This is a genomic window from Mesorhizobium cantuariense, from assembly GCF_042647205.1.
Classification (GTDB): domain Bacteria; phylum Pseudomonadota; class Alphaproteobacteria; order Rhizobiales; family Rhizobiaceae; genus Mesorhizobium; species Mesorhizobium cantuariense.
This window is the reverse complement of the sequence record NZ_JBHRVD010000001.1, coordinates 402,633-460,303: the sequence shown is the minus strand read 5'-3', so window position 1 is coordinate 460,303 and position 57,671 is coordinate 402,633. Positions and strand designations below refer to the sequence as shown.

General features: G+C 59.5%; 46 protein-coding genes and 8 pseudogenes (2 of these 54 cut by a window edge). 14 read left to right on the top strand and 40 right to left on the bottom strand.

Going from position 1 to position 57,671, the window contains the following annotated elements:
* The 4 genes from ACFOJ9_RS02125 to ACFOJ9_RS02110 form a co-directional block, all read right to left on the bottom strand.
* The gene (locus ACFOJ9_RS02125) for an IS630 family transposase (protein ID WP_378976760.1) occupies positions 1-189 on the bottom strand (it extends 760 nt beyond the left edge of the window). Within the gene, positions 1-189 belong to an annotated coding region that runs on past the window's edge; the region does not span the whole gene.
* A gap of 113 nt (positions 190-302) precedes the next feature.
* Positions 303-650 carry an IS5 family transposase gene (locus ACFOJ9_RS02120; RefSeq protein ID WP_378976758.1) on the bottom strand — a complete coding sequence of 116 codons (348 nt, stop codon included), beginning with the start codon at positions 648-650 and terminating at the stop codon, positions 303-305.
* Positions 651-1,053: 403 nt separating this feature from the next.
* Positions 1,054-2,235, bottom strand: a complete 1,182-nt coding sequence (locus ACFOJ9_RS02115; protein WP_378976756.1) for an IS91 family transposase — start codon at positions 2,233-2,235, stop codon at positions 1,054-1,056.
* A gap of 12 nt (positions 2,236-2,247) precedes the next feature.
* Positions 2,248-3,108 (bottom strand): site-specific integrase, encoded by an 861-nt coding sequence (locus ACFOJ9_RS02110; RefSeq protein ID WP_378976754.1) that lies wholly within the window; start codon positions 3,106-3,108, stop codon positions 2,248-2,250.
* 579 nt (positions 3,109-3,687) lie between these two features.
* Here ACFOJ9_RS02110 and ltrA (ACFOJ9_RS02105) point away from each other — a divergent pair.
* Complete coding sequence (gene ltrA / locus ACFOJ9_RS02105) at positions 3,688-5,070, top strand: group II intron reverse transcriptase/maturase (RefSeq protein ID WP_378976752.1); 1,383 nt, start codon at positions 3,688-3,690, stop codon at positions 5,068-5,070.
* A 232-nt stretch (positions 5,071-5,302) separates the two neighbouring features.
* The gene (locus tag ACFOJ9_RS02100) at positions 5,303-6,646 is read left to right on the top strand and encodes an IS1380 family transposase (protein WP_378976750.1); all 1,344 of its coding nucleotides are present in this window, start codon (positions 5,303-5,305) and stop codon (positions 6,644-6,646) included.
* 292 nt (positions 6,647-6,938) lie between these two features.
* On the opposite strand, the gene ltrA (ACFOJ9_RS02095) is transcribed toward ACFOJ9_RS02100, so the two are convergent.
* Complete coding sequence (gene ltrA / locus ACFOJ9_RS02095; protein ID WP_378976748.1) at positions 6,939-8,264, bottom strand: group II intron reverse transcriptase/maturase; 1,326 nt, start codon at positions 8,262-8,264, stop codon at positions 6,939-6,941.
* A 579-nt stretch (positions 8,265-8,843) separates the two neighbouring features.
* The gene (locus tag ACFOJ9_RS02090) at positions 8,844-9,824 is read right to left on the bottom strand and encodes a reverse transcriptase domain-containing protein (protein ID WP_378976746.1); all 981 of its coding nucleotides are present in this window, start codon (positions 9,822-9,824) and stop codon (positions 8,844-8,846) included.
* A gap of 1,309 nt (positions 9,825-11,133) precedes the next feature.
* Between ACFOJ9_RS02090 and ACFOJ9_RS02085 the strand changes: the two genes are divergently transcribed.
* The 4 genes and pseudogenes from ACFOJ9_RS02085 to ACFOJ9_RS02070 form a co-directional block, all read left to right on the top strand.
* Complete coding sequence (locus tag ACFOJ9_RS02085; protein WP_378976744.1) at positions 11,134-12,723, top strand: carbamoyltransferase C-terminal domain-containing protein; 1,590 nt, start codon at positions 11,134-11,136, stop codon at positions 12,721-12,723.
* Between the two features lie 54 nt (positions 12,724-12,777).
* Entirely contained in the window at positions 12,778-12,987 is a 210-nt protein-coding gene (locus tag ACFOJ9_RS02080; protein ID WP_378988323.1) for a hypothetical protein, read from the top strand.
* Between the two features lie 138 nt (positions 12,988-13,125).
* Complete coding sequence (locus ACFOJ9_RS02075) at positions 13,126-14,124, top strand: IS110 family transposase (RefSeq protein ID WP_378987518.1); 999 nt, start codon at positions 13,126-13,128, stop codon at positions 14,122-14,124.
* Between the two features lie 451 nt (positions 14,125-14,575).
* A pseudogene (locus tag ACFOJ9_RS02070) lies at positions 14,576-15,247 on the top strand (IS66 family transposase); the annotation flags it as partial.
* Positions 15,248-15,826: 579 nt separating this feature from the next.
* On the opposite strand, the pseudogene ACFOJ9_RS02065 reads toward ACFOJ9_RS02070, so the two are convergent.
* The 7 genes and pseudogenes from ACFOJ9_RS02065 to tnpA form a co-directional block, all read right to left on the bottom strand.
* A pseudogene (locus tag ACFOJ9_RS02065) lies at positions 15,827-16,443 on the bottom strand (acyl-homoserine-lactone synthase).
* Between the two features lie 48 nt (positions 16,444-16,491).
* Positions 16,492-17,250, bottom strand: coding sequence for a LuxR family transcriptional regulator (locus ACFOJ9_RS02060; RefSeq protein ID WP_378976742.1), 759 nt, complete (start codon positions 17,248-17,250; stop codon positions 16,492-16,494).
* A gap of 181 nt (positions 17,251-17,431) precedes the next feature.
* Positions 17,432-18,838 (bottom strand): aminotransferase, encoded by a 1,407-nt coding sequence (locus tag ACFOJ9_RS02055; RefSeq protein ID WP_378976740.1) that lies wholly within the window; start codon positions 18,836-18,838, stop codon positions 17,432-17,434.
* A gap of 277 nt (positions 18,839-19,115) precedes the next feature.
* Positions 19,116-19,712: a UPF0149 family protein gene (locus ACFOJ9_RS02050; protein ID WP_378976738.1), complete on the bottom strand. Its 597-nt coding sequence runs from the start codon at positions 19,710-19,712 to the stop codon at positions 19,116-19,118.
* The gene (tnpC, locus tag ACFOJ9_RS02045; protein WP_378987515.1) at positions 19,709-21,088 is read right to left on the bottom strand and encodes an IS66 family transposase; all 1,380 of its coding nucleotides are present in this window, start codon (positions 21,086-21,088) and stop codon (positions 19,709-19,711) included. Before tnpC (ACFOJ9_RS02045) ends, ACFOJ9_RS02050 begins: the two co-directional genes overlap by 4 nt.
* Positions 21,089-21,354: 266 nt before the next feature.
* On the bottom strand, positions 21,355-21,705 hold the full coding sequence (gene tnpB, locus ACFOJ9_RS02040; RefSeq protein ID WP_378976736.1) for an IS66 family insertion sequence element accessory protein TnpB: 351 nt from the start codon (positions 21,703-21,705) through the stop codon (positions 21,355-21,357).
* Positions 21,702-22,139: an IS66-like element accessory protein TnpA gene (tnpA, locus tag ACFOJ9_RS02035; protein ID WP_378976734.1), complete on the bottom strand. Its 438-nt coding sequence runs from the start codon at positions 22,137-22,139 to the stop codon at positions 21,702-21,704. Before tnpA ends, tnpB (ACFOJ9_RS02040) begins: the two co-directional genes overlap by 4 nt.
* A gap of 693 nt (positions 22,140-22,832) precedes the next feature.
* Between tnpA and ACFOJ9_RS02030 the strand changes: the two are divergent.
* Positions 22,833-23,081 (top strand): annotated as a pseudogene (locus tag ACFOJ9_RS02030) (IS3 family transposase); the annotation flags it as partial.
* Between the two features lie 75 nt (positions 23,082-23,156).
* On the opposite strand, the pseudogene ACFOJ9_RS02025 reads toward ACFOJ9_RS02030, so the two are convergent.
* Both ACFOJ9_RS02025 and ACFOJ9_RS02020 read right to left on the bottom strand, forming a co-directional pair.
* A pseudogene (locus ACFOJ9_RS02025) lies at positions 23,157-25,376 on the bottom strand (TrlF family AAA-like ATPase); the annotation flags it as partial.
* Positions 25,377-25,385: 9 nt separating this feature from the next.
* Positions 25,386-26,455 (bottom strand): IS630 family transposase gene (locus tag ACFOJ9_RS02020; RefSeq protein ID WP_378921754.1). Its coding sequence is split into 2 segments (ribosomal slippage): positions 25,386-25,969 and positions 25,969-26,455, totalling 1,071 coding nucleotides; the frame shifts between segments, so codons are not numbered across the junction.
* Positions 26,456-26,651: 196 nt separating this feature from the next.
* On the opposite strand from ACFOJ9_RS02020, the gene ACFOJ9_RS02015 reads away from it, so the two are divergent.
* Positions 26,652-27,721 (top strand): IS630 family transposase gene (locus tag ACFOJ9_RS02015; RefSeq protein ID WP_095088284.1). Its coding sequence is split into 2 segments (ribosomal slippage): positions 26,652-27,138 and positions 27,138-27,721, totalling 1,071 coding nucleotides; the frame shifts between segments, so codons are not numbered across the junction.
* An 11-nt stretch (positions 27,722-27,732) separates the two neighbouring features.
* Here the strand turns inward: ACFOJ9_RS02015 and ACFOJ9_RS02010 are convergent.
* The 12 genes and pseudogenes from ACFOJ9_RS02010 to ACFOJ9_RS01955 form a co-directional block, all read right to left on the bottom strand.
* A pseudogene (locus tag ACFOJ9_RS02010) lies at positions 27,733-28,464 on the bottom strand (TrlF family ATPase); the annotation flags it as partial.
* Between the two features lie 103 nt (positions 28,465-28,567).
* Positions 28,568-29,637 (bottom strand): IS630 family transposase gene (locus ACFOJ9_RS02005; protein ID WP_378921754.1). Its coding sequence is split into 2 segments (ribosomal slippage): positions 28,568-29,151 and positions 29,151-29,637, totalling 1,071 coding nucleotides; the frame shifts between segments, so codons are not numbered across the junction.
* Between the two features lie 575 nt (positions 29,638-30,212).
* A complete protein-coding gene (locus ACFOJ9_RS02000) occupies positions 30,213-30,452 on the bottom strand; it encodes a hypothetical protein (protein ID WP_378976732.1) in 240 nt (79 codons plus the stop codon).
* A 14-nt stretch (positions 30,453-30,466) separates the two neighbouring features.
* Positions 30,467-30,955, bottom strand: a complete 489-nt coding sequence (locus tag ACFOJ9_RS01995; RefSeq protein ID WP_378976730.1) for a hypothetical protein — start codon at positions 30,953-30,955, stop codon at positions 30,467-30,469.
* Between the two features lie 367 nt (positions 30,956-31,322).
* The gene (locus ACFOJ9_RS01990) at positions 31,323-31,820 is read right to left on the bottom strand and encodes an Lrp/AsnC family transcriptional regulator (RefSeq protein ID WP_378976728.1); all 498 of its coding nucleotides are present in this window, start codon (positions 31,818-31,820) and stop codon (positions 31,323-31,325) included.
* Positions 31,821-32,310: 490 nt separating this feature from the next.
* The gene (locus ACFOJ9_RS01985; protein WP_378976726.1) at positions 32,311-33,855 is read right to left on the bottom strand and encodes a fumarate hydratase; all 1,545 of its coding nucleotides are present in this window, start codon (positions 33,853-33,855) and stop codon (positions 32,311-32,313) included.
* Between the two features lie 6 nt (positions 33,856-33,861).
* Positions 33,862-35,295: an aldehyde dehydrogenase family protein gene (locus ACFOJ9_RS01980; protein ID WP_378976724.1), complete on the bottom strand. Its 1,434-nt coding sequence runs from the start codon at positions 35,293-35,295 to the stop codon at positions 33,862-33,864.
* A 187-nt stretch (positions 35,296-35,482) separates the two neighbouring features.
* Positions 35,483-36,409, bottom strand: coding sequence for a LysR family transcriptional regulator (locus tag ACFOJ9_RS01975; protein ID WP_378976722.1), 927 nt, complete (start codon positions 36,407-36,409; stop codon positions 35,483-35,485).
* Positions 36,410-36,541: 132 nt separating this feature from the next.
* Positions 36,542-37,444, bottom strand: coding sequence for an HpcH/HpaI aldolase/citrate lyase family protein (locus ACFOJ9_RS01970; protein WP_378976720.1), 903 nt, complete (start codon positions 37,442-37,444; stop codon positions 36,542-36,544).
* A gap of 130 nt (positions 37,445-37,574) precedes the next feature.
* A complete protein-coding gene (locus ACFOJ9_RS01965; RefSeq protein ID WP_378976718.1) occupies positions 37,575-38,726 on the bottom strand; it encodes a CaiB/BaiF CoA transferase family protein in 1,152 nt (383 codons plus the stop codon).
* Positions 38,727-38,741: 15 nt separating this feature from the next.
* Positions 38,742-39,995: a methylaspartate ammonia-lyase gene (locus tag ACFOJ9_RS01960; protein WP_378976716.1), complete on the bottom strand. Its 1,254-nt coding sequence runs from the start codon at positions 39,993-39,995 to the stop codon at positions 38,742-38,744.
* A gap of 81 nt (positions 39,996-40,076) precedes the next feature.
* The gene (locus ACFOJ9_RS01955) at positions 40,077-41,072 is read right to left on the bottom strand and encodes a succinylglutamate desuccinylase/aspartoacylase family protein (RefSeq protein WP_378976714.1); all 996 of its coding nucleotides are present in this window, start codon (positions 41,070-41,072) and stop codon (positions 40,077-40,079) included.
* 427 nt (positions 41,073-41,499) lie between these two features.
* Here ACFOJ9_RS01955 and ACFOJ9_RS01950 point away from each other — a divergent pair.
* Positions 41,500-41,667, top strand: a pseudogene (locus ACFOJ9_RS01950) (IS481 family transposase); the annotation flags it as partial.
* A gap of 100 nt (positions 41,668-41,767) precedes the next feature.
* On the opposite strand, the gene ACFOJ9_RS01945 reads toward ACFOJ9_RS01950, so the two are convergent.
* The 7 genes and pseudogenes from ACFOJ9_RS01945 to ACFOJ9_RS01915 all read right to left on the bottom strand — a co-directional run bounded on the left by ACFOJ9_RS01945 (position 41,768) and on the right by ACFOJ9_RS01915 (position 48,573).
* Positions 41,768-43,000, bottom strand: a complete 1,233-nt coding sequence (locus ACFOJ9_RS01945) for a hydantoinase/carbamoylase family amidase (protein ID WP_378976712.1) — start codon at positions 42,998-43,000, stop codon at positions 41,768-41,770.
* 236 nt (positions 43,001-43,236) lie between these two features.
* Positions 43,237-44,646, bottom strand: a complete 1,410-nt coding sequence (locus ACFOJ9_RS01940; protein ID WP_378976710.1) for a M20/M25/M40 family metallo-hydrolase — start codon at positions 44,644-44,646, stop codon at positions 43,237-43,239.
* A 419-nt stretch (positions 44,647-45,065) separates the two neighbouring features.
* A pseudogene (locus ACFOJ9_RS01935) lies at positions 45,066-45,230 on the bottom strand (CapA family protein); the annotation flags it as partial.
* Between the two features lie 208 nt (positions 45,231-45,438).
* Positions 45,439-46,206 carry an amino acid ABC transporter ATP-binding protein gene (locus ACFOJ9_RS01930; RefSeq protein WP_378976708.1) on the bottom strand — a complete coding sequence of 256 codons (768 nt, stop codon included), beginning with the start codon at positions 46,204-46,206 and terminating at the stop codon, positions 45,439-45,441.
* Positions 46,207-46,279: 73 nt separating this feature from the next.
* A complete protein-coding gene (locus tag ACFOJ9_RS01925; RefSeq protein ID WP_378976706.1) occupies positions 46,280-47,128 on the bottom strand; it encodes a transporter substrate-binding domain-containing protein in 849 nt (282 codons plus the stop codon).
* A 36-nt stretch (positions 47,129-47,164) separates the two neighbouring features.
* On the bottom strand, positions 47,165-47,884 hold the full coding sequence (locus ACFOJ9_RS01920; RefSeq protein ID WP_378976704.1) for an ABC transporter permease: 720 nt from the start codon (positions 47,882-47,884) through the stop codon (positions 47,165-47,167).
* Positions 47,881-48,573, bottom strand: a complete 693-nt coding sequence (locus tag ACFOJ9_RS01915; protein ID WP_378987512.1) for an ABC transporter permease — start codon at positions 48,571-48,573, stop codon at positions 47,881-47,883. Before ACFOJ9_RS01915 ends, ACFOJ9_RS01920 begins: the two co-directional genes overlap by 4 nt.
* Before the next feature lie 244 nt (positions 48,574-48,817).
* On the opposite strand from ACFOJ9_RS01915, the gene ACFOJ9_RS01910 reads away from it, so the two are divergent.
* The 3 genes from ACFOJ9_RS01910 to ACFOJ9_RS01900 all read left to right on the top strand — a co-directional run bounded on the left by ACFOJ9_RS01910 (position 48,818) and on the right by ACFOJ9_RS01900 (position 51,119).
* A complete protein-coding gene (locus ACFOJ9_RS01910; protein WP_378976702.1) occupies positions 48,818-48,949 on the top strand; it encodes a PLP-dependent transferase in 132 nt (43 codons plus the stop codon).
* Positions 48,950-49,185: 236 nt separating this feature from the next.
* Positions 49,186-50,643: an NAD-dependent succinate-semialdehyde dehydrogenase gene (locus ACFOJ9_RS01905; RefSeq protein WP_378987509.1), complete on the top strand. Its 1,458-nt coding sequence runs from the start codon at positions 49,186-49,188 to the stop codon at positions 50,641-50,643.
* 254 nt (positions 50,644-50,897) lie between these two features.
* Positions 50,898-51,119: a hypothetical protein gene (locus tag ACFOJ9_RS01900; RefSeq protein WP_378976700.1), complete on the top strand. Its 222-nt coding sequence runs from the start codon at positions 50,898-50,900 to the stop codon at positions 51,117-51,119.
* Between the two features lie 161 nt (positions 51,120-51,280).
* On the opposite strand, the gene ACFOJ9_RS01895 is transcribed toward ACFOJ9_RS01900, so the two are convergent.
* From ACFOJ9_RS01895 to tnpB (ACFOJ9_RS01875), 6 genes and pseudogenes are all read right to left on the bottom strand, one after another.
* A complete protein-coding gene (locus tag ACFOJ9_RS01895) occupies positions 51,281-51,898 on the bottom strand; it encodes a plasmid pRiA4b ORF-3 family protein (RefSeq protein WP_378976698.1) in 618 nt (205 codons plus the stop codon).
* A gap of 317 nt (positions 51,899-52,215) precedes the next feature.
* Positions 52,216-53,271 (bottom strand): IS110 family transposase, encoded by a 1,056-nt coding sequence (locus tag ACFOJ9_RS01890; RefSeq protein WP_378976656.1) that lies wholly within the window; start codon positions 53,269-53,271, stop codon positions 52,216-52,218.
* A gap of 16 nt (positions 53,272-53,287) precedes the next feature.
* Positions 53,288-54,190, bottom strand: coding sequence for a reverse transcriptase domain-containing protein (locus tag ACFOJ9_RS38810; protein ID WP_449288654.1), 903 nt, complete (start codon positions 54,188-54,190; stop codon positions 53,288-53,290).
* A gap of 268 nt (positions 54,191-54,458) precedes the next feature.
* Positions 54,459-54,761 carry a hypothetical protein gene (locus ACFOJ9_RS38805; RefSeq protein WP_449288644.1) on the bottom strand — a complete coding sequence of 101 codons (303 nt, stop codon included), beginning with the start codon at positions 54,759-54,761 and terminating at the stop codon, positions 54,459-54,461.
* A 451-nt stretch (positions 54,762-55,212) separates the two neighbouring features.
* Positions 55,213-56,826 (bottom strand): annotated as a pseudogene (tnpC, locus tag ACFOJ9_RS01880) (IS66 family transposase); the annotation flags it as partial.
* 54 nt (positions 56,827-56,880) lie between these two features.
* Positions 56,881-57,033, bottom strand: coding sequence for an IS66 family insertion sequence element accessory protein TnpB (tnpB, locus tag ACFOJ9_RS01875; protein WP_378976696.1), 153 nt, complete (start codon positions 57,031-57,033; stop codon positions 56,881-56,883).
* 38 nt (positions 57,034-57,071) lie between these two features.
* Here tnpB (ACFOJ9_RS01875) and ACFOJ9_RS01870 point away from each other — a divergent pair, with 38 nt between their 5' ends.
* Positions 57,072-57,407, top strand: a complete 336-nt coding sequence (locus ACFOJ9_RS01870) for a DUF5372 family protein (protein ID WP_378976694.1) — start codon at positions 57,072-57,074, stop codon at positions 57,405-57,407.
* A gap of 159 nt (positions 57,408-57,566) precedes the next feature.
* On the top strand, positions 57,567-57,671 hold the 5' portion of the coding sequence (locus ACFOJ9_RS01865) for a helix-turn-helix domain-containing protein (RefSeq protein WP_245331263.1). Its footprint extends 318 nt past the window's final position; only the first 105 of its 423 coding nucleotides appear in the window; the start codon lies at positions 57,567-57,569; its stop codon lies off the right edge, out of view.

Here is a 57,671-nt window from a genome sequence, read left to right as displayed (position 1 = left end):
CCGCTGGGAGCGCTTGTCCCCGCCTTGGGGCTTTGCCCGCGTCGCGCCGCTCTCTCGCCATTCGCGGACCCAGCGGACCGCGCTTGCCGCGGCAACACCGAAACGACCCGCCGCAGCCCGCCGCGACAGGCCACCGTCAACCGCTGCGATCACCCGCGAACGCAGATCCTGCGATATGGGTCTAACCATGCCTGCCGGCCTCCATATCCAGCAGACATCATGAATCAGATATTCCCGCCAATGGGAATCCCTCGCGATTCAATTAGCTCAGATTATGCTCTAGGATGTCGGACCCCGAAACCTTACCTGAGTTCCGCCGCCCGTCGCCTCATGGGATCTTTTGCGCCCTGTCCATGGCGGTGGACCTTGACGATGGTGGCATCAACCATGGCGTATTCCATGTCCGGCTCATCCGAGCAGGCTTCGAAAAGCCGAATGAAAACATCAGCTTTGACCCAATCGCGGTATCGTTTGAAAACCGTGTTCCAGCTCCCGAAGAAGGCTGGAAGGTCGCGCCACGGACTTCCTGTCCGCACGATCCAAAGCAACGCTTCGATGAACCGGCGATTGTCACCACCACTTCGCCCGGGATCGGCTGGTTTACCCAGACAATGCGGTTCCATCTTCGCCCATTGGGCGTCCGTCAGCACGAATCGTTCCATCAAAAGCTTGAATCACGATCAAGCCCGAAGTGGAATCTGGAGGCTTCTGTGAGGTCCGGGGCACAGGCGGGGCACTCGGGCTCGACGTGGGACCTCATTGCAAGCCGGATTGAGCGAGGCCGCGGGCTGCTCTGGCGCTATGGGGATTGTAGCCTGGAGGGGCGGGCGGGATTGTCTTCGTCGGGTGAATGAAGGGCAACCGCGATACGACCCCAAGGGATGATGGCACGGTGGAAGGTCGAATCTTGATGGCGATCACCGCGGATTGGGTCGGGACGCCTTCTGTCGCGGGCACGAGTGCTCGCGGTCTTGTGCGGAAAGTCAAAGGTCGGCATGCCGGCGCGGATGGCGACGGATACCAAAGCTGGTGATGTGGACCTGCCGCGTACGATCATGAGGTGTCGTCCCACAAGGGACCTTGCGGCGCTTGTCCGCAGCGCCAGATGGCCAGCGTGACCATCGATCCTCCACAGCATGGGCAGCGATGCGCTAATGCGAGGGGCGCGGGCGTGCTTTCGACGTGCGGTTCGATATTGTCCTGCTGCGGGTTGGCCAGCAGCCTACGACACAGGTCGAGCTTTGCGGCGCGATGGCTGTTGGCGAGGAATCCGTAGTGGCGGATGCGGTGGAAGCCGTCCGGCAAGGTGTGCAGCAGGAAGCGCCTGATGAACTCATGCACATCCAGCGTCATGAGCTTTGCCTTGCCGCCATGCCGATAATCCCTCCAGCGGAACGCGACCTCGCCGTTAGCCGTGCTGACCAGACGGGAATTGGCGATGGCGACGCGATGGGTATAGCGGCCGAGATAAGCCAGCACCTGCTCTGGCCCGCCGAACGGCGGCTTGGCGTAGACAACCCAGTCGAGGCGACGGACTTCGCCAACCCTGCGTTTGAACACAGCCGGCGCCGCCAGGTCGGCGAGATTGCCGAAGAAGCTCAACTTGCCCGCTTCGTACGCTGTCCGCAGTTCCTCCAGAAAGAGCCGGCGGAACAGGCGCGACAGCACCCGCACCGGCAGGAAGAAGCCGGGCCTGCAAGAGATCCAGCGCGTTCCATCGGGCGACAGCCCACCACCCGGCACGATGCAATGGATGTGGGGATGATAATGGAGGTTCTGACCCCAACTGTGCAGGACGCCGACAAGGCCGATCTCGGCTCCCAGATGTTTGGAATCGGCGGCGATGGTGCGTAGCGTCTCGGCGGCCGCCTTGAACAGGATCGTGTAGACCGCCGCCTTGTTCTGGAAGGTGATCGCCGCGATTTGCACCGGCAGCGTGAAGACGACGTGGAAATAGGGAACCGGCAGGAGTTCGCCCTGCCGCGCGGCAAGCCATTCCCGGCAGGCCTGTCCCTGGCACTTCGGGCAATGCCGATTGCGGCAGGAATTGTAGGCGACGCGGATCGCCCCGCAGGACCGGCAGCCCTCGACATGGCCGCCCAGTTCGGCGGTCCGGCATAGCTCGATCGCGCCCATCACGCGGCGCTCGACGCGCCCGAGATGGCCGTCATGGGCCTGCCTATACGCCTCGCCGTGGCGGCGGAAGATGTCCGCCACCTCCGGTCTCGCCGACATTGGCCGAACCGGTTAGCCCGGCGGCACAACCTCAATGGTCAGCCGATCGAGCGGGCTTTCCGTCCGCCGAATGAGACCGTTCGACACCTTCGTGTGGCGCGCCGTGCTCGACAGGTTATTGTGGCCGAGCAGCACCTGGATGATGCGGATGTCCGTACCGTTCTCCAGCAAATGCGTGGCGAAGCTGTGCCTGAGCGTATGCACCGTCACGCGCTTGTCGATGCCGGCAGCCGCACGCGCCGAACGGCACGCCGAATAGAGAACCTGCACATCGATGGGGCGATCGACGCCGCGCCCGGGAAACAGCCAGCCCTGCGGCTTCGCCAGCCGCCAGTACACCCGCAGGATGCGCACAAGCTGCGCCGACAGCATCACGGTGCGGTCCTTGCCGCCCTTGCCGTGATGGACGAGGATCACGCCGCGTTCGCTGTCGATGTCGCCGACCTTCAGCCCGACGGTCTCCGAGGCGCGAAGTCCCGCGGCGTAGGCCGTGGTCAATGCCGTTCGGGTCTTCAAGCTCGGCACCGCCTCCAGGAACCGGACGACCTCGTCGGCGCTCAGCACCACCGGCAGCGTGCGTGGCGAGCGGGCGTAGACGATCCGCTCCGGGATCTCGGCATGGCCCAGCGTCACGCCGTAGAAAAACCGCAGCGCGCACACCGTCTGGTTCAGCGCCGGCCACGAGACTCCCGCCGAAACCAGATGGACCTGGAAGGCGCGGACGTCCTCCAGGCCGAGCCGGTCCGGCGAGCGGTCGAAATAGCGCGAAAACTTCGCCACAGCGTGCACGTAGGATCGTTGCGTGGCCGGCGACAGATTGCGGATCGTCATGTCCTCGATCATGCGTCGGCGAAGAGGGCTCAACTCGGCCATCTCAAACTCCTGTTCTCAAGATTGCGCTTCAACAGCCGCAATCCTTCAAAACAGAAGCGTCATCCGCAAACCCACGCACCAAATGCCGCGACAGCGGGTTCGTTGTGTGCCCAGCATGTTCAACCGCTTGGGGGTGAAAGTCCCCTTGCCAACCTGATGGAGGTGAAGGCTTAGCAAAGCGCAAGGGCATTACCGCGAGGTGGTGTCTGAAGGAAGCGTGGAGCAAAACCGCGACCTGACGAACAGAAACCGGATATGAGGCATCCCTGGCCGGACGAGCGGGCAACGTGTCGCGAAGTCCATATCCATCAAGGGGCAGGGCTGTAGATCCGGCAGGTGCGCGGGGAAGGCGATTGAACTTACCTGGGGAGGCCTGCGTCATGTTCCGACTTCGGAACTGAGGGAACCGCAAGGTGACCTGACCGTGATGCAGGAGTCAGCAGAGGGCGTAGTAGGTGATGCTGTCGGCAAGGCTAGTGAGGCACTCCAAGCCGAAAGGCGGAGCAAACGGATAGGCCGAGCCGGAAACGATGACCGAAGGCCCGAACGATTGGAAGTGGCAAATAGGACTGGCAACTCATGAGTGGAAAGCGGCAGAAGACCCAGTACTCACTGGCCCTGGAACCGAGGGACCGGGGTGAAGCCCCTGTCAGCGGTTACCAAGGGGCCGAACCACTCGTGGCGAAGTCGGCACCCGAAAGCCCGGCCTGGACAGAACAACTAATGGAGACGGTATGTAGCCGAGAGAATCTGGAAACAGCGTGGAAACGCGTTCGAAGCAACAAGGGCGGTCCAGGCGTGGATGGGATGACCATCGATGACGCCAAGGGCTACCTGCGTGAGCACTGGCCAAGCATCCGGTCTCGATTGCTCGAAGGAACCTATCAGCCGCAGCCGGTCAAGCGGGTCGAAATCCCCAAGCCGGAGGGCGGGGTCAGAAAACTCGGCGTGCCTTGCGTCGTCGACAGACTGATCCAGCAAGCCCTGCTGCAGGTTCTCCAGGAGCAGTGGGACCCGACGTTCTCCGAGCACAGCTACGGCTTCCGCCCAGGACGCTCCGCCCATCAGGCGGTAGCCCAATCGCAACGCTACGTTGCCGAGGGCTACAGCCACGTGATTGACATCGATCTCGAAAAGTTTTTCGACCGAGTCAATCACGACAGCCTGATGGCGCGCGTCGCCGCGCGGGTATCCGATAAGCGCGTGCTCAAACTCATCCGCGCATTCCTCAATGCGGGGGTGATGGAGGATGGCTTGGTCCGTCCGGTGGACGAGGGGACCCCGCAAGGTGGCCCGCTCTCGCCCCTCCTAAGCAATCTCCTGCTCGACGACCTCGACAAGGAACTGGCCCGAAGGGGTCTCCGCTTCTGCCGCTATGCGGATGACTGCAACATCTATGTTCGCAGCCGCCGCGCCGGCGAACGGGTCATGACCTCTGTCGGCCGGTTCCTGACCAAGAAGCTGCTGCTGAAGGTCAACGAGGCGAAGAGCGCGGTGGCGCGACCGGAGGAGCGGAAATTCCTTGGGTTCAGCATCTCAAATGACGGGAGCGAACGGCGCATCGCGCCAAAGGCCCTCGACAAATTCAAGGCGCTGATCCGGGACATGACACGCCGGACACGGGGAATCAGTCTGCCGCAGATGATCAAGGAGCTGAAGTCATACCTCATCGGATGGCGCGGCTACTTTGGCTTCTGCCAGACCCCACGGGTGCTTACGAACTTGGAAGCGTGGACCCGCCGGAGACTACGCATGTATCTCTGGTGGCAATGGGGGAACGGGCACAACCGCTTCAAGGAACTACGTCGTCATGGCGTACCAAAGTTCGGAGCTGCGGTTGCCGCCGGTTCACCGACGGGATTCTGGCGCATGTCAGGACACCCGGCGGTCCAACAGGCCCTGCGCAACCATTACTTCGAGTCTCTCGGTCTCCCTCGACTTCATGTCTCTGCCCAAGCTTAATACGATCGAACCGCCGTGGTACGGACCCGTATGCCCGGTGGTGTGGGAGGGGCGGCGTCGCGAGGCGTCCCCCTATCCCGATCAATCCCATTTTATGGGTCTATGACCTAGCCCGTCTTATGCACGACGACCCTCTGAGAGGCTGGCGGATGTAGCTTAAGCGATTGATGTGGCGTAGGATTTTGGTGCTGAAGCCATTCCTGTCGCCCACATCTTGCGAGCCACACCCGCCATGACCGACGATACGTTGCTGCCGTTCTCGTTTCCAGCCGTTGGACGCAAGAAGATCACAGCTGCGTTTGACGGCGGACGCATCACCTCGGATGGCGGCGTGATGCTGCTGGCCGCGGCCGAGCGGCGGCTGCACCTGGCTGACAGGCTTGCCGCTGCGATCCAGGATCCGCGCGATCCAGCGCGCGTGACGCACGCCATGGCTGACATCCTGCGCGCCCGCATCTTCGCCATCGCCTGCGGTTATGAGGACGCCAACGATCTCGATCGGCTGCGCACCGATCCGGCCTTCAAGCTCGCCTGTGGTCAGCTGCCCGACAGCGGGAATGACCTGTGCTCGCAGCCGACGTGTTCGCGGCTGGAGAACCTGCCGGACCTGCGCACTGTCATCCGGCTCGGCCGGGTGCTGGTGGATCTGTGGCTGTCGAGCTATGTCGCGCCGCCCAAAAGCGTGACGCTCGACATCGATGACACGCTCGATGCCTTTCACGGCCATCAGCAGCTGTCGCTCTTCAATGCTCATTACGACGAGCGCTGCTTCTTGCCGATCCACATTTACGACGCCGCGACAGGGCGGCCGGTCGCCATGATCCTGCGTCCGGGAAAGACGCCGACGGGCAAAGAGATCCGCGGTCATCTGCGCCGGCTTGTCCGGATGATCCGCGCCCGCTGGCCGAGAACCCGCATTCTGATCCGCGGTGACAGCCACTATGGGCGGGCGCAGGTCATGGCCTGGTGCGAGGATAATGCGGTCGACTACGTCTTCGGTCTGCCCGGCAACAAGGTTCTCCAGCGTCTCGTCGATGAAGTCGCCGATGATATCCGTACCCGCCGAGCGCTCGAGCACAAGCCGGCGCTGCGCGGCTACACCGAGACCCGATACAAAGCGAAATCCTGGAAGATGCATCGCCGCGCCTGCGCCCGCATCGAGGCGACCATGCTCGGCCTCGACATCCGCTTCGTCGTCACCAACCTCGCCAACGGCTCGGCCCAGCACATCTACGACGTGGTCTATTGCCCCCGCGGCCAGGCCGAGAATCTGATCAAGATGCACAAGAGCCAGCTTGCCTCGGACCGCACCTCCTGCCGCTCACCAATTGCCAACCAGGTGCGCCTCGTCCTGCACACTGCCGCATACTGGCTGATGCTCACGCTGCGCGACGCGGTGCCCAAAACCCACCAGCTCAGCAAAGCCGAGTTCGCCACTTTGCGGCTCAGGCTCCTTAAGCTCGGCGCCCGCGTCACCGAAACCGTCTCGCGCATCCGCCTGGCCTTCGCCGCAGCCTGTCCCGAAGACAGCTTGTTCCGCGCGATCGCCATCACGCTGCAGCCGGCAGCACCATGAGCGCCGGGGCATATCGAATGCCCCCGCCGAACCCCACATCTCTACCCTCCAGCGCGTTCAACAAGTCCAGCCCAAGTCGCGGTGAAAAAGACGCCTCAACCATCCGCGCCGGCTCGCTGGCGGCAAACGCGCAATCGCGCTCAGTAGAGTCGAGGAGGGGCGCGGTGGCTTGGGCCGTGTTGGCCTCGCTCCGTCTCCCTTCCCACCGGGTCACCGGAGGCGGTCGCCCGCCCCCGGTTCCCACAGAACGTGGCGTGCGGATTTCCCGCACCGACGCTCTTCGACAGTTGGTTCACAGCACTGCAAGCGCCTGCATCTCCCGATAAGGGAGGCGCAGCTTAGGCTTCAGCAACGGTGTCCGTTCTTTGATTTGGTTGAATGCGTCCCAAGTGAGGCGTCGGCCTGCCCAGCTGCGGCTGCGCAGCATTCCGCGCCAGTAACGCTCCACGGCTCGATAAACTTTTACGAGGCTCCGGAGATTTCCGGCGACGCCGTAATAGCCATAGTGGCCGCGCAGGACGACGTTGATTTCACCGGCCTGGTCACTGATCTTGTAATGCCGTATTCGCCGCATGAGCTCCTGCAGAGACATAAGGCTGCGCTTTAGCCGAGATTTCTCGGTGCGCATCCCAACCTTGAAGTTGCCTCTTTGGTTTCGCGTGCAATAGAGCGTTAGACCCAGAAAGTAGATTGTTTCCGGGCGGTTTCTGCCGCGTTTGCCCGCATGTCTTTGCGCGAACCGACCAAACTCGACCAACTTGGTCTTGGTCGGCTCTAGAGTGAGGCCGAACTTCCCCAACCGAAGACGCAAGGCCTCCTGTACGCGGATGGCGTCCGATCGATATTGGAAGCAGATCACAAAGTCGTCGATATAGCGCACCAGTCGGGCTTCGCCCCGCAACCGGCCCTTCACCACGCGTTCGAACCAGAGGTCGAGAACGTAATGAAGGTAGAGGTTGCTCAAAAGCACACTGATCGATCCGCCTTGTGGCGTTCCTTGTTCGCTCGGATGCACCGCTCCGTCTTCCAAGACGCCCGCTTTCAACCAGCGCCGGATCAAGCTGATCAGGCGCGGATCACCGACTCGATGTTCGACAAACCGGACGACCCAATCATGATCGAGACTCCCGAAGAAGTTCTTCAAATCCGCCTCCAACACCCAGCTGATCATGCCGCCGGCGATGACCTCATTGAGGGTCGCCAAGGCGTGATGGGCGCTGAGCTTCGGCCTGCCGCCGAACGAGCAGGGCAAGAAGTCCTGCTCGTAGATGGCGGACAACACCTCAGCCGTGCTGCGCTGGAGCGCCCGGTCGGCGACAGTTGGAACCCCGAGGGGGCGCTTCTCCGTCTTACCGGGCTTGGGGATATAGACACGCCGAATGTTCGGCGCCCGATATCCCTGTCGGTGGATGGATTGGAGCATCGGCTCGATCCATCCGTCGAAGCTCTCCCTCGCCGCCGCCACCGTCTGTCCGTCCACCCCGGCGGCGGAGCGCTTCGGAATCTGTAGTAGATTCTTTTGTACTCGGTCGCGCGTGATGTGATGGGCCAACGAGGTGAAGCGAAGATTTGGCTCGCGCCGAGCTTTCACTGCTATTTGTTCAAGTTTCGTTTCCATGGTCAGCTGATCTTCTCTTAGAATAGAAGGCCGTGACTCCCGTCGAATGGAGCCCATGTCGCCCAAGAACAATTCAACTACCGCTGACCGCTTCCCCATGTAGTCGGCTCTCCCGACCTCCGAGTACTATCAGTCAGTCTGACTTCCACCCGGTCATCAGACCCTTCTCACCTCATCGGCTTGGCAGGTCCTACAAGCTTGCGCTTGAACCGGATGGATCTCCCTTGTTCACGTCAATGCCTTCGGTTGCATGCTGGCGGTACGAACCCCGGGAGCACCTCAGCCCGCTCGCGATGACGCGGGTTGCGATTCCGCCTTCCCCTTTGAGAGACAGGGTCGGCTACTCCGATCACGTTCGATTTCGGGGCTATTTTCCCGTTCACTTCATTCCGGCCTACAACCTCCCTGTCTACGCTTCGCAACGGCCGTTACCGGACGTCACGCAAGACTCAGTTCGCGGCTGCTCGCTAGGCTTTGCCGCGGCCGTCATCTCAGACGGCAGACTTCAACGCGCTTGCAAGGCGCAACGCTCATCAAACCGGACGTGCGGATTTCCCGCATCCGGCTTTCCGACTGGTTTCATCGTGAGGCACGCGGCGGCGGTCCAATGTGCACGCGTCGAAGACGCAGGACACCAAGTTTTCCGAAGACAATGTCGTCGGAGAAACGCTGTGTGCCGCGTCCTTGCACCTTGTGCCGTTTGCGCAGGAAGGCGCGAACACGGTCATAGACGTGGTTGTCGACCGCTCGATAGGCCGGCAAGCGTGTTCCATAGCCAAAGTAGCCTGACCAGCCGCGCAGAAGCCTGTTCAGCTGGGTGCAGACCACGGGCCACGGCTCTTTGTTGCCGTTTACCAAGTGATCGCCAATCTTCGTTTTGATCCGTTGCACGCTCTTCTTGGATGGGCTCGCACCCAGGTACCAATGGCCGTCTTTCCGGTAGCGGTGAGGTCCGAACGTATAGCCAAGGAAGTCGAAAGGCTCCGTGCGGGCATCCTTCAGCAAGGTCTTCGCCTCGTTCAGCGTCAGCCCGAGTTTTGTCATCACCGAACGTGTCCACGCCAGCGCCTCGTCCGCGTGCCCGCGGCTGAGGATGACGAAGTCATCGGCATAGGAGATGACATGCGCACGGAACGCCTCGCCGCGTCCGGTGAGCCGCCAATGTTTCAGGAACCGGTTCATGTAGATGACCGAGAGCAGCGGACTTGCGACCCCACCTTGCGGCGTGCCGCGCGTGCTGCTCTTACCACCGCTCACGTGCCGTTTCCCGTCACCGTCCCGCTCTTCGATCGGCGCTTTCAGCCACAGCTTGATCAGCCGCAGCACGTGCCGGTCGACAATGCGCCGGGCCACCGATGTGAGGAGGTCCGAATGCGGAATCGTGTCGAAGTATTTCGACAAATCGGCGTCTACCACGTCCGTGTAGCCCCGGCAGACAAGCCGGTGCACTTCCTTGATTGCGTCGGTCCCACTGCGTCTGGGCCGATAGCCATAGGCACCATCCTCGAAGTCCGCCTCGAATATCGGTTCCAGCACCAGCTTGGCGGCGGTCTGAACCACCCGGTCCCGAATGGTCGGGATGCCGAGCGGACGTTCGCCGCCCCCCCGGCTTCGGGATCATCACCCGTCGCACCGGCTGCGGCCGGTAGGTCTTCGAGACAAGTTCCTCGCGCAGGCCCGCCAGCCACCTCTCCGCGCCTTCCGCCTCGATCTTCGCGAATGTCACGCCGTCCACGCCCGGCGAACCCGCATTGGCGCGGGCCAGCGCATAGGCATGGCGCAGCATGTCCTCACGGCAGATCTTGTCGTAAAGCACGTAGAAGCGGAAAGCGGGCTCCGCCTTCGCCTTACGATACAGCTTCCTCTGCAGGTGCCTGATCTTTTCGGGTGTTTCGAGGCTCATCGCCAATCACCCCCTCCTAACCAACTTCGAAAGCACACCAGAAGTCAGGGCCCTTCCCTCCACCGGCATTACCCGGCTTCAGCGGTATTATGACCCTGTCCGACTCCCACCGGCACCGCCGCCCTGACGGCTGCGTTGAGGCCGCTACCCTCATGCCGAGCGGGTCTCCCCCGTTACCCGCATCACCCTTCCGACGTGCCGTGCCCATTACCCCGGCGGATCGAACGGGTGCACATGTCGATTGCTTCCCCGTTCGCGCGGCCTTCCCCGAAATTCAGGCGGGTCGGCATCCACATCATCACTTTCGAGGCCTGCTCAGGCTTCACTCACGTTACGGCCCATCGGATTGCTCAACCGCCCAAGGCGGCCTTTGTCACGAGGCTTCGACCCGGCCAGTTACCCGACCGAGCCGCTCGTCAGCTACCAGACCAATCGACTACTATCTGGGTGGAACCTTCCTCCACTGGTGATATGCGCCATCGGGGCGCACTGAATAAGACGGGCTAGGGTGCTGCCGAAGGCGCGCTCCGCGAGCGGCATTCTCCTCGTCTATAGGGCGGCAGACGGCCGCCGCCGGATCTGCGTCTCTTCTCCGAGAGCCCGTAAAGGCCAACAATGCGGTGCTGATAGCAGAACTTGCGCGCCGATTTTATCTGAGACTAATCCTCCAATAACAATACATTTTTGACACAAATACCCATTTCATATATTAAAATAATTTCGCGATTCACGAACAAACCTTAATATAACGGATGCTTTATTATGTTTAGCTTACATGCTACAACAGCCTTGCATTCGGGGAATCTGCGCTTTTTATCATCGGCCGCCCCACGCAGCTTATGCCACGTGCCGAGTGGAGCCGGACTGGTGGATATCCTCGAGATAACCCTAGGGGCGGGCTCGGGAAACGCGAGGAGTCGGCGGCCCCTCCAACGTTGACACTCATTCCGCAGGAGCTTGGTACCTATGAGGATAATGTCGTTCAAACCGGGCCATGATGGCACAATTGCAGCACTCAATGCATCAGCAGCCGAGCTCATCTATTCGTACGAAGCTGAGAAGGATAGCTTTCCCAGATATTCGACAATCACCCCCACGACCATCCTCGACGCTGCTGGCCGCTTAGACGGCATTCCAGATGTGATTGCTGTAGGCGGCTGGGAGAAGACGGGATTGGAGCGCAACAGTTCAGACACTGCAACCTACCGCGGGACTGCGCAAGGGTCGGAGGTCATCAGCGAGAAGACCGTCTTCGGCAGGAAGGTGCGTTTCTATTCCTCGACGCACGAGCGCTCCCATCTCTGGGGTTCCTACGGCATGTCGCCGTTCCCGGCCGGAATGCCCTGTTATGCTCTGATCTGGGAAGGGGCGCTCGGTGATTTCTATGAAATCGATGAGTGCCTGAAGGTGGTGCATTTGGGGAATGTGATGGCGACCCCCGGCAACAAATATGCTTTCCTCTATGCGCTGGCTGATCCGAAGTTCACGTTGCCCAAAGGACATTTGCGGTACGAAGATGCCGGCAAGCTAATGGCGCTTTGCGCCTATGGGCAGACTGGGTTGCCTGACCGGGACGAGCAGGCGCTGATTGACTTCCTGCTCCCACGCAAAAGTATTCTGTACTCGCTGGGCAAGGAGGATTTGCGGGATTCGCCATATTACAACATTGGGGTGACCCACCAGAAGTTCACCAATCTCGCAAGGCGCGTTTCGGACGCCATTTTCGATTCGTTCCACGCCTTTGCGAAGAGGAATTTGACTAAGGGATTGCCGCTGCTGATTTCCGGCGGGTGCGGGTTAAATTGCGAGTGGAATCGCCGTTGGGCCGAAACGAGGCTTTTTCCTGATATTTTTATTCCGCCGTGCGCCAATGACACGGGCTCGGCGATAGGGACCGCAGTTGACGCGATGCGGCATTTCACTGGCAGTGCGAAGATCAAATGGGACGTCTATTCGGGCCAGCCCTTCATAGTTGACGAGATGGACCAGACCGGACTCGAAGTCCATCCACTCGACTATAGCCAAGTAGCGTCGGCGTTGCTCAGCGACAAGGTTCTCGGCTGGGTACAGGGCAACTGCGAAATTGGACCAAGAGCGCTCGGCAACCGATCAATTCTCGCGGCGCCTTTCTCGAAGGCAACCCATGGGCGGTTGAACCGCGTCAAGAACCGGGAGGGTTTCCGCCCGATCGCCCCGGTTTGCTTAGAACAGGATGTCGCTCTCCACTTCGACTTGGCTCGCCCATCGCCCTATATGCTCCTTTTTCAGAACGTTCTCGATAGCCGGTTGCAGGCCGTCACCCATGTTGACGGAACAGCGCGGGCCCAGACTGTTTCGCAGCAGGAGAACCCTCGCCTGTTTCAACTGCTTACCTCTTTCAAGGCGAAAAGCGGGGTCGGAGTTCTTTGCAACACGTCGCTGAACTTCAATGGCACCGGTTTCATCAATCGCGCAAGCGACTTGCTGGCCTATGCCCGGACCGCCGGTCTCGATGGATTCGTCATCAACGATACTTTTTATCTCCTTAAGCCGACATCCTGCACGGTGTCGACGTGAAGACGAATAGGCATATAGTATAAAACATGTGCGAGCCGGTGGCGGAGACGTGTGATGAGTGGAACGTGTCAATCCGGCGGGCGTGCCGGGCTCTGGAGTTCAACACGTCTACCTATCACTACAAGTCCCGCCGCCGCGATCAGGATCCGCGTCGACCAAGGCTCCGAGTTCGAGGAGGCAATGGCAGAGAAATCCGCTCTGGCCGACTACCTGATCAAGACGACCGGACTGACGTTGTCGCCGGAAAAGACGAAGGATAGGTAATTACATGGGCTAATCGCGGGAGCCGCGTCCACGTGCCGCTTTGTAGCCCTTGCGCATAGGCGGCGGTTGTTCCCCGATATGATGAAAACGGGCTCACGAGTCGGACCCGGCCCCAGCAGCAATCGGAGAACAACAACCATGGACCAATTTATCGGCCTTGATGTGTCATTGAAAGAGACCTCGATATCGGTGCGGCAGAATGGCAAGCGGAGCTGGCGCGGCAAATGCCCATCTGATCCGAAGTTGCTGGCCGAAGTGATCTGCAAGCGTGCGCCCAACCCGAAGAAGATCGTCTTCGAGACCGGCCCCTTATCGGTCTGGTTCTATCATGCGCTGACGGGGGAAGGCCTGCCGGCGATCTGCATCGATGCCCGTCACGCCAAAGCGGCGCTCGACATGGCGCCGAACAAGACCGATGCGAACGATGCAGACGGTCTGGCGCAGCTTGCAGAAGTTGGCTTTTACCGGGAGGTGCGGGTCAAGCAGTATGACAGCATGCTGACCCGCACACTGGTAGCCGCGCGCAGCCAGCTGATCAAGATCGTAACCGAGCTGTCCAATCAGATCCGTGGGCTGATGAAGACATTCGGGCTGGTCGTTCCCAAGGGTGCCGGCCGCGTATTCGAAGCCAATGTCCGAAACCTGATTGTCGACAACAAGGGACTGGAGCGGATTATCCTGCCTCTGCTCGAGACCTGGCGCACCGTGCGCGACCGGGCGGCGGAACTTGATCGGCAGCTTGTCGCCGCTGCGCGGGAAAGCGCGCCATGTCAGCTGCTGGTGTCGATACCGGGTGTTGGCTCGGTTGTCGCAGCCTCCTTCGCTTCAGCGATCGAGGCTCCGGAAAACTTCAGGACATCTCGTTCAGTTGGTGCGTGGCTCGGTCTCACCACCCGGCGCTACCAGTCGGGAGAAGTTGATTTTGACGGGCATATATCGCGGCGTGGCGACAACCATCTGCGGGGTCTGCTTTATCAAGCTGCCGTGGTGATCCTAACGAGAACCCTTGCTGACAGCACGCTTCGAACCTGGGGACTGAAGCTCAGGAAAAAGGTCGGCTTCAAGCGGGCCGCGGTCGCCGTGGCGCGCAAACTCGCTGTCATCATGCACACATCTGAAAACCGGCGAGCCTTTTGATCGGTCCGCCGGCGCGACCGCCTGAGATCGCACCGCATGGCATGGGAGACCACTCATGACTTGAAATTGAGCCACAACCAGATTGCGTCCTTTCTTCGGACACGCCGAGACGTCCCTGCCGGGACGTAGGTCGGGCCATTCCGCTATCGTGGGTTGCAGGTGCGTAACGTTCACGCAAACTGCGTTAATTACATTGGAAGGCCTCGCCTTGCGAATATCCATAATGCGGCGAACAGATGTCGACCGCGAAGACAACCATGCCTCCCGGCAAACGATCATCAACAGGGCGAAGAAGACCAGGCAGCGCGATCGTAACATCGCCTCCTGTTCGCTGTCTGTCCAAAAAACAGCAATGGCGTCTTCGGGCTATTCAAAAAAGACTTGATCAATGATCTGCGATTAGACAACTCACGCCCTTGTCAGGGGCAAGAATCCCTGAATCTATGGGGATATGGATCGCACTGATTTGCAGCGTCTGACGAAGGAAGAGTTGATCGATCTGGTGCTGCGGATACAGCGGCCAGAGAAGACATCGCGCACGTCGTCCAAGCCACCTTCGAGCGATCGCAAGGCGCGTCGGGACAGGGCAAAGCCTGGCGGCGCTAAGGCGGGTCATAAAGGTCACAGCCGCGCCATGAGTGAGGATGCCGATCGCATCATCGATCATCATCCCGACCAATGTCTTTGCTGCCGCGCCAGCCTGTCGAGCGATCTTGCTGCCGAAACCGTCAGCGAGCACGACAAGATTGAGCTTCCTGCGATCAGGCCTTTGATTGAGCGCCATCGGCGCCTGGCAGTCCGTTGCCCGTCCTGCGGCACGCTGGTCGTCGCGGCTGTGCCAGATGCGGCGAAGGGGACGCCGTTCGGGCCACGCGTGCACGCCGTAGCGACCTATCTCAAGACTTTCCAGGCCCTGTCCTACGAGCGGCTGCAGGGCGCGTTCGCGGACCTTTTCGGTCTCAACATTAGCCAGGGCGGACTGATGAACATGTTGCGCCGTGCCCAGGGCGCGTTCGCGGCCGAGTGCGACAAGGCCGTCGCGGCGTTGCGCCGGGCCAAGGTCATCGCCTCCGATGAGACCGGCGTGCGGATCGAAGGAAGCAACGCCTACCACTGGGTGTGGGCGGTTCTTTATCGAGACAAAGGGCATTGAGGCACTCGAGCGCCCACAAGCGATGCTTCAAAAGTGCTGAGGGCCAGATCGCCTCAGCACGCAGGCAAACGGGCCGCAGGATATCCGCACCCGAAACTGCGAGCTGGAGGCTATGCGCCGCAGTTCGGAGATGGACGTGCTGGCTCTCGTCGGGCCTCAGTAGGACTGTCGCACGACATGACAATGCCGTCAGGTCGAACGGCGATGCGGACGGCTGTTGCGCAACGACAGGCAGTACATGGGCGCACCGGCGCGGACATCAGAACACGGCCGCACTGCGTCCGTAAGTCTCAGCGAAACAAAACACCCCAGCGCGAGAGATCGCCGGCCGAAGCGACAACGTCGATAAGGGCTCCGCGAGACAGTCTAAGGGCCTGCTGGAGCGCAGCGAGCAGATCACTCTGGAATGCCGAGTTGCGACGCAAGAATTCTCAGGCCCAGCCACGCAACGTTAAATCAGCGGTGCAGCCATAGGAGGAGTGATCCTGCCAGTCCTGATCGGCAAATGGCGCGACAGATAGGGGCATTATCGTGCTCCCCTGCCCGCCTTCATCGGGTGATCTCATGCCACATGCCAAGCACCGGCGCCCACAGCACTGGACCGCCAATGCCGCCGCTTTGACGCACCATATGGAGCATCGGCGGTGAGACTTCGAGATAGCCTACCAAGGTGCGGGTAACGCCAATGGTTTGCGGCTCTCCGATTCGCTCAAGCGGCCCACCGGCGCGACGAAGGATGCGCTCCATGCGGAAGTCGGTGACCGTTACGATATGGCTGAGGTGGCGCGAGAGGCCTAACTCGATCATTCCAGCGAAGAGTCCGTAAGTGGCGATCGCAATGCCGCACGCTCCCTTCGGTGTGGATGAGGGAATGTCGAGCGCGAAGCGACTGCTTTCCCAGATGCTCGGGTGGTCGGGCGCCATCTTTCGCTCCAACAGCACGGGAAAGGTGTCGCGAAGCATTGTCGGGCCTGTGGAGGGCAGGAGCCGCACGCACCCATCGACAGAACCGTCAAAACCGCGTCAAATGAATCGATCTCGTAGCCGCTATTTCCTCGTAGCGCCCAGTCGAGGCTCTCCTTGAAGACGCGGTAGCGCAGGCGATGCATTGCATGCAGGTCGTCGGCAAAGTCCTCATAGCAGTCTGGTGCAATCAGCTGGATCATCAAGACCCTCCTCGCGGGCAAAATTTCCCCGGTATTGGAGGCGAAGCTTTACGCTTGCGCTGCCTGTGCGGTTGCACAGGTAGGAATATCAGCGATGCGAGGATTTCGAATCGATGAGAAACGCAACCAACTGACTTCTGGTCCGAGCTTCCTGCGGGCGTTATCGAGATGAAACTCGGCGGTGCGCTGTGTGATCCCGAGAATGAAGCCCGTCTCCCAGGCCGATTTGCCACGTGCTACCCATTGCGCGCACTCGTATTCGCGCGCCGTCAAAGGCACACCGTCGACGATCCGGACAGCGGACAGTTTTCGTCGAACAAACATGTGAAAACAGGTCGCAACGTATGGGAGATCGTCTTCATAGCGTTCCATGACGCGGAAAAATACAGGATCGCGCTTGTCAGCGGCAAAGGTCATCGCCGCAAAATTGCCGCGGTGATCCATAATCGGGATCGTCAAACCACAGCAAATGCCGAACTGCGCCGCTTCGTCAAAGACCTTCTGCTCGGCTTCTGATGGCTCAACCCCCGGCAGTGCGGAGCCCCATCGAAATGGGTATCCGCCGCAGCGGGCGCGCACTATGACGGGATCGACGCTCTGGTACCCGTGCTCAAGATAGCGCGCTGTCCAGGGCGCCGGATAGTTCGAGATCAGCGTGGGCTTGTCCTTAGAACGCGGCGGGAGCGAGAGGTAGGCGAAGGCGAGCAGGTCGAATTGTGAGGCCACATCGCCGAGCGCGCTGCGGAAATCGACCTCATCCACGCTGTCCCAAAGCCGTTCCAGAAATCTTTCGAAGACAGGTTGCATGTCTGTCCTTGGATCTTCGGTAACTTGCTTGCGGGTGGCAAGTCCAGGTGGACTTGCAACGTCTCAAAAATGAGCCCTGCCGGCGGGGAGGTGCACCGGCAGGGCTCGCCGCCCAAAGGCTGCGGTCAAATGGGAGGACCGGACAGTAGCGGCAAAAAAAGCTGGTGGGGGCCAGCAAAGATTATACTGCGCCTTCGGCTTTTAGCGCGCGGAACGTCGTGTCAACCGATTTCGCGGTGGCGTCGACGATGATGTCCACCTCGTCCCTGGTGATGATCAGTGGCGGGGCAAAGCCGAGGATATCGCCATGCGGCATGGCCCGGCCGATGACCCCATTCTCAAGCAGAGCAGCGGCGGCACGCGCCCCCACCTGAAGTTCGGGCTCAAACGGTAAGCGCGCTTTGGGATCTCGCATCAGCTCTACGGCAGACAGGATTCCGACGCCGCGAACTTCGCCGACAATAGGATGTCCCTCCAATTCGGCTTTCATACGGGAAAGCCAATAGGGCCCGACATCGCGAACATGCTCCAGAATGTTTCTTTCCTTAAGCACTCGAATGTTGGCAAGTGCGGCCGCCGCGCAAAGCGTATGACCGGAATATGTCCAGCCATGACCGAGAGGTCCGTGCTTCTCCGTTCCTTCTTCCAGGACCGACCAGACGCGGTCGCCGATAATCGACCCGGAAATGGGGAGGTAGGCGGAACTCAGGCCCTTGGCGATGGTGACGAAATCCGGACGCATACCATAGAGGTGGGAACCGAATTTCTCACCGGTTCGCGCGAAACCGCAAACCACTTCATCGGCGATCAGAAGGATATCGTACTTATCCAGCACCTCTTGAATGGCCGTCCAGTACCCCTTTGGAGGCGGAACGATGCCGCCGGTCCCAAGTGCCGGTTCTCCGATAAAGGCTGCAACCGTATCTGGGCCCTCAGCAAGAATAAGGGTTTCAAGTTCGTCGGCACAGCGCTTGGAGAAGGCTTCCTCAGTTTCGCCCTCATGCGCCTGGCGATAGTAATGTGGCGTCGTAGTATGGCGCACCAGGCTCAAAGGCAGGTCGAAAAACTTGTGAAAGAACGGAAGGCCCGTCAGGCTACCGGTGACCAGCCCGGAACCGTGATAACCGCGATGTCGCGAGATGATCTTCTTCTTTTCAGGGCGGCCGAGAATGTTATTGTAGTACCACACCAGCTTGATGTTGGTTTCGTTGGCGTCGGAACCGGAAAGACCGAAATAGACCCTTCGCATGTTCTGGCCGAAGTACTCGACGACCGCCTCCGCCAGGAGAGCAACCGGCTCCGTGCCCTGGCTGGCGTAGACATGCGCGAACGGCAACTCGTGTGCTTGCCGAGCAATGGCGTCGGCTATCTCGGTGCAGCCATACCCCATACTGACGCAATAGAGCCCGCCAAAACCGTCGAGGCTTTTTCGGCCTTCAGTATCCCAGATGTAGACGCCTTCCGCTCTCGCCATGATCCGATTTGGCGTCTCGCCGCGGCTGTGCTTGGCTAAGTGCGTAGACGGATGAAAGACGAAGTTTCGATCCTTCTCCCGGAGTTGCTCGGTTCCCAGATTGCTCAAGCTCATCGTTTTTCTCCTCGCGATCAGTCGCCGGAGGACACTCAAGCCGCCTCCCTAGCAAGTAGCATACAGGCAAACACCTCACGAATTTCGCGGGAATCCACGTCTTTTGCCGACGAATTCTCGAAATCGGCATCAAACGCCGTGAAAACCAAGGCTTCGGGAGTTTGCCATCGCCTTGGTGCGGAAATGAGGATCGTAAGCGGTGCGCCAAGGCACCTCCCAAAATCGTCTTGTGATGCGTCTATGGTAGGTCAGCCGTTGGCCGCCGCGCCGGCGTCGATCACTGATCGTAGTGGGTGACGTAGTGGAGTTCGCGGAGGGCGGGGATGACGAGGGCGATGTCTTTGTAGGCCTCGTGCTCGATGAAGTGCGCGGTCTCGGGCCCCGGTCGGGGCTTGCCGAGAACGGGCCTGCCCTTTTTGTCGACGCAGTAGATCAGGATCGGCAGCAGCAGGCCGTGGTTGGGGTTGTCGAGGTCGAGCAGCCGTTTCCAGCGTTTGATGTTGAGATTCATGGCCGCGTAGAACCCCTGGCACCACGGCCGGGGGTCGATGCCGCCGCTGGGCTTGGTGGCGAATCGGGGCGCATAATCCTGCGGTCTGTCGAACAGCGTCGCGTTGATCCGGTTGTGGATCCTGGCGAGGCTGGCAAACACGGCGTGATCGGTTGCAGAGCCTTTGGCCAAGACGTCGCGCGGCAACCCCATGAGCGGGCACATCCAGTCTTGCGGGTCCGCGAACCGCGGCCCGGTGACCGCCGCCGTTACGAAGCCATCCAGCGCCGACATGGTCCGCACCAACGGGCGGCGGGCGGTCTTGGCGGCCATCCAGGCTTCGAGCGCCTCGTCCGACAGCGCCATGTCATCGATCGCGCTCATGCCGCCAAGGAGAGCGGCATCTCTTCGCGGCGCCCCCAATTCCACGGCATCAGCTCGTCCCAGCGCGAGGCTGGCCAGTCGTTCTGGATGCGCTCGGCGACATCGGCCATGTAGGCTTCGGCATCAACGCCGCACAGCTTGCAGGTCTCGATGATGCTGAGCACGACCGCGGACCGCTCTGCCGCAGCGAGGCTGCCCGAGAAAAGCCAATTGCGCCTGCCCACCGTAAATCCACGAATCGCGCGCTCCGCGATCAGGTTGTCGGGCTCGAGCTGGCCATCGTGGAGGAAGCGGTTGAACGCGCGCCATCGCCTGGCGCCATAGGCGAAGGCCTTCGCGATATCGGCATGGCGCGACAAACCGTTGCCCTGGCGCATGAGCTGTCGTCGCAGCGCCCGGACCAGTGGTCGGGTCCGCCTTCGTCGTGCGGCCAATCGCTCGGCGGGTGGGAGCCCCCGTATCTCTTCCTCGATCCGGTAGATCGCCTGGATACCGGCCATCGCGGTCGTGCTGAGTTCGGTCGGCTGGCTGTCGTGAACGTCGAATATCTTGCGACGCAGATGGGCCAGGCAGGCAGCTTCTCGAATGGCGCCGCCCTTGTAGATCTGGTTATAGCCGCTGAAACCGTCGGCCTGGAGCGTGCCGGCAAATCCGGCGAGCTCGGTCATGACGCTCTCGCCAGCGCGTCCCATGGTGGCGCGATACCAGGCGATCGGCGGCTCCTGCGAACCCGAGTTGCGGTCGTCGGCGACGTAAACCCAGAGCGCGCCTTTGTGCGTCTTGCCGGTGCCGGGCGCCAGGATCGGAAGCCGCGTGTCGTCGGTGTGTATCTTGGTGCGGGTACGGCCGATCTCGCGGATGCGATTGTAGATCGGATCGAGCAAGGCGGCGGCGTAGCCGGCGCTGCGCGCAAGGGTGGATCGCTCGATATCGACGCCCTTGGCGGCCATCATCTGTGCCTGACGGTAGAAGGGTAGATGATAACCCCACTTCGCCATCATGATATGGGCGAGCGCGGCATAGCTGAGCTTGCCGCGTGCAATGGCCTTGGCTGGTGCCGGCGCCTGGATGATTTTATCGCAGGTCCGGCAGCTGTACTTGGGTCGAATGGTCTCCATCACCTGCCAGGCCTGGGCGACCAGATCGAGCATCTCCTCGCTATCTTCGCCCATGGCGCGCAGATCGCCGCCGCAGCCCGGACAGCATGCGCAAGAGGGTTCGCGAACGATGCGCTTGCGCGGCAGGTTGGGGTTGAGCTTGCGCACCGGCAACACCCGGACCTTGTCGGTGTCGGCGACGATGGGCAGCTCGATATCGGGCACGCCGGCGGCGAAATCTGTCTCGAGATCTTCGAGTTCGAGCAGCATCTGGCCCAGCTTCTCGGACGAGCGGCCGAAGGCCTTGCGGTTGAAGCGATCGATCTGCAGCTGCAGGCGCTGGATGCGAAGTGCGGCCTCGGCGCGCTCCCTTCGCAGTTGCTCATCGCGTTCGGCGATGGTGATGAAACGGCCGCCTCCAGAAGGGCGATCCGGGCGATGAAATCAGCGATTGAGGGGGTCTGTTCCGACACCCAAATTACATACCCGAAAGAGCTTCTTTACGGAAGCAGAATCGACACAGAATCAATAAGAAACGAGCAAAATCAGCCAGCCAGACGCGGTCGATAAATCTTGCTTGGCCGGCGCCAATCGATCCCGTCCAAAAGCAGCGAAAGCTGCGCCTTGGTGAGCGACACGGTGACCTGATCCTTCGTGGTTGGCCAGGCGAAACAACCCTCGGAAAGCCGTTTTGTAAAAAGGCAGAACCCCTGGTCGTCATGCGCCAGAATCTTGATGATATGACCCTTGCGTCCACGGAAGCAGAAGATCGCGCCAGTGTGCGGATTGAGCGCAAGCACCTGCTGCACCATCAGCGCCAGGCTGTTGATCCCGCGGCGCATATCGGTCGCGCCGCAGCACAAGTAAATCCGGTCGGTCGGCACCACCGTGATCACTTGGTCAACTCCGCCAGGACGATGCGCAGTGCTGTCGGATCGACGATCCCGTCGATCCGCAATCGCGCGCCGCTCGGAAAGGCCACGACGATCCTGCCGGCCGGGTCCGGGCAATCGGCGACGGGGCGTTCAACCTCGGGCAGATCGCTCACGTCGATGCGCGCGAAGGTCGCCATCGCCTGATCGGCATCAGGCTCGCCGCCGGCCATCTGCTTGCGCCAGGCATAGAGCTGTGATGGGGCTACGCCGAACGCTTGCGCGACCTCGGTCACCGACGACCCCGCCGCGCTCGCCAGGTCGACCAACGCGCGCTTCTCGGCGCAACTCCACAGCCTTCGTTGCCGCGAGCGCCCAACCACTGTTGCACGGTCTTCGGCCGCCGCCGCACCGCTTAACTCGGCGACCAAATCGCCCTCTGCATGTTCCAATGTCATGGCGCGAAAACTCCATGTTCATCGGCCTATTGCAAGGTGCCTTGGCGCACCGCTTACTGAGGATCGGCGAATTGTTCGTTAGGACAAGCTGGTCGAGATCTACCCGACCATTCACGAGGTCAGCGAAACTGGCCATTGATTTAGTGCGGGCGCCGCCGGGTTCTGTTCGTCCGCGTATGTCTGGGAAAGGTACCGCATAGAGTCGGGGGCATGGTAGTACGAGATGCGCCGTCCGAAGGCCGCCATCCGGGAGTCCAGCAGAATCTGCGCGATGCGTTCTTCGTGTCGCCGGAATATGTTCGGGCATATGCCGATGAGCCCGCTCGTGGCGGCACGCACTAGGCCGGTCAGGATTACAACCGAACTCTCAAATCATATCAGATCCGCAGCATCATGAAGGCGTTCGGATTGCTGGTTCCCGCGGGCAAGGAAGCATATTCGAGAAGCCGTCCGCAATCTCCTCGTCGACTGCAGGGCTGTCCGGGAAAAGTTATTCATATGCGAAGTGTAACTGGTTTGGGGAGGTTCGGTCCCTTCTGCGGATTGACTGGAGACGGCTTGTTGATGGCCTCGATCCTTCGGCGCTCGAACAGGCATCGGGCGACCCGATCGGTGAAGCGCAGGATGGGCAGTATGAGGCGTCTCCGCCCCATTGATTTTTCTGTTGCGCTCAAGCCTTCTGTTGTTGGGGGCGAGCAGTTCCAGCGGCTGATGGCCGACCACGGCATCACTTGTTCAATGAGCCGGTCGGGCAACGTCTGGGACAATGCTGCGATGGAGAGCTTCTTCTCGTCGCTGAAAACCGAACGCACAGCCCGCAAGGTCTACAGGACGAGAGATGCCGCCAGGGCAGATGTGTTCGACTACATCGAGCGCTTCTACAATCCTCGGCGGCGGCACTCGACACTCGGCTATCTCAGCCCCGTGGAGTTCGAGGAACAAACCGCTTTCGGCCAGCGTCGCCAGGAATGGCTCCAAAACGGTGACAGCTGTGTTCTTCGTGATCATCGTTGCCTACTACCGGTCAAGACGAACACGAAGCCGTCGTGCGCGCTCGCGAAACGCGGCCTCACCGCCCTCTAGGATATCGCACACGGCTTTGCGAATGTCCGCATTTTCCAGCCCACCCGCCACGTAGCTGATCGGCGGAAGGCCGCCCGACGGGTGCGGGCCAGCCTCGGCTACAATGATCTGGTCGGCGTCGGTGTTGATGACCAGATTGGCGTTATGCGTGACAATGATGACTTGGCGCTTCGATTTAGCCGCAATGAACAGCGCCACCAGCTCGTCGAATACGGACTTTGGATCGAGGTTTTCCTCGGGTTGGTCGATGACCAGCGGGCGATCATCTGAATCGTCGAGCGCCAGGTAGAGCAGTAAAAGGACTATGCCCCTGGTGCCAGGTGAAAGCTTCCGGATGTCGACGCCGTCATAGGAGATCTCATACCTAACGGTGATGTGGTCGGTCCCGAAAAGCCAGTGAGCGAATTGCTTCGACCAGGCGCGAAACTCGGCTTGTTGCGTGGGTGCAAAAGGGGCGTGAGCGAGAAGGTCATTGATGTATTTTCCAATGAAGGCCGTCATTGCAGCCTGAACCTCCGCCGCCGAGCCCGTTTCCCACGCGGATTTGAGAGCCTCCGTTGCGGCAGTAATGAGCGAGCGGCGGCCATAGAAGGGGCCGGCCTTGCGTCTGTCGAGGAGCTCTTCCTCCGCTACTGAACCCCATGCGTCAACGTCGGCGATTCTGCGTACCGAGAAGCTGAGTTTCTTAAGCGTACCTGATGAGGCTGCAAGCCTCGCCAATAGCGGTGCGTAGAGACCGGCAAGTGCGTTCTGTTCGTTGATGATCGCTTCGAAAACCCGTCCGTAGGTGTCGTCGCGCTCGGTCTGAAGCTCGTTTCGGCGAGCTGCGGCCCCACGTGCATCCGTAAGCCGGGTGTCCAGGGCCTGAAGCGCAGAACTCTCCTGGGTGATGCGGCCAGTCAACGCGGTGTATTGATCCCGGACCAGTTTGTCCGCGCTGAACAGAGCCCCAAGGCGGGTCATTTCAGCAACGATCGGAGCGAGCGTAAGTGTCGAGAGATCAGCATTGTCGGCGATCTGCGCGACGTTCGGATCGCTAGGCGGCGGTGGAACGCCGTTCAGCTTTCGCACCTCGCCATCCGCCCACGCGATGTAAGCTACCAAGCTCTGATCGACATTGCCCTTGTAAGTTAACAGGAAGTCGTCCCACTGCTTAGCGTCCAGGAAGCTGTTGGCATGTCGCGCCTGGGTTTGGCGGAGCATTTCCGGTGCGCCAGTGGCGCGCATACTACGGGCCTCGTCCTGCAGGGCTACGAAGGCACGGCGTTGATTTCCGAGGGTTTGGATCCTGTTCCGAAGATTCTGAGCCACGGCGCTAAGCTGGGTGTGGCGGGCAACCTGCGCTTCAGTTCCTTTGACGACGAGCTTGGCCCGATCGGCCGTGTAGTCCGCGATTAGTTTCGTTTTCTGCGCGACCTGCATCGTTAGTGTGGCGACAAGGGTTTCCTTCTCGAACTCCCCGGCGATGCGTTCTGAGACGTCCGAGATCGCCCCGGCTTCACGACTACGTGCTTGTTGAAAACGTGCAGTCTGCTGGTCGCGCAGGTCGGCGAAGTCGGTTGCCCAGTCACGATCTTCTTGTGAATGGGACTCGAAGATCACGCGCTCGATCTCGTCCACAAGACCATCGGAGACACCCTTAGCCGAGCAAAGCTCTTCAACGAACTGCTGGGAGAGATAGCGGGCGCGTGGAAAGGAGATATGGCCGTTGGCGTCGCTGCCTTTGAGCGAGCGAGTAACCTCGGCGCCGCCGCCCCAGGTGAGCGTCGTCGTCGCGCCTCCGATCAGCCTGCGCGCCCGTGCCAAGAAGGAGGCACTGATATTCTCGTCAGCGTTCCAGCCGGAGGGCGCAATCGCATCGCAGCCTGCCGCAATGACATCTGCCAAGGCCGTCTTGCCAGATCCCCGCGCCCCGATAATGGCTACAAGGCCCGGGTTGAGGGGGATAGAAGGTGTGGTGGCCCAATCCGCGCCGTCGATAACGACGTGCGAGATGACCTGCGACGGCATTGCCGATCGAGGCGGTTGCTCGCCGACGAAGGCGCGACCCTCTGGGTCGATGCAGGCTTGGCGGAGAGCATCGAATTCCAAAGCGCCTTTAATCCATGAAAAGCGATTATCGACTGGCTGGCCAACCGATTTCTGATCGTGTGATACCAAGAGTCATGGAGTTTGACCGACATGAGCCCATTCTCGCATTCCGATCGATGTGATTGTTTCGGGAGCGGCGAGTAGCTTGTGCCAGGCATCGCATGCGGCGTCGATAATGGCATCGTAGCTTTCGAAGACGCGGTTTGAGAGCCAGTTCTGCCGCATGTACTGCCAGACATTCTCGACCGGGTTCAATTCGGGCGCACGCGAGGGCAGGAAGATCGGCGTGATGTTGCGCGGCATGTTGAGGTTGGCGGTGGTGTGCCATCCGGCGCGATCCATGATGAGCACGGCATGCGCGCCCTTTTCGACATGGCGGCTGATCTCGTCGATATGGAGTTGCATGGCCTCGGTGTCGGCAAATGGCAGCGCGAGAGCTGCGCCGGTGCCCCGAGCCGGGCAGATGGCGCCGAACAGATATGCGCTCTTGTATCGCTGGTCGGCTGGCTGTCGCGGCCGCGTGCCACGCCTGGCCCACTGCCTTGTGATGCCGTTCTTCTGACCTATCCTGGCTTCATCCTGGAACCAGAGTTCCACCTTCGTACGCGGCGGCAGGTCGCAAAGATGCGCCTTCAGCGTGCGCTGCCAGTTTTTTTGAACTCTTCGATGATATGGGCGTCCTGCGCCGGGTGGTGCGGCCGGGCGCTCATATGCGAGAAGCCGAGCTTGTGCAGCAGCTTCCCGACATAGCGGGTATCGTAATCGATGCCGAAACGCTCCTTGATGACGCGCTTTAGGTCGATGCGCCGCCAGCGCACGACGCCGTCGACGGCGCGATCCGGCCCCCTCTCCACGATTGCCGCCAGTTCAGCATTCTGTTCAGGCGACAGCCGGCACGGCGGGCCCGACGACCAGTGGTCGACAAGGCCATCGGGGCCGGTCGCGTTGAACCGGTGCACCCAGTCCCGCAGCGTCTGGCGGTCCATGCCGCCAATCCGCCCCGCGTCTGCCCGGCTCATGCCGTCCAGTACCGCAGCGATCGACAATAGCCGGCTGCTCTGCCGCACATCCTTCGACCCACGCGCGAGGCGGCGCAGTTCCGTCGCCGAATAGTCCGTTCGTAACTTCACCGCTGATCCCATGGCCGAATCTCCTTCGGCAACACGGAATCACGGTTGGGCGACGCTCCAAAATCACGAAAGAGTCAGCACCCGAGACCGTTGGTATGAGTCGCTCCCGTGGAGACAGGGCTTATACTAAAGGATCTGACGGCTGACTCTCTTGGGATACCGGAGTGAGCGGAACCGTGATTCCATTGGGGCGAGGAGGATTCGCGCCATGGGATCAGCGATCAAGATGCGGACGGACTATTCGGCAGCCGAGTTGCGGCGGCTGGCCAAGAGTTCGAAGGATAGCAAGCAGAGCCGTCGGCTGCTGTCGTTGGCAGCGGTTCTCGACGGGATGAGCCGTGAGGATGCGGCCCGGGTCGGCGGCATGGACCGGCAGACCCTGCGGGATTGGGTTCACCGTTTCAACGACGCTGGTCCAGACGGCCTCGAGGACGCCTGGAACGGCGGGCCGGAGCCGCGCCTGTCGGTGTCGCAGAAGGCGGAACTGGCACGGATCGTCGAGACCGGGCCGGACCGGGCCGTCGACGGCGTCGTGCGCTGGCGGCGCATTGATCTCCAGAGGCTCATCAAGGAACGCTTCGGCGTCGACTATCACGAGCGCTACGTCGGAACGCTTTTGAAGCAGCTCGGCTTCTCCCATATCAGCGCCCGGCCACTTCATCCGGGCCAGGACGGCGAGATCGTCGAGGCGTATAAAAAAACTTCCCGCGCACGCTGAGCGCCCATCTGGCCGACCTGCCCAAAGGCAAGCCGGTCGAGATCTGGTTCCAGGACGAAGCCCGCATCGGCCAGAAGAATGGCATCGTGCGGCAATGGGCCAGGCGCGGCACGCGGCCCCGTCAGCCGGCCGACCAGCGCTACAAGAGCGCCTATCTGTTCGGCGCCATCTGCCCGGCGCGTGGCATAGCAGCCGGGCTGGCGCTGCCCTTCGCCGACACGGAGGCCATGCAACTTCATCTCGACGAGATCAGCCGCCATGTTGCCAGGCGCGCTCATGCCGTTCTGCTGCTCGACCGCGCCGGCTGGCACACCACCGCCAAACTGAAAGTGCCCAAGAACATCACGCTAATCTTCCTGCCGCCCCGCGCGCCGGAGCTGAACCCCGTCGAGAACGTCTGGCAGTATCTGCGCCAGAACTGGCTCTCAAATCGCGTCTTCGAAGGCTACGACGCCATCATCGACGCCGCGTGCGGGGCCTGGCGCGAGCTCATCGAACGACCAAACACCATCACATCAATCGGAATGCGCGAATGGGCTCACGTCGGTCAATCAAATTGACCGTTGGTATTACAGCCATCGTAGCGGGCACGCAGTTGCTGGCCGGTCACGCCGCGTTGGCCGAGCCAGAATTCTCGCTGCGCTGGGCTGCTGGAGAAAATGATGTGCGCAAATTTCTCAATTTCCTCGCGCACTGTAGTGTCGGCAGCCTGTCGGAGACCCGAAGTACCGTCACCGGCGCCGCCTGCAACCGCGATCAGTATGTTTGTCTTCGCCCATTCACTTTCTTGAAACACGGTCCTAAGCAGATCAAAATTGACCTTAACCTGCGTCGCACCATGCCGAAGAGCTGCGCCGTCATCGATGATTGTCGGGTCGGCACGCTTTCCAAGCTTGATAAGCTCTTCGCGTGAGCAATCGTAACGATCGTTGTGCGCGCCAAATTGCAAGCGCTTGAGGATGCGCTTGACCTCATCGACATGGTGCGGATCTTCGGGGCTGACCAAGAGATGGATGTTCACGAAGCCAGACTTTGCCGCCACATCGAGGCGCAACTCGATGTTCGCGAAGATCAGCTTTACACCCGGCAACCTGCCAGCAGCTTTGTGTTTGAGGAATTGCTCGTAGGTGTCGGTGACATAATAATCGGTAACGGCGATTGCCTCGATTTTGGGTGTCAGGCTTTCGAGCGTCGCCAGATAGAAATTCCAGGGATCGGTGGCTCCGAATTGGTTATTGAGAATGGTGCCAGGCGCATGAATGTGCGGCTCCCATCGATGCCATTCTGAACCGCGACTGATCAACGGTTCTGTTTTCTTGTCGTCACCACCCTGCACTGTAGTTTACTCCTGCACACCGAACATTACTTAATGAAAAGGCCTTGCGCGTACCCAGTAATACCAAGAGTCATGGAGTTTGACCGACATGAGCCCATTCTCGCATTCCGATCGATGTGATTGTTTCGGGAGCGGCGAGTAGCTTGTGCCAGGCATCGCATGCGGCGTCGATAATGGCATCGTAGCTTTCGAAGACGCGGTTTGAGAGCCAGTTCTGCCGCATGTACTGCCAGACATTCTCGACCGGGTTCAATTCGGGCGCACGCGAGGGCAGGAAGATCGGCGTGATGTTGCGCGGCATGTTGAGGTTGGCGGTGGTGTGCCATCCGGCGCGATCCATGATGAGCACGGCATGCGCGCCCTTTTCGACATGGCGGCTGATCTCGTCGATATGGAGTTGCATGGCCTCGGTGTCGGCAAATGGCAGCGCGAGAGCTGCGCCGGTGCCCCGAGCCGGGCAGATGGCGCCGAACAGATATGCGCTCTTGTATCGCTGGTCGGCTGGCTGTCGCGGCCGCGTGCCACGCCTGGCCCACTGCCTTGTGATGCCGTTCTTCTGACCTATCCTGGCTTCATCCTGGAACCAGAGTTCCACCTTCGTACGCGGCGGCAGGTCGCAAAGATGCGCCTTCAGCGTGCGCTGCCAGTTTTTTTGAACTCTTCGATGATATGGGCGTCCTGCGCCGGGTGGTGCGGCCGGGCGCTCATATGCGAGAAGCCGAGCTTGTGCAGCAGCTTCCCGACATAGCGGGTATCGTAATCGATGCCGAAACGCTCCTTGATGACGCGCTTTAGGTCGATGCGCCGCCAGCGCACGACGCCGTCGACGGCGCGATCCGGCCCCCTCTCCACGATTGCCGCCAGTTCAGCATTCTGTTCAGGCGACAGCCGGCACGGCGGGCCCGACGACCAGTGGTCGACAAGGCCATCGGGGCCGGTCGCGTTGAACCGGTGCACCCAGTCCCGCAGCGTCTGGCGGTCCATGCCGCCAATCCGCCCCGCGTCTGCCCGGCTCATGCCGTCCAGTACCGCAGCGATCGACAATAGCCGGCTGCTCTGCCGCACATCCTTCGACCCACGCGCGAGGCGGCGCAGTTCCGTCGCCGAATAGTCCGTTCGTAACTTCACCGCTGATCCCATGGCCGAATCTCCTTCGGCAACACGGAATCACGGTTGGGCGACGCTCCAAAATCACGAAAGAGTCAGCACCCGAGACCGTTGGTATAAGGTCGTCATCGACCTCCCCACCTCGATACGCCACAACATCGGCCACCACGGCCGTTGCGCAGTCGACAATACCGCAGGCGGTAACGGCAATCTGCCGATACCTATCCATTGCCCTTCCCAAGCCCAATGGCGGGCTCCACCGCGGCGTCAAGCCAGAAAGCCGCGCAGCGGGGGCCGAGGCACCCTTGACGCTGATGTGGAGGCTGCCACCCACAGGAACCAAGGCCCAGCCACAAGAATAGTCGCTGACAGCTATCCGTGCGCCAAATCGAGAACCCCTTGCCCGCTAGCGATTCAGCTCCATCCAAGCCTTATGTTCGCGCCAGCCACCGCAATTTTTCTGAGTTCAAAATCGTCGATTAAACCCGGTTTTGCGGAGCCGCAAATAATTGAAAGCGTATGGTAACCTCCGGCGATGGCGTCGAAGGTCTGCTTGCTAACAGTCAAAATGAATGTCTCTGACCTACTCTGTCCGTCATTTGGGTCACCTATGTAACCCACCAAATGGCCATCAATATTGACCGTGTGTTTTGCCAGTCCTCCCAAGTTTCAATTAGGGAGGTCTCCAACCTTAGCTGCACGTCACCGGTGTCGGTTTCATTCCGAGAGGGCCGGATGGGCAGATGCAATTCAAGGCCCGCATATTTTGCATGGGGGAAAAATTCCGTCGACGGCGCGTCACCCAGCTGAACTTTTTCGTCGAAGAAAACCGCGTATTGTTCTGCCATTGAATTCCCCTGTATCAACGCGCGATGAGAATAAGCTGCGACCAAGGAAATTGACCGGCTTGGCCACAGCCTTTGTCGTTTGCATCTGACGAGTCAGCGGCCTTTGTTTTGGTGAAATCGGCTGCGTCTGCAGCTGACGTCGCATCAAAGACCTGCTGGCAGTAAAACAACTGACCGTTAGAGCCAAACCACTCAAACCGACTGTATTTTCCGGGATTATACTGGTTGTCGACGCTATTGTGAGCGATCAAAAATTTTTTCGTATTGTCGACGCTACAGATATCAAAAATCATCTGGTCGCCTGCAGCGTAGCCCACCCACGCTTGTTTGCCCACCGACTGCCACCCGTCAAAATTGTCGATATACATGCCGGAGATTTTTGGCGGAGTGGCCACCGACCCTGTACAGGCCTCTTCAGCAAAACCCGATACCGGATGCAAAATTGCTGCACATGCAAGTGAGCCTATCAAGATGCAGGCCGCTTTCGAGACATTAAAAGTCATCCGAGAACCCTTCCACATGGAGCGTTGAAGTAAACCTTTTTGCACACGTAGATGTACACCGATCGCAGGAACGGTGAGAGATTACTAGGGGCGAGATCTCATTTTTTTGGATTATTCGTAAATTTCGTTTTCGATTTTGAATTATGCTTCTCTTTGGCACCCATAAGCTTCGATCCTTCTCTCGTGGTTGCTCGGTTCCCAGATTGCCCAAGCGCATCGTCTCCCTTCTCGCGCATTCACGGAGAAGACCAGGCCAGCCGCCTCTCTATATCAGAAACGCCTCTCAAATTTCGCGGGAATGCACGTCTTTCGCCGACGAATTCTCGGAATCGGCATCAAACGCCGTGAAAACGAGGGCTTCGAGGATTTACCGTTGCCTCAGAGCGGACAACGGGATTGGTGAATTGGATTTCACCGGTTTGGTCACGACAAGGCTATAGTATTGATCGATACCCAAGCCTGCCTGCAGCAATCCCTCCATGAAATCCTGATACGCAGCCATGGAAGGAGATGAAACGCGCATCAAATAGTCGATCCGCCCCCCGATGGCCCAGCAGTCCAGGATTTCCGGAATCTCTTGGATCGCAGTCTCGAAGTGCCGTTGATCCTCGAGACGATGGCGATCCAGAACCACCTCCACCATTATGGAGATGATACCCCCGATGAGGGCTGGACTGAGTCGCGCATAGAACCCCTCAATGATCCCTTCGGCTTCGAGCACACGGAGCCGCTCCGAACAGGCCGACGCCGAAAGATGAACACGCTTTGCGAGTTCGCTCTTCGAAATCCGACCATTTGACTGGATCTCTGAGAGAATCCGGACGTCCCAAGCGTCTAGGCGCACAGGAGAGGGTTTCGACTTCATGACCTTTTGCTCTCAAGCGGTGAACGACAGCGGAATTAGTTCTAACCAATTCTATCATTGATTGAAGTTAGGAATGTAGTGGACGTCATCCGTCCTTCGGCCAGCAACGCGTCAGTGAAGTTGTCGAAAGTCAGGTGACTGAGAGCGATCCAAGCAGAAAGGTTGTAGAACAGCTGGGCTATTGCCCCTCCCCTAGCCGGGCGTTGACGAGGGGTGATCGCCTGTCGGCGGCGAGCTCGTCGTAGATAGATCGCGCATTATTTTGGTATCTCCAGTGCTTGACCTGATTGGCACCCTCGAAAGCACTCGAGTGTCGATCGTATGGAAGGCAGATCGAAGCAGTGTTTGCCTCCGAGGATTTGGCATCGAGAGCGACTTGAAGGCCTTTCTTGTCTCGCTCGCCGAGGAGCTGAACCACAATACCGCTTGCGTGACCGTTGCGGCCCAAAATCCGGCGCGGAAGTCTGGCCGGATCGCGCAGCCGGGAAACTCAAACGCCGATGCTGCGGGCAATGCTTTCGGCCGCCATGCGCTTGCGCCACTCAAGAGGCCCGGAATTGTGAATGGAGTTTCCCTCAACATCGACAGCCATGATGACCGGCATGTCCTGCACCTCGAATTCATAGATGGCTTCCATGCCCAGGTCTTCAAAGGCAACGATGCGCGCCGCCTTGATCGATTTTGAAATCAAGTACGCAGCGCCACCCACTGCGATGAGATAGGGCGCCTTGTGTCTGACAATCGACTCGATCGCCGCCGGTCCCCTCTCCGCCTTACCGACCATAGCGAAAAGTCCGGTTTCGGCGAGGATCTTGTCAGTAAAACCGTCCATCCGGCTGGACGTTGTCGGGCCAGCCGGCCCGACCACCTCATCCCTGACTGCGCGGACGGGTCCGACGTAATAGATCACGCGTCCCCGCAGATCGATCGGAAGCGGCTTGCCGGCATCGATCAGGTCGACCATTCGCTGGTGGGCAGCGTCTCGGCCCGTCAGCATCTTTCCGGACAAAAGTAGGGTTTCACCGCAGCGCCACGATGCCGTCTCTTCTTTTGTGACCGCATTGAGATTGACCCGCCGGACGCCAGTTGCGTGCAAATCCTCATGACCGATCTGGGGCCATTCGGAAAGGTCGGGCGGTTGGAGTTGTACCGGTCCTGTGCCGTCCAAAGTAAACTTAAGGTGTCGGTTGGCGGCGCATTGCGGAATGAGCGCTACAGGCTTTGACGCCGCATGTGTAGGATAGGCTGCAACCTTGACGTCAACAACTGTCGTCAGCCCCCCGAGACCCTGGGCTCCGATACCGAGCGCGTTAATGCGTTCATAAAGCTCAATCCGCAGTGCGTCCTCCGCGCATGACGGCCCCCTGGCGATCAGCTCCGACATGTCGATAGGCTCGTTCATTGCCTCCTTGGCCAGTAGCATCGCCTTTTCGGCGCTACCACCGATGCCGACCGAGATCAGGCCGGGGGGGCACCATCCGCTGCCCAGGGTCGAAACAGTGTCGACCACCCAGTCGGCAACGGACGCGCTGGGGTTAAGGGTGGTGAAACGCGCCTTGTTTTCCGATCCGCCCCCTTTTGCGGCGATGGTGATTTCAATCTGGTTGCCTTGCACAAGGTCGACGTGGATGACTGCCGGCGTGTTGTCGCGGGTGTTCAATCGTGCGGCAAGCGGATCCGAGACGATCGATGGGCGAAGGGGATTGTCGGGGTCGAGATAGGCTCGGCGGACGCCCTCATTCACCAGGTCAGCGAAACTGGCCGTTGATTTGATGCGGACGCCCATGCCAACCTTTGCAAAGACCACCACGAGACCGGTATCCTGGCAGATCGGGCGCCGTCCGAAGGCCGCCATGCGGGAGTTCAACAAAATCTGACCGATGGCGTTCTTAGCCGACGGACTCTGCTCGCGCGCGTATGCCTGCGAAAGGTATCGGATGTAGTCGGGGGGATGGTAGTACGAGATATACTGAAGGGCGTCGGCGACGCTCTTTGTAATATCCTTGCCGGCAATGGTCCGAGTTTTTTTATCCACGAATTCTCATCCCAATGACCCGAGCCCGTTGACCAGTTTCAGGCTTTGGAAGCTCCGCAATCCCTGCTCGCCGCCCTCATATCCATAGCCGCTTTGTTTGACGCCCCCATATGGCGCATCTGCAGAAACCCCTTTCAGGTAATTTACACTGATCGCGCCTGCCGAAAGACCGCCGATCAGGGTCCGTTTCGCATCGGTGGCGCCGGTGAAGAAGTAGGCAGCCAAGCCATACGCAGTGGCGTTGGCTTCTTCGATCGCCTCCTCGATCGTGTCGAACGGCGCCACGGTGAGGATCGGCCCGAACGGCTCGTCATGAAGCACTTTTGCATCCTTTGGCACGCCTGTCAGAATGGTGGGCGGCCAGTAAAAGCCCGGCTGGTCGAGGCGTGTGCCGCCAGTTTCGATGCGGGCGCCGCGATCGACAGCATCCTGGACCAGACGCTGCATGGCCTCGATTCGCCGGGCGTTTGCCATTGGGCCCATCTCCGTCGCCGGATTGTCGGGTGGGCCGATCTTGATCTTGCGAGCGGCTTCCGTCATCCGGGACAGGAATTCCTCATAGAGAGGCCGCGCGACGAGGATCCTGCTGGGCGCATTGCAGCTCTGGCCCGCGCACTCGAACTTGTATTCCGAAATTGCCGGTATTGCCGTTGCCAGGTCGGCATCCTCACATACAACGACCGGGGAATGTCCACCGAGTTCGAGGATGCACCGCTGCAAGTTATTCGCGGCGAGCTTGGCCAGCTGTTTTCCAACCTCGGTAGAGCCCGTGAAAGTTAGCACCTTGACGATCGGCGAACTGAGGAGATGCCGGGATATTTGCACAGGCACACCAAAGACGAGATTGACCACGCCGTCCGGAATACCCGCTTGTCGCAAGGCTTCGACGAAATGAACGGCAGCGCTTGGTGTCTCTTCAGCTCCTTTGAGGATCACCGGGCAGCCCGCCGCCAAAGCAGGGGCGAGCTTGCGTGCGATGAGCACGGCGGGATAGTTCCAAGGCGTAAAGGCAGCAACGACGCCAAGGGGCTCGGGGACGATCATCCGGTTCGGGCCCATCGGAACAGGGGCCGACAGCTCTTCGGCGTGCGTGCCGTTCCACTCCAATGTTTCAACAGCGCGCGCGTATTCACCGGTCGCTTCGGCAATCGTCTTTCCCTGTTCGGTCGACAAATCCTTCGCTGCGTCTTTCACCTTCGTGTCAAGGGTCCTGGCTGCCGCAACAAGGATCTCGCCGCGCTCTTTGGCAGCCCGTGAGGACCAAGCCCGGCGGCTGCGCTCTGCCGAAGCAAGGGCCTCATCAAGGTCCGACGCTGAAGCCGCCGCCACCGAGGCAAACACTTTCTCTGTCGCCGGGCTGGTAACCGGCAGAGTGGTTCCGTCGCTACTGTCTCGCCACCTGCCGTTGATGAAAAGCTGATAGCTCGGGGCGTTGGACATCTCATGCTCCGCTTGAGTGAATTCCTGCCAATTCGAGACCAGCCGATATCCGGACCAAGGCTCGCCTCTCTGCAGTTTCAACGCGATGGTTACGCCCGGTCAAATATGGAATATCGACCAAAACCATCTCGAATACAGATGACACAGCCGCGGAGGAGCGATAGCACTGAAACTGGTTGGGATGTGTTTAAGCCCGGTCCGGGGCCGCGGCTGACCAGCGCTTGCTCTCGATCAAAGTATTTGCGACCTTGGGGATCAGCTTGCGGACCGCAGAAACGGCCGGAGACCGCTCATCGTTCGGGTTGACGGCAAGCACAACGGAACGGGTGATCACGGGATCAATGATTTTAACCGTCCGGACTTGGCCTTGAGACGCCTCTTTCTGAATGGCCGACGGGGTAAGGATAGAATACGCTTTTCCTTCCATGACCATATTGATGATCGTTGAAAGGGAGTCGACTTCGAATCTCACGTCAAGCATACAACCGTGTTGCGCAACGACATCAGCCACCGAACGCCTGACATTGTTGTTGCGCATCGGAACCGCCAGCGGAAACGCATACAGGTCGGCGAGCGGTATAGACTCTTCGAAAGGCGGTTCACCTGGCGGCACCACCAGGCAAAATTCTTCGCGGGCCAGCACCGTCATTCGCCCCACGCTCTCGGCAGTGCGGTACAGGACTGCCAGATTGAAGCGGCCAGCAGCCATCCACTCCTCCAGCGGTCCCGTCATGCCCTCGATCATCTTAAGCGAGATCCTCGGCAATTCGCTTCTTACCGCTTCAAGCAGCGGACCGCTAAGGACGCGAGCGGCTCCCGACGGAATCCCAATTGTCACCTCTCCGGACGGAGCGGCCACCGAGTTGGTCAGTTCCGCCTCAGTTAGCTGAATTTCTTTGAGAATCGCCCGCGCCCGCTCGAAAAGTTTGGCGCCGGACGCCGTTGCGCTGACGCCGGTCCGGTCGCGTATCAACAGCTGAGTGCCGAAGCTCTCCTCCAGTTGACGTACATGCAGGCTAAGAGCGCTTTGAGCGATGTGGAGAAGCGCAGCTGCCTTCGTAAAACTGCCTGCTTCCACTACGCCGACGAAGTATCTTAACTGCCTTATTTCCACGGTTTAGGACCCAACTCGGGCGCTGCTTCTACCCTCTTCATGTCTATCTCGTAACGAGATGGCGAGCAAGCTGCAATATCGCCGAGCTCACCGGAAATAGGCTCCTCGCCAGTCGTGCACCAGACGTAGAGGTCATTCACTGCCGGCGAGGATCAGGATTTCGTGGGCGCGGCGCACCACCGGCGGGTCAATCATCTTTCCATCCATCGCAAATGCAGACAGTCCGCGCATGGCGGCATCGTTTTCCGCCGCGACGACACGATGGGCCCACTCGAGTTCCTGCGCGCTTGGCGAGAAAGCCTCGTTGAATATGGCGACCTGTGTCGGATGGATCGCCAAAGCTCCGGCAAAGCCAAGCCGCCGCGCATGCGTCGCGACTCCCCGAAGTTTTTCGGTGTCGGAGAACTCGCCGATGCTTCCGACGAAGCCCAGCGGGAGTAACCCGGCAGCACGCGCGGCAAAAAGAACAGACAGGTTAGGCGCCAAGAGAAGGTCGAATTCCGGGGAGCCGCCAACAGCGGCACTGAAGTCTTCAGGACCGAGCGCCATTGCGACCATCCTGGCATGCGCCGACGCAATGGCAGCGAGCCTTTGCAAGGCACCCGGGGTCTCGATCTGGGCAAGGAACCGGATGTGTCCTAGCGGGAGATTTCTTTCTCGCTCAAATTCCGAAACCGCATTCGCGATCTCTATAACCCACTCAGCGGAATCCGTCTTCGGAAGAACCAGTGCGTCGACACCCGCTATGACGGCTGCGTCGAGATCGGCCGCCAAGGCGCGCAAACCACGATTGACCCGGACCAAAACCGAAGCACCCCCACGGCCGACCTTTGCCACAGATTGAGGCAGCTGCCGGCGCGCCTCGCCCTTCTGATCCTGGGGAACGGAGTCCTCCAGGTCGAGAACGACGCCATCTGCACCCCGCTCATGGGCCGTCTCCACAAAGCGAGGAACGTAACCGGGCACGAAGAGCAGGGATCTCCAACGGGGTACAGACATCGCGCCTTCAACGGCCGGGAGGGTATCCTTAATCATAGGTCGCCTCTGCGGTCGACTTTAGCGAGGCCGGCAGCGGCAAGCTTGCTGGTCGGCCGATGACTCAGTGATCCGAGGTAAACAGGCTCTTCGTAAACCGCGAGCAGTCTCACCTTACTCAGACGCGCGCTCACGCTGACGCGGCTCTTTTGCGCAAAAGCCCCAGAACCTCGTCGCGGATAGCCTCGGTGTGAGCGCCAAGAGCCGGAACTGGTCGCAACGAGGGGCGCTCAGAGTTGAATATCGCGGCCGGCGCTATCGTCTCGACAGTTCCTTCAGGTGTGCCAACCTGCACCCTGCGAATGTGTGGATGCCTCGAAACATCCGCCACTTCGTTTAGTCGGCCATATGCCAGACCGGCTGCCTCGAGCTCGTGCATTGCTTCGTGGCAGGACAGTTCGGAAAAGCGCTGTTCAATGATCTCATCAAGTTGCGCACGATGACCAAGGCGCTCCATGTTATCGGCAAAACCCGGTGCGCGTGTAAGCTCGGGTCGCTTGAGAAATTTCTCGCAGAAATTTACCCATTCGCGGTCATTCTGAACCGAAAAGATGACGTCTTTGCCATCGGAGCAACGATAGGCGCCATACGGCGCCAGCGACGGGTGTTTCACGCCCGCGCGCACCGTGTGATAGTCGCTATAATCGTTTTGCAAAACCGGTACGTTCATCCAGTCGGCGACGGCATCGAACAGTGACACCTGGATGCCTGTCCCTTCGCCGGTGACCTCGCGGTGATACAGTGCCTGAAGAATGGCACTATGCGCTGTCATGCCCGCCGAGATGTCGCAAACCGACACCCCAACACGCGCGGGCCCTTGTTGGTTGCCGGTGATCGCGCATAGCCCTGTTTCGGCCTGGACGATGAGATCATAGGCCTTCAAGTGGGAATACGGTCCTGTCTCTCCGAAACCAGAGATGTCGCAGGTGATCAGCCGGGGATATCGTCGACGGAGATCCGCAGACCCGAAACCCAGTTTTTCGATGCTGCCCGGCTTCAGATTCTGAATAAAAACGTCAGCACTGGCAATGAGAGCGTCCAGGACGGCGCGGTCCGCCTCCGACCTCAGATCCAGACAGACTGACTCTTTACCCCGGTTGAGCCAGACGAAGTAAGCGCTCTGTCCCCGCACCAACTTGTCGTAGTTGCGGGCAAAGTCCCCTTCGGGCCGTTCGATCTTAATGACACGGGCGCCCGCGTCCGCAAGGCGCGACGATGCGTAAGGCGCGGCCACGGCCTGCTCCACGGCGACGACAGTGATCCCCTCAAGAGAGTTCTGCATGCGACACCCTGCTTTTCATCCAACATTTTCGTTTTGAGTCCGACGACGGTCCAGCATTGCCAGCAACCGGTTTTGTTCGTTCCCAACAATTGAAAATGCCTCGTCGACACCCATTCCGGGCTTTGCAAGCATCATCTCGGCCTGGGTCGCCACCGACACGTGGACAGAGGCTTGGGCGGAGAGATCCGTCTCGGTACAGCTTCCCCCGACATACGCCCCGACCTTGTTTTCCTTGCAGATGAGAACGGCGCGCGCCGTATCGGCGAGCGAGCCGACGTCTGGAGTCTTGATTTGGACCAGATGCGCGGCCTTCGCTTCGGCAAAGAGCCGAATATCTTCAAGCGTATTGCATCTTTCATCAACGACAATGCGCGCCCTGGAACCCCGCTTGTCCAAAATCGATACGATCTTGGCGTAGCTCTCAATTTGAGCTTGCGTCGAACCAAAATCCGCCGGAGCCTCGATGTTGAGCGTGAAACCCGGGATGGTATCTGCAACCTTGCAGATAAAGTCGGCGATGCTTTGCTGCTCCAGGCCGATTTCCTGGCCGATCCAGCCATAAACGTCGAAATGCAGCACCGGCTGATACCCTGGACGGCCGAGTTGGCGCGTACGCGCTGCAACCCACTTCACGAACTCCATGAAGGTCTGGCCGCCGACACCGAATTTCTGTCGGGAATTGATCAGGCCGTGGGGAAGCACATCCACTGCCTTCAGGATCATTTTGTCGACGTTGATTTCGCGAGCATCGCCGCTCTGGCAGTAAATTGGGACGCGGCAATTCGGCAGCGGTAAGTCAAATTCAGCGCATACAACCTCTGCCATGGTGACACGCTGGAGGTAGGCCGTTGCTCGAAGCAGCGCCTGGCTGATCCCGTACTCAATCGCGAGAGGTAGTCGCTTGCGTCCGAAGGGCTCGAGAACCTTCGCGCAGGCCTCAAGGTAACAAGATGCATCAACATCAAGAAGCCGCGGTGCGACCACGCGTGACGTTAATTCTGAGATTTGATTGGTGTCGAACAGAGGATCGCGTCCACCGGCACCGGAGTACTGGACGTTCATCATGTCGCCCCAGACAACGGTGTCGTCGGTGAGAACAAGCCCGACACTTAGCGAAGATGCCGGCACGCGAAGCGACGTGAACCCAGGCGTTGTCGGTTCACCGACATAGATGAAGCCGTCCTGGGTCGCGCCGGACCGAATGGCAGCTTGATCGTCATAAAAGAATGCGCCGTTGCCAGGCGCGAGGAGGACGTCTTTGATCTGCAATTCAGTAACTCGATTTGTTCTGAGGGGATTAAATTCGTTCTGCTACTGTTAAATGCGACGCTGGCTGGTGGGCGCCGATTCTTAGTTTTTCAGCGGTCGCGCAACGAGCGCCACCCCTTCGTTGACGTCGACATGCGCCCCTGATCGTATGGCTAAGACGATGGATGTTCCAGGCGCGCGGATATCAATGGACTCGGCCTTCAGCGAATCCATCGGATGCAGGATGCCTATGAGATCTCCGTCCTTCACTTGATCCAACACGGAGCAGCGAGGTTCGAAGATGCCCGCTGCAGGTGATTTCAACTCGTCGTACGGATGCGTCTCGAGTGTTTGGCCGGACTTCCGTTGACGGAACGTTGGATACTCGGCTTTACCCTCGACCAGCCCGAGCGCGATGAGCGCGTTGCGTACTCCGGCCTCATAAATCGCGAGATTGTCCGCGCCGACCGTGCCGCCGCCGAATTCAGTGCAAACAAATACCTTGCCCTGGTTTTGAGCCACGATATCGAACATTCCAGCCGTGTCGTTGTAATCCCAGACCAAAGTCAGGGGCAATTTGAACGCCTCCGCCATTCTCACCGTCCTGGCCATGAGATCAGGATCGGCAATCGGGTGCGTCGTGGCCGCCGGTGGAAAATCCCACGTTGGTCCGAAGCTGTGCAGATCGAACACGGTGTCGGCCATTGGCAACAATACGCGCGAAACCGCATCCGCGATTCGTTCGGTCACTGACCCGCCGGCCCGGCCTGGAAACACGCGATTGAGATTCAATCCATCGAGCGGAGTATTGCGGCTCCATGCCTCCACAGCCAATGGATTGAGCACCGGTAGGACGATGACCCTTCCACAGGTTTGCGTTTCTGGCAGCGACTCAATAAGCCGTCGCGCGACAAGTGGCCCTTCCAGTTCATTGCCATGATTTCCGCCGGTGACAAGAAGGCGCGGCCCCTTTCCTTTATTGAGACTGAAGACTGGGAGCGAAAGCTCGCCGTGGTCGCTTCCTCCTGGTACAACAAGATGCCCCCTGCTCACGCCGGGCGCATCGAGATCGACCGTAAGGTGTGGTATTTCGTTCATATTCAACCTACTGCGAATATTCAGGTGACCCCGGCGCGTTACGCGGTTGCATTCTTCCGCTCTGGAAGTATGCGCCACGCAGTGTTCAATCCGCCAATATAATGTCCCGGACGGTGCCATCGCGTTTTTAGATGGTCGCCGCCTGGCTTGGTAGAACTCCCGCTACTCGATGTTCACAACGAAGACGGAACCGTGACTAATAGCTGGCTCCTCGCCTACATCCCAGGACCGCCCTCCGCGAACTCCACCACGTCACCCGTTATGACGATCCGGAGTGATCGCCGGCGGCGCGCCCACCAACGGCTGAACTACATAGATGCACCACCAGACGATCTCGGGAAAGGTGCCTGGGCGCACCGCTTACCCTGCGTCATGAGCGGCAACGGTCTGCTACAGATCGTCAGATCGAAGGACTTCGCCTGTTGCTAATCGCGGCCTCGAGCCCGTCCAAAGACCCTATACGCCGAAGACCAAAGCCGAGCGCTTCATTCAGACGGCGCTTTGCGAATGGGCCTATGCCGTCGCCTATCGAACTTCCGATCACTACGCCGACGGACTGCCAAGCAGGCTCCGCACATATAATTGGCGTCATCCAGCCGCAACCTGAAGTCAAAACTGCACATCAAGACAGCACGGAGCGGCCTTGGCACGCTGCGCGCACTTTTAAGGTCGACTCTGTTCGGTTTGGCCAACCGTCACATGTATTCGCCACGCAGGATAGTCTCGGCTGCATCTGCCAGCACCTGACAGCCGAGTACTAGGTCGACATCATCTGTGTTTTCGGTCCAATGATGGCTGATACCGCCGATGCTTGGCACGAAAAGCATAGCGGCTCTCAGTTTACAGCCGACGACCTGGGCATCGTGACTGGCCCCGCTTGGCATTCTCACATGGGCGCCCGGCGCGTGGCGCGCCGCAGCATTCTCTATTGCTTCCTGGAACGCCGGATCCATATGCCATGGTCGACCGCTCTCAGTCCGCTCGATCTCGGCTCGGCAACCGGTTTTAATTGCGGTCTCCTCAACCAGCTCCCTTAGCGTCAAATCAAGGCGCTCAAGCGTCGGCATTTCTGAATCCCGGAACTGAAATAGCATCTCTGCCCTGCCGGGAATTATGTTGGGCGCGCCCGGCTCCAACGTAACGCGGCCTGTCGTCCATACGGAACGCGGACCGGCCACTTCAGGAAAGCGCTTGGCAATGGACATGGCCAGCATTGTTGCTGCGACGCCGGCATCCCTACGGATCGCCATGCGCGTTGTACCGGCGTGGTTTTGGATGCCATGGAAGACGATTGAGTACTGCCGGGTCCCGACGATGCTCGTAACAACGCCGATCCGCTTGCTCGAGGCTTCCAAAGCGTCGCCTTGTTCGATGTGTGCTTCGAGATAACCGACGTAGCGTTCCGGTTCCAGCAGAGATCGAGGAACACCGGCCAGGCCGGCTCCACGGAGCGCCTCCCTGAGCGTCAGCCCATGATCGACATTCACCGCGCGATCGATCTCCGCCTCGTCGATGTCACCAATGAACGAACGGCTTCCCAGCATTGAGACGTAGTGACCTTCTTCATCCGCCCACGCCACGGGTGCGACGGGAAGGCCTGCGCAGTCCGGCGTTTCCGCGAACGTCCGGGCAATCTCAAGACCGTAGGTCACACCAAGCGCGCCGTCGAGCCATCCGGCATAATTCTGGGACTCTGCGTGGGACCCGATCAACAGCAATCGCCGGTCCGACCGAGGCGAGCCGAACACGTTGCCGACCCCGTCAATATGAGCCTGAAGCCCTATGGCTTCGTACTGCTGCGCAAGCCAGCGGCGGCTGTCCGTGTCCTCTCGCGAATAGGTCGGACGATGGACACCCGTCTTGTACGCCCCGAACTGCGCGAAACGTCTTAGATTGGATAGCAACCGTTCGGCGTTAATCTTTGGCATCTGCTGCCCTGTCTTTAATGGTGGCGCGGACGCAGCCGAGTGCTGCGGTCCGCAATGATGCGTGTCGATCTTCTACTGAATAGATTGCCGCAGAATGGATACGCCCCCGAAGAGCCGGACAAGTTTCATGAACAGCGGTGTATCCAATTTGCGAGCTATCAACCATTCCCGATCTAGCACTCAGCCGGAGTCTCTTTGATAAAGTGAGGGAAGTCTGGCATCTGCGCACGATACGACTAGGCAGGCACGGGATGCATCCCACCGACCTCGCGCGGATGAAGTTGTAAGAGGCCAAGCTGGTACAATAACGCAGCGCCTGTACGAATACCGCTATGGAAGCAACTGAGTGTTAGATTCTCATTCGGCGCATGGTTTGCTTCGTCATGATTCGCGTAAGGCGTGTCGAAGGCAGGAATACCGAGAATCTTAGTGAATACGTAGTTTGGGAGAGTGCCGAAGCCGGCGGGGACCAGCAAAGGCTCCTCTCCTTGCGCAGCGACGAAAGCACGGCGAAGAGGCGCGGTGAATGGAGAGGCAATAGGCGTTTTCGAAGGATACATGCTTCCTTGCGCTATGAATTCCACTTCGGGCGCGTGTTTTTCCACATGGGCGGCGACCTTGCGAAGGATGTCCGCGGGGTCCTGTGATTCCACGAGCCGTATGTCGCATTTTACGAAAGCTTCGTTGGGCAGTACGCTCTTGCTACCAGGCCCGCCATAGCCGCCATGGAAGCCATTGATCGTCAGCGTCGGGCGGAAGCACAGGCGCTCGTAGAAGGGACGTTCGGCCGGCGCGTCAAGCCGTCCAAGATCGAGACCGCGCTTCACTGCCTCGACATCGAGAGGTAAACGCTCGACCGCGACCAATTCCTCCTTTGACGGGGGCTCGATGTCATCGTGGAAGCCGTCAATGGTGATTTCACCGCCGGCATTCTTCATGGTGCCGAGCAGGTGCACGAACGTCCAGATCGGATTGGGTACCACGCCGCCGAAGTTACCAGAATGCAAGTCACTATTAGCGTGACGACAACGCAACTCGAAGGACACCTCGCCACGTGAACCGAACTTGATCACAGGCGCACCGCTTGCATGACGTGGGCCATCGGCGGTAACGGCAAGGTCAGCTTTAAGCGCTTCTTTGTTGACACGCACGAAATCGGCGATGTGCGGGCTGCCGATCTCCTCTTCCCCTTCCAGCAACAAGATGACGTTGCAGGGCAGCGCGCCGTGCACCTTGAGGTGGGACTCAATTGCCAGAATCTGCGCGAAATGCTGGCCCTTATTGTCGCCGGCGCCGCGTGCGTACAGGCGTCCATCACGGATAGTCGGTTCGAAGGGCGGCGAGAGCCATTTGTCAATCGGGTCAGCCGGCTGCACGTCGTAATGGCCGTAGAGCAGAACGGTCGCCTTGCCCGGCGCCTTCTCCCAGCGCGCGACCACCATTGGGTGCCCTTCAGTCGGCACCAGGCTGGCCTCCAGCCCGATCCCGGTGAGCATGTCAACCAGCAGCGCGCCGACTTCGGCGATGCCGACATTCTCGGCACTAATACTTGGGTGCCGAAGGTAATCGATCAGACGATCGAGGAAGGAACTGCGGTTCGACTCGATATGCTCGAAAACGGCGTCCAAAGGGTCAAAAGAGGTCATATTTTTTGCCTGTAAGATGAGTAGGAGGTACAAAAGCGTTCTCAGCCGGCAGGCTGCTGCTGCGCTGTTTGGATAATACGGGTCCTTGCCCTAGGTGTGACTCCCTCAAATGGCCGTTCGGGCTCCTGGCGAGCAAGCACTATCAATCGACGGGCCGGCACGCGCCTCCAATTCCGCCGCATCTTGGAAGGCCGGCGACAACTCCCAACGGCTTTTAGGGCGATCTGGACACCTTGGCACCACACTCCATGATTTCTCGCAGCGGCAACCGGCCACTCCTTGGCTGCTTGCGCAAGTCACAGATTTTCCAGCGCGTCGGCTTGTATTTGCGCGTTACCTCCGCAACGCGGACGCACGACATAAAGCTTTCGGCAACGATCCGCGCCTTGTTCCAGCCGTCAATCACGCATACGACCGTGTCATCGCGGTGAGCTAGGCCGCATTCTGATGACTCCAACGTCGTTCTCGATGCCGATCTCCGTCCCAAATGGACTCGAGAGCTTCTGCAGGCGCTCCAGAATGGATTTTGCTTGCGACGGAGGGGCGAGCTGCGGGACCCCCCGGTTGGCGAACCTCTTCAAGTATCATTACGCCGAAGAGTCTCATCATTAAATGCAGCGCGACAGCCGGCACCAGAGCCAACTTATCGCGCGACCTTCTCGATAAGAGAATCGAGGTCGAAACACTCAAATCAAGCACCTTCCCCAACCCATTGCCGTTCAACGCCAACTAGAGCGTTTAACTTTACTCTCTCGAATGCGTTCTCGCAATCGAATAGGAATTTCACCAACATCACATAGCTCTCTCCGCAAACTGTAACAATCTCGGGTGCCCACTTTTCGAGAACATTACATCCGGTGTGCCGTCTGCGACAATGGTTCCAGATTCAAGAAACACTACTCTTTTAGATACTTCTCTGGCGAATCTGATTTCATGTGTGACAATCAACATCGTTCGGCCTTCGCTCGCGAGTTTCGTCATTACTCGCAACACTTCTCCGATAAGCTCAGGATCTAACGCCGATGTTGGCTCGTCAAATAACAGTACATCCGGATTCATTGCCAACGCACGAGCAATAGCCGCACGTTGCCGCTGGCCGCCAGAAAGATCCGTTGGCCATGCGTCCTTCTTTTCCCACATCCCGACTTTATTCAACCAGCTCTCTGCCTCCTCAAGGACCTCTGCTCGCTCGCGGCCCTGCACGTAAATTGGTGCTTCGATCACATTCTGCAGTACCGTCCGGTGGGTCCACAAATTGAATGCCTGAAACACCATGGCGGTCCGGCTGGATAATCTGGCGCCCATCTTTCGAACCTCCGCAGGGCCAGAGAGCGGGAAGCTAATATCGACATCGGCAACCCGCAACCTGCCAGCGTACGGCACTTCGAGTAGGTTTATGCACCGAAGAAGTGTCGATTTTCCCGAGCCCGATGAACCCAGTATGGAGACAACCTGTCCCTCATGCGCTTTGAAATCGACGCCCGTTAAAACCTCCAGGTGTCCGTACTTCTTCCGCAGTCCGTTGATCACAACTATTTCGTTTGAAATGATGACCTCCATGATTACACAGGCGAAGCGCGCCCCTACTTTCCCAGCATCGAGATCTCACTCGTTTCCCATACTGCCGGCGCACCTACTTTAGGAGTGCAGGTGGTGTCTGATCCTCGCCAAACCATTTCATGAAGAGCTTACTCATTGTTCCCTCTTTGCCCGCCTCGTGAAGAGCTTTGTTAAAGGCCAGCCTAAGCTCACCGCTATCTTTGCGAAAACCAAAACCAATGCCCGGTCCGAAGACGTCGCCTTTCATGAGAGGACCAACAATTTCTATTTGCGAGAACTCGCCGCCTTGATCTATAGCGGCCTTTAGGAACTGACGCCCATTGACCGCAGCATCCAAGCGCCCACTTGCGAGATCAAGGTTTATTTCCTCGTTCTTCTCGTACTCCCGGATATCAGCAACATCGGCGAAATATGTATTGAGAAAATTCAAAGATATCGAAGCCGTCTGTGCGCCCAAGGTTTTTCCTTTCACTAGTTTACGCATCTCTTCGATTTTCGCCTTTGCCTCGGGTGTGCTAAGGTCAAGTGTCGTCCCTGACCCTGGCATTTCAGCTATCGATGAGCCCTTGCTGGTAGCCCAAACGTTGCCATCGCCGCCATAAGGCTCAGAAAAATCAATGACCTGGAGCCGCTTCTGCGTAATTCCCATAGAGGCGACAGCGATATCATACTTACCCTGGGTAAGACCCGCGATCATGCCTGAAAAGTCCACGATCTCGGTGGTGCATTGAACACCGGCTTCTCCACATAGAACCTTCATAAGATCGACCTCAAACCCTTCAAGACTTCCCGCAGGTGACATCATGGCATAGGGTGGAGACTCGCCGTCGGAAGCAATACGCACTACCTTTGGCGGCTCGGCGTATGCCGTGCGGACGATTGCCGCTATAGCGAGGGTGAGGAGTACAAGCGCACGTTTCATTTGCGTTCCCTTATTTTTTTGATGTTCGTCGGCTCGTTATATTGTGTTCGGCACCTTATCTCTGACTGTGCGCCTGGAGGCCTGAGGGTTAAGCCAGATCTCCAATCTTGCGACTGCTCGAGATATTAGAAATGCGATTGCAAGATAGATGAGCGCGGCAGCCAACAACACTTCCACAAATCGATAGCTTTCCGCCCTGACCCGTGTTGCGACCCCAGTGATTTCATAAACAGTTACCATTGAGGCCAGTGCGGTTGACTTCACCATGATGATTAGCTCGCTTCCGTATGCCGGAAGCGCTTGACGAAACGCCTGCGGCAAAATTATTCGACGATAAAGAAGAGGTCGTGACATCCCAGCCGCGCGCCCAGCCTCAACTTGACCGGGGTCCACCGAGTTAAGACCACCACGAACAGTTTCCGAAGCATAAGCAGCCATATTGAGTGTGAACGCCAGTATCGCGCAAAACGTTGGTTCCCGAAATGCCACCCAGAGCAAGCTGTGGCGGATGAATTCGAAACGGGCGAGTCCGTAGTAAATCAGGAACAACTGAAGCAGCAGAGGGGTGCCTCGGAACACGGTAATGTATAACCGGGCGGGCAAGCTGAGCAGCAAGTTCTTTGAGGATCGCAGAAGCGCCAGTGGCACGGACAGGATTGCCCCCAACACGAATGAAATTGCAGTCAATTTGAAGGTAACCGGAATCCCCGGGATAACAGCAAAAAGGGTTTCGCCAATGACCCCAAAGCTGCTCATGACCGCGACACTCCCTGCATCGCTCGCGCTTCTGCGAACTGAAATAGCAAACCAGTCACGCTTGTAATTGCAAGGTACAGACACGATGCCGCAAGATAGAAAGAGAAGGGATCGCGGGTAGCCCCGGCTCCGAGCTGAGCTTGGCGAACAAGCTCTACAACACCGGTCACACTTACTAGGGCAGCTTCCTTTAAAACTAGTTGGGAAACATTAGCGAGGCCGGGCAACGCATACCGAAGTGCTAACGGACAAAGCACCCTACGAAACATCAAAAAGCCGGTCATTCCGTAGGCGCGAGCCGCTTCTATCTCTCCATTTCCAACGGCCTGAACTGCGCCACGAAGCACTTCAGTCTGATAGGCGCCTGAAACGACGCCTATAGCAAGAAAGCCAGCCAGAAATCCCGGAAGCGCAAAGAAGCCTTTGTGCCCAAATAATTCAAAAATAGGGCTAATCGTGGCTGCGGAACCGCAATAGAAGATGAAAATAACCAACAAGTCTGGCACGCCACGTAAAATGGTAGTGTAGACGTCGGCTATCCGATAGAGAACTCGACTCTTTTGGAGTTTGGCCCAAGCACCAAGCACACCAGCTAAAAGCCCAGTCAAATACCCGCAAACAGCCAAGCTAAGCGTCATTCCCGCCGCTCTGATCATTAGCGGCCCCCATCCTCCAGGACCAAAACCCATCAATGCGAAGAACGGCAAAGGATCGGCCACTAACTCCTCGCTTTCATTGTGGGGTATCATCTGAAAGTAGTCGCAGAACGTTCGATCTCGGGGCAGATTAAGTCAATTACCGTTTCTATATTGCTGTCATCTAGGAGCGAGATGGGGTGCGAATGTGAACCACGCGCACGGAATGTCGGCCTCACAGCACTCGCCGTTGAGCATCGTGATTCACTGTCCTGCAAAGGATCGCGGGGGCTAAATCGTGACAGCGCCATTCGAGCCTGGTGCCGATGCCGTCCTGCATTCAGCGACGAAAGACATCGGCGGCCATTCCGATCTCATGGCAGGTGTCCCCTCGTCGGAGGTTTTGCCGTTCGCACAGCATTGCCCATGATCGAAGGCACGAGGGCAGCGTCGCGGCTTCTTTCGAATGCTGGGGGCACTTCGCGGGCGATCAAGACGCTTCGGAGAGACGATCTGATGACGACTTCCGGTTACCTTCCGTCGAGGAGGTCTAACCGCCATCCGTACGAGTCCCATGCGACGGCCGAAGGCGAAGATACGTATTCACCCCGCAAATAGACACATCCATCCCGTTGAGGAGATTCCTTATTGCCCATCTGCCAGCCGATGATCCGCCACCTGAAGTCTCCCGCCCTGTTCGCTTGGATCGACCGCATGCCGGCATTGGGCACGCCGGTTAGCGTGCGGACGTTTGAAGTCTCCAATCCATCGACCGGCGAATTGCTGGCCGAACTCCCCGACATGGGTGTCGAAGAGACGCGTTCCGCCATCGACAAGGCTTATGACGCACAGCCTGGGTGGGCAGCCCTGACGGCGCGGGAGCGCAGCGACATACTCTGGCGCTGGCACCAACTGATCGTGGATCACGCCGACGACCTTGCTGCCATTCTCACCGCGGAGATGGGCAAGCCACTCACCGAAGCGAAGTCGGAGGTAACCCATGCGGCTGCGTATCCGCAATGGTACGCCGAAGAGGCCAATCGCATCTACGGGGAAACGATCTCGGCGCCGTCGACAGACCGCCGCATGCTGGTGATCAAACAGCCGATCGGCGTGGTTGGTACGATCACGCCATGGAATTTTCCTGCCTCGATGGTTGCGCGCAAGATTTCGCCGGCTCTCGCCGCCGGCTGCACCATCGTGCTGAAACCCGCCGAGCAGACGCCCCTCGTGGCGGGCGCGATGTTCGCCCTGGCGCATCAGGCTGGCTTTCCCGAAGGCGTGGTCAACCGGATCTACGCTTCCGAAGGCGACGCTGTCGGCCGCGAACTCTGCTCCAACGCCAAGGTCCGCAAGATCAGCTTTACAGGCTCGACCGAGGTCGGCCGGCTGCTGATGCGTCAATGCTCAGATCAGATCAAGAAAGTCAGCCTTGAGCTCGGCGGCAACGCACCTTTCATCGTCTTCGACGATGCCGATATCGATGCTGCCGTTGACGGTGCGATCCAGGCGAAATTCCGCAATGGCGGCCAGACTTGCGTTTCTGCAAATCGCCTTTACGTCCAATCGGGCGTTCATGATGAATTCGTCGGAAAGTTTGCCGAAAAAGTTTGCCAGCTTTCAGTCGGTGACGGCTTCGATCCGTGTATATTCATCGGGCCGCTGATCGACAAACGCGCTCTGGCAAAGATCGAATCCCATATCGCGGATGCCATTGCAAAAGGCGGCATCGTTCGCTGCGGGGGCGATCGCGTCGGTATGAAAGGCACGCTTTTCCAACCGACTGTCCTCACCGAGGTTTCTCGCGATATGACCGTGGCGCAAGAAGAGACTTTTGGACCGCTGGCGCCTATCATTCGCTTCGAAGATGCGGATCAGGTTGTCCGTGAGGCCAACGACACAATCTACGGGCTCGCCGCCTACTTCTATGCCTCTAACCTGAAGCGCGTGTGGCGCGTGGCTGAAGCCTTGGAATATGGCATGGTGGGCATCAACACAGGACGAATGTCCTCGGAAGCAGCTCCTTTCGGAGGAATAAAGCAATCCGGCATCGGGCGGGAGGGGTCCCGTCACGGTCTCGAGGACTACCTCGAAATGAAGTATCTCTGCATGGGCGGAATTTGAAGCTACCGCGCATTCGCCAAGGGGTCAGAACCGAGTTGGTCGTTTGCTCACTCTAAACCGATCATTAGATGTCGTGTTGGGGGCCGGGAGCGGTCAGTCTGGTTTGAATATCTCAAACCAGAAAAGCTGCTGGGGCCATGGCTGCTAACGGAACCCGCGGAAGGTTCGGATCAGCCCCGGCCATACCGACGCCTGCCCTTTCACAGACGGAGGCGAAGCAATTGAGGCAGAGTTTGTGAATGCTGGAGCAGGCGTTGAAGCCAGCCAGCTCACAGCCGCTGCTCCTGAACGAGGCGATTGAGGTGGCGATGTCGGAGCTCAAGTTCCGCACCCGGTCGAGCGAGAGCCAGGTAGCGCTCAACCTCAAGGTCTGGATGGACGTCTGCTCAGCCTTCCACTGTGGGCCATTCAGAAGGCGGCGCGGTGGTGCCGCGATGCCCCACAAGGCACGGCCGGGGAGCTGGGCAACGTCCTAGCCGACGTGCAGCTGGCCGTCGGCCACAACATTCTGGGGCGAAAGCTGATGCTGGAGCGGCTGCTTTAGGCGTCCGGCCCGATTCCTCTCGGCGTCCAGCAGTTCCTCCTCGGTTATCAGGCCGGTACCCCTCCGGTGAGGGCCGCGGCCTGCTCGTAATGTTCAGCGAGACTGGCTGCGGCTCTTTGCGAAGCCGGCTTTCCCGAGTACGTGGCGTTTGGCGAGCTTTCCGATCCGGGTCAGGATTTCGTCTTCGGCGGCACGTTCGGGATCGAACGGGCGACCATGCCACCTTTTGAGTTCGCGATGCTGCTCGTGCTTGGGATCGGCGATGGCGTCGAGGAACAGCTCGAAGCCCGGAACGCCGCCGACATCTTCTGGCGGGGCGCGGCCAGCACCCTCGATGTAGCGGGGATATTCAACAGCGGGATCGGCGTCAGCGACTGCTTCGATCGTGACCGTGTGCCGCCAGTCGTCGCCGAAGTCGTAGGTGTAGGCCAGTTCCTTGACCCCGCGATCGATGAGCGTGCCAAGCCGCATGGTCTTGGCGGACAATGTCCTGTCGCGCATGCTGTCCCATTCGGGATCGGGGATGGCGTAGCGCTTTCCATCGGCGCGGAACTCGAAGAGGTGATAGTCGTCGAACGGCATGGCCGCCTGGATGACGTCGTGCAAGGCCTTGAGCGTTGCCGTCAGCGGCACCTCGACGCGCCGCCAGATGGCGGGCTGCCAATCATCGAGCTGGATCCTGATGCGGGCGATGCGGTCAACGTGGCTCATGCGGCCAATCTCGCAGATTGTGCCTTCCAATTCCATATGTGGACGGCTCCCACTTGCAAGTGTTTTTTACAGATATTTTTGATCGGATCGCTTGCTTCCATATGTGCGGCCTTTGTGTGTGGTCGCACATGACCACTGGCCAAGATGGTTTCCGCAACGCATGTTCCTAACACGGCAACGACCTTGAAAGGCCAATGGAACTGACGGAGTATCACGCGTCTTGGATCGATCGATCCACCATCTGCTTTTCTCTTGCAAGTTCACAGCATCAGCTCAACACGGTAGCATTCTATTCTGCTCACCGTGATGGCCAATTCCTATGTTGCTTGCGTTTGCTCCTCTGTCCGCCGATACGCCTCGCCGCTCACCATGAGCTTCCAGGCGACACGGGCGATCTTGTTGGCGAGCGCCACCGCAACCAGCTTTGGTTTCTTCCGTTGCAGTAGTTCGGTGAGCCATCGGGAAGCATGCCTGCTTCGACCTGCTCTGACGTGCTGAAGAAGAGCAGTCGCGCCAACCACCAATATGCTCCTCAGCATTTCGTCGCCAGCACGTGTGATCACCCCCAGTCTGACCTTGCCTGCGGTCGAATGGTCTTTGGGCGTGAGTCCTATCCAAGCGGCAAAATCGCGACCCGACTTGAACGTTCGGGGATCTGGGGTCTTCATCATCAAAAGCGATGCGCCGACCGGCCCGACACCCGGAATTTCGGCCAGGCGCCTGCTGCATTCATCGGAGCGATGCAACGCGGTCAGTTTTTCCTCGACGGCTTTCGTTTCGGTAAGCAAGTCGCGATACTCAACGCCATGCATGGCAAAAAGCTCGCGGGCCAATTCAGGCAGGGATTGATCCGCCGCAATCCGCTCCAGCAACGGTTCGATGCGGCACATGCCCTTGGCCGCGACGATGCCGAACTCCATGGCAAACCCGCGTATGGCATTGGCGAGCTGCGTTCGATTGCGAATGAGTCTCTCTCGCACACCGACCAGCATTAACGCCGCCTGCTGGTCCGCGGTCTTCACCGGCACGAAGCGCATCGTCGGTCGGCTCATCGCCTCACACAAAGCTTCCGCGTCCGCCGCGTCGTTCTTGCCGCGTTTCACATAAGGTTTCGCCAACTGAGGCGCTATCAATTTCACCTCATGACCGAACGAACTTAACAGCCTCGCCCAATGATGAGAGCCTCCACAGGCTTCGAGTGCGATAGTAGTCGGCGGCGTTTTCTCGAAGAATTTCACCATCTCCCTACGCGAAAGCTTCTTGCGAAGGACTGGTTGCTCGCCTGCGTTCACGCCATGCAATTGGAAAACGCTCTTTTCGCGGTAGGGACGCCCGTTACCGGGCGCCCCCCGCTCAGATCCCGGCGAGCCCAATTAAGGCACCGGGCTCCTACCTTGGGTGTGTGACGGCGAAGCGCACGTCGGGCCATGGATGAAGGATGCGTGGCTTCGGGAGCCAGTGTTCTGTCACTTTTGTGGTCCGGCCCCATGTGAATCCGTCCTTCTGGCTACGCCGCCGAAGCGTGCGCCTCCAGAGTTCTTCCACATGGTGCCGAAACGCGGCTAAAGCGCGCGCGTTTGTCGGCACCGCGAAGTAGGCGAAATGCCCGCTCACGATCTGCCTTAGCCATTTCCCCTGTTCGGGTATGGGCCAGTGCAGCCGACGCCACAGCTCCTCCTTTATGTTCCTGAGCTTCGTCCGCATGCGGTCGCCGCGGGTCTTCCGTTGAAGCTGGAAGCGCCCGCTGCGCGATTTGCCGCAGATGAACGTGAACCCGAGAAACATAAAGGTCTCCGGCTTCCCGAGGCCGCGCCGCTTGCGATTAGCCGCCGCGAAGCGACCAAACTCAATCAGGCGGGTCTTGTCCGGATGGAGCGACAGTTCGAACTCCTCAAGCCTCGCGTGCATCGCATCGAGGAATCGACGGGCGTCGTCCTCGCGCTCGAAGCCGACCACCAGGTCATCGGCATAGCGCACGATGACCATGTCGCCGGCGGCGTCGTGCTGTCGCCAGCGTTTCGCCCACAGATCGAGTACGTAGTGCAGGTAGATATTGCCGAGGAGCGGTGAGATCACCGAGCCTTGACCCGTCCCCTTGTCGTCTACGGTCACGACCCCGTCTTCGAGAATACCTGCCTTCAACCATTTCTGGATCAGGCGGATGATGCGCTTATCGCCGACCCGATGCTCCAGGAAGCGAACCAGCCATTTCTGACTGACCGCCCCGAAAAAGTTTTGGATGTCGGCGTCAATTATCCAGCTCACTTTCCGATGGTCGATCGCGACGCACAGCGCATCCAGCGCATCGTGCGGCCCTCTCCCCGGTCGAAACCCGTAGGAGAAGCCGCAGAAGTCGCCCCATAGATGGCGTTGAGCACCATGACGGTCGCCCCTTGGACAATCTTGTCTTCCAGAGCTGCGATTGCCAGCGGCCGCTGCTTCCCATCTGCCTTCGGTATAAACGTCCGGCGTGACGGTTGCGGGCGGTACGCTCCCCGTTGGACCCGGGCGTGCAGATCGATGAGCCGGGGCTCAAGCTCTGCCTCGTAGTCCTGCCATGTCATGCCATCCACCCGGGGGCGGCCTTGCGCCTGAGCGCGTAGAACGCCGTCCGGAGTGCGTCGACAGTGATATGGTGGAAGAGCGCGGTGAACCTGTCCTTCTTCCTCAGCCTTGCGGCTTTCCGTACGCGATCCAGCGACTGGGACATGCGATCCCGGCCCTGTGTCCGGTGCATGCGTTGCTGTTCCGCGTTCCCCTTGGTCCCCGGCCTTCGCTCCACCAACTCCGCCACCGGTCGCCCGGCTTTGTTCGTCGGCTTCACAGCTACTATGCCGAAGTCAGACTTCTCTGGATCGTTCATCAGCGGCTACGACTCCTCGCCTTCCCACTGCGGACCATCCACCCGCAGGACGGGTTGGGTGGCCAATCCAGAGATCTCCCGGTTCCCGTACAAGGAGCTTCCGTGCATGCCAGGGTCTCAGACCACGCCGGGTCGGCTGAGCGCTCGCGTAACGCGCTCAAATCGTATTGCCTTCCGGAACGTCAACGCCGTCGGCACCCGGGATTTTGGACTTTCGCGGCTCAATGGCTGGCCTGCACGCTCCCCTACCGACGCTTCGCCGACATCCTCACGGTTGCCTGCGCACGGCTTGGGGCCGATATGGGTTGCTAGCCCTTCATCGTGGTGGACTTTCACCTCCTACTCCTTGCCAGTCTCCCGGCGCACTGACGTATCCATGCCAATTCTGATAATCTCTTCCACGGACGGTCTCCCTCGATTGAGCTTTCAACGAACTCATTCTGGCACATTGCGATGCCGTTGGGAGCCGTCCACCCCAACACGGCAGGAGTTCGGCCAACCGGCTCTGCGGCATGTCTGCGATGCGGGCCAGCACGTCGGCGAGCCAGGCCTGCGGATCGACGTCGTTGAGCTTCGCGGTGCCGATCAGAGTGTACATGACGGCGGCACGATCGGCGCCGCGCTCGGAGCCTGCGAAGAGCCACGACTTTCTGCCGAGAGCCAGGCCGCGCAACGCCCGTTCAGCCGCATTGTTCGTCAGACAGATGCGCCCGTCTTCGAGAAAGCGTGTGAAGCCGCCCCAGCGCTTCAGCATGTAGTCGATTGCCTGGGCGACCGGTGCATGCCGGGAGAGCCTGGCGCGCTCGCCACGCATCCACTCTTCCAGCTCGACGACGAGCGGCGCGCTCCTTTCGGCCCTGACGGCGAGACGCCGCTCGGCAGCCAGGCGCAAGATGTCGCGCTCGATATCGAACAAGACGTCGATGCGCCGGACGGCCTCGAAGGCGATCGGCGAGATCGGCGGTGCGGTCCTTCCCCTGCGCGCATTAGTGGCGATGTCGGCAAGGACGAAGAACTTGCGCCTTGCATGGCTCCAGCAGAGCGCCTCCGTTACCGGGCCGAACTCGCGGTCGGGGAGATAGAGGCGGTTGTAGCCGGCATAGGCATCAGCCTGCAGAATACCGGTGAACTGCCTCAGATGTCGCTCCGGATGATCGCCCGATCGGTCGCGCGAGGCGTAAAACAGCGCCGCTGGAGGTGCGATCCCGCCGAAGGGTCGATCGTCACGCACATAGACCCAAGCCCGGCCGATGTCGGTTTTGCCCTTCGCCAGGATCGGCACCGTGGTGTCGTCGCCGTGAAGCCGCTCCGCGTTCAGGACATAGTCCTCGATCAGCGCGTGAAGCGGGCGCAGTGCCGCCGCGCAGGCGCCCACCTGGTCGGCCAGCGTCGACAGGCTCAGATCGATGCCTTCGCGGGCATAACGTTCGCTCTGCCGATTCAGCGGCTGGTGTTGGCCGAACTTCTCGAACAGCACCATGGCAAGCAGGTTCGGGCCGGCAAAACCGCGCGGAGTGACATGGAACGGCGCCGGTGGCTGGGTGATCGCCTCGCACTGCCGACACGAGAACTTCTCGCGCACCGTCTGGATGACCTTCCACTGGCGCGGGATCACCTCAAGCGTCGCGGTCACGTCCTCGCCCAGCTTCGACAGCCGTGTCGAGCCGCAGCAAGGGCAGCTCACGGGTGCGGCGATCACGACGCGCTCGCGTGGCAGATGTTCGGGGAACGGCTTGCGCGCCGGGCGCCGGCGCTCGAACGAGCGAACCGTCTGCGACTGGAGGGCTGCTTGCTCCGCCGCCAGTTCGTCCTCGGTTGCGTCCGCCTTCAGATCCTCGAGCTGAAGCTCCATCTGCTCGAGTAGCCTGGCCTTGCGCTCCGAACGGCTCCCGTAAAGCTCGCGCCGAAGCTTCTCGATCTCCAGCTTCAGCCGCGCAATCAGCGCCTCCGTCCCGGACCTGACCGCCGCCGCTCGGGCGGCAAGCGCTTCGGCCTCGATGCGCGCGGCACGTTCCGCGAGGATCATCGTGTGGGCGGCGGCAAGGTCGGAAGGGAGCGATTCAATGGCGGACACCAAGCGATGGAATCACATCCACCGCCATGTGCAAGGCCAAAATCGTCAACCGGTCGCGGTCGGCCGCCACGTCTTCTGCGGCATGCGCCAGTCGATGCCTTCGAGAAGATAGCCGAGCTGTGCCGGCGTGATCGTGATGACGCAGTCGGCCGGCGACGGCCAGATGAAGCGGCCGCGCTCGAGCTTCTTGTAACTCACTTGGAAATGCAGGCGGTTCATCGTCCCCGTCGCAGTTTGTGACAGTGACTCACCCCTTTCATCCGTATTCCGGGCAGCGAGGTGCCTGCGTTGGGAAGCGCGGTAACCGAGGGGGCAAGCTATTGCTGCTGCGCTTTGACGATGGCCGGATTTGCACTGTTCCGCCGCAATGGACCGATGCAGCAGGCCCCAGCCTTGAGGTTATCGCGGGAAACGGGCGCGCACTGTGCAGCCTCACCGACCTACTGGAACTCAGCGGTCTCGTAGAGCGCCTCATATCGCAAGGGAGATGCGCAACGCCGCAAGATTGTAAGGGAAATTTTGCCGATGTTGCAAGGAAAATAACGCCGCAAAACCCATGGGAACTTCGCTGAATGTGCCGTATTAGCAGAGATTATACTCGATTTGTTGACAGATATCCGCTTGACGGTTTAGCCATACGCGACATATTTATAATTACGTCAATTGAGTCGGCATCGGGGGCGGCGCAGGTGTCGGACAGCGTCAAACACAGGCAATCGAAAGGCAGCGCTTTGGCCGAGGATGGCACGCTCAATCCAGCCCCGGAAAAAATCGGCGATCAGAAGTTCCGGGAGGACGGCTTCTTCGATCCGCGCGACATCGTGCAGGTGAAGTAC

Excerpts from the sequence above, each read along its gene's own strand:
- ACFOJ9_RS01990 (WP_378976728.1), bottom strand. The coding sequence starts at position 31,820 with ATGAAGTCGAAACCCTCTCCTGTGCGCCTAGACGCTTGGGACGTCCGG.
- ACFOJ9_RS01955 (WP_378976714.1), bottom strand. The coding sequence starts at position 41,072 with ATGAACGAAATACCACACCTTACGGTCGATCTCGATGCGCCCGGCGTG.
- ACFOJ9_RS01970 (WP_378976720.1), bottom strand. The coding sequence starts at position 37,444 with ATGATTAAGGATACCCTCCCGGCCGTTGAAGGCGCGATGTCTGTACCC.
- ACFOJ9_RS02050 (WP_378976738.1), bottom strand. The coding sequence starts at position 19,712 with ATGAGCGCGATCGATGACATGGCGCTGTCGGACGAGGCGCTCGAAGCC.
- ACFOJ9_RS01915 (WP_378987512.1), bottom strand. The coding sequence starts at position 48,573 with ATGGGTTTTGGTCCTGGAGGATGGGGGCCGCTAATGATCAGAGCGGCG.
- ACFOJ9_RS01920 (WP_378976704.1), bottom strand. The coding sequence starts at position 47,884 with ATGAGCAGCTTTGGGGTCATTGGCGAAACCCTTTTTGCTGTTATCCCG.
- ACFOJ9_RS02085 (WP_378976744.1), top strand. The coding sequence starts at position 11,134 with ATGAGGATAATGTCGTTCAAACCGGGCCATGATGGCACAATTGCAGCA.
- ACFOJ9_RS02080 (WP_378988323.1), top strand. The coding sequence starts at position 12,778 with ATGAGTGGAACGTGTCAATCCGGCGGGCGTGCCGGGCTCTGGAGTTCA.
- ltrA (WP_378976748.1), bottom strand. The coding sequence starts at position 8,264 with ATGGAAACGAAACTTGAACAAATAGCAGTGAAAGCTCGGCGCGAGCCA.
- ACFOJ9_RS01895 (WP_378976698.1), bottom strand. The coding sequence starts at position 51,898 with ATGAGCCACGTTGACCGCATCGCCCGCATCAGGATCCAGCTCGATGAT.
- ACFOJ9_RS01925 (WP_378976706.1), bottom strand. The coding sequence starts at position 47,128 with ATGAAACGTGCGCTTGTACTCCTCACCCTCGCTATAGCGGCAATCGTC.
- ACFOJ9_RS02055 (WP_378976740.1), bottom strand. The coding sequence starts at position 18,838 with ATGAGCTTGAGCAATCTGGGAACCGAGCAACTCCGGGAGAAGGATCGA.
- ACFOJ9_RS01995 (WP_378976730.1), bottom strand. The coding sequence starts at position 30,955 with ATGACTTTTAATGTCTCGAAAGCGGCCTGCATCTTGATAGGCTCACTT.
- ACFOJ9_RS01940 (WP_378976710.1), bottom strand. The coding sequence starts at position 44,646 with ATGACCTCTTTTGACCCTTTGGACGCCGTTTTCGAGCATATCGAGTCG.
- ACFOJ9_RS02110 (WP_378976754.1), bottom strand. The coding sequence starts at position 3,108 with ATGGCCGAGTTGAGCCCTCTTCGCCGACGCATGATCGAGGACATGACG.
- ACFOJ9_RS02075 (WP_378987518.1), top strand. The coding sequence starts at position 13,126 with ATGGACCAATTTATCGGCCTTGATGTGTCATTGAAAGAGACCTCGATA.
- ACFOJ9_RS01965 (WP_378976718.1), bottom strand. The coding sequence starts at position 38,726 with ATGCAGAACTCTCTTGAGGGGATCACTGTCGTCGCCGTGGAGCAGGCC.
- ACFOJ9_RS01945 (WP_378976712.1), bottom strand. The coding sequence starts at position 43,000 with ATGCCAAAGATTAACGCCGAACGGTTGCTATCCAATCTAAGACGTTTC.
- ACFOJ9_RS01980 (WP_378976724.1), bottom strand. The coding sequence starts at position 35,295 with ATGTCCAACGCCCCGAGCTATCAGCTTTTCATCAACGGCAGGTGGCGA.
- ACFOJ9_RS01930 (WP_378976708.1), bottom strand. The coding sequence starts at position 46,206 with ATGGAGGTCATCATTTCAAACGAAATAGTTGTGATCAACGGACTGCGG.
- ACFOJ9_RS02000 (WP_378976732.1), bottom strand. The coding sequence starts at position 30,452 with ATGGCAGAACAATACGCGGTTTTCTTCGACGAAAAAGTTCAGCTGGGT.
- ACFOJ9_RS01905 (WP_378987509.1), top strand. The coding sequence starts at position 49,186 with ATGATCCGCCACCTGAAGTCTCCCGCCCTGTTCGCTTGGATCGACCGC.
- ACFOJ9_RS02100 (WP_378976750.1), top strand. The coding sequence starts at position 5,303 with ATGACCGACGATACGTTGCTGCCGTTCTCGTTTCCAGCCGTTGGACGC.
- ACFOJ9_RS38805 (WP_449288644.1), bottom strand. The coding sequence starts at position 54,761 with ATGAACGATCCAGAGAAGTCTGACTTCGGCATAGTAGCTGTGAAGCCG.
- tnpA (WP_378976734.1), bottom strand. The coding sequence starts at position 22,139 with ATGACATTGGAACATGCAGAGGGCGATTTGGTCGCCGAGTTAAGCGGT.
- ACFOJ9_RS02115 (WP_378976756.1), bottom strand. The coding sequence starts at position 2,235 with ATGTCGGCGAGACCGGAGGTGGCGGACATCTTCCGCCGCCACGGCGAG.
- ACFOJ9_RS02060 (WP_378976742.1), bottom strand. The coding sequence starts at position 17,250 with ATGCAACCTGTCTTCGAAAGATTTCTGGAACGGCTTTGGGACAGCGTG.
- ltrA (WP_378976752.1), top strand. The coding sequence starts at position 3,688 with ATGAGTGGAAAGCGGCAGAAGACCCAGTACTCACTGGCCCTGGAACCG.